Annotated in this window: 58 protein-coding genes and 1 tRNA gene (2 of these 59 cut by a window edge); 27 read left to right on the top strand and 32 right to left on the bottom strand. The window is 70.4% G+C overall.

What is annotated here, in order from left to right:
• The 4 genes from KE274_RS06460 to KE274_RS06445 all read right to left on the bottom strand — a co-directional run.
• On the bottom strand, window positions 1-604 hold the 5' portion of the coding sequence (locus tag KE274_RS06460) for a carbohydrate ABC transporter permease (protein WP_211542012.1). 299 nt of this gene lie to the left of the window's left edge; only the first 604 of its 903 coding nucleotides appear in the window; its start codon is at window positions 602-604; the stop codon falls past the left edge of the window.
• Window positions 601-1,524 (bottom strand): carbohydrate ABC transporter permease, encoded by a 924-nt coding sequence (locus tag KE274_RS06455; protein WP_211542010.1) that lies wholly within the window; start codon window positions 1,522-1,524, stop codon window positions 601-603. The genes KE274_RS06460 and KE274_RS06455 overlap by 4 nt, the downstream gene beginning before the upstream one ends.
• Window positions 1,517-2,839: an ABC transporter substrate-binding protein gene (locus tag KE274_RS06450; RefSeq protein ID WP_211542008.1), complete on the bottom strand. Its 1,323-nt coding sequence runs from the start codon at window positions 2,837-2,839 to the stop codon at window positions 1,517-1,519. The genes KE274_RS06455 and KE274_RS06450 overlap by 8 nt, the downstream gene beginning before the upstream one ends.
• Before the next feature lie 155 nt (window positions 2,840-2,994).
• Window positions 2,995-4,146, bottom strand: a complete 1,152-nt coding sequence (locus KE274_RS06445) for a DUF4185 domain-containing protein (protein ID WP_211542006.1) — start codon at window positions 4,144-4,146, stop codon at window positions 2,995-2,997.
• Between the two features lie 336 nt (window positions 4,147-4,482).
• Between KE274_RS06445 and KE274_RS06440 the strand changes: the two genes are divergently transcribed.
• The 7 genes from KE274_RS06440 (at window position 4,483) to KE274_RS06410 (ending at window position 7,875) form a co-directional block, all read left to right on the top strand.
• Complete coding sequence (locus tag KE274_RS06440) at window positions 4,483-5,022, top strand: hypothetical protein (RefSeq protein WP_211542004.1); 540 nt, start codon at window positions 4,483-4,485, stop codon at window positions 5,020-5,022.
• Entirely contained in the window at window positions 5,022-5,264 is a 243-nt protein-coding gene (locus KE274_RS06435) for a hypothetical protein (protein ID WP_211542002.1), read from the top strand. The genes KE274_RS06440 and KE274_RS06435 overlap by 1 nt, the downstream gene beginning before the upstream one ends.
• 4 nt (window positions 5,265-5,268) lie before the next feature.
• Window positions 5,269-5,526, top strand: a complete 258-nt coding sequence (locus tag KE274_RS06430; RefSeq protein WP_211542000.1) for a hypothetical protein — start codon at window positions 5,269-5,271, stop codon at window positions 5,524-5,526.
• A 23-nt stretch (window positions 5,527-5,549) separates the two neighbouring features.
• Entirely contained in the window at window positions 5,550-6,086 is a 537-nt protein-coding gene (locus tag KE274_RS06425) for a DUF2247 family protein (protein WP_211541999.1), read from the top strand.
• Window positions 6,087-6,141: 55 nt separating this feature from the next.
• The gene (locus KE274_RS06420; RefSeq protein WP_211541997.1) at window positions 6,142-6,414 is read left to right on the top strand and encodes a hypothetical protein; all 273 of its coding nucleotides are present in this window, start codon (window positions 6,142-6,144) and stop codon (window positions 6,412-6,414) included.
• A 57-nt stretch (window positions 6,415-6,471) separates the two neighbouring features.
• A complete protein-coding gene (locus KE274_RS06415) occupies window positions 6,472-6,981 on the top strand; it encodes a hypothetical protein (RefSeq protein WP_211541995.1) in 510 nt (169 codons plus the stop codon).
• A 642-nt stretch (window positions 6,982-7,623) separates the two neighbouring features.
• Entirely contained in the window at window positions 7,624-7,875 is a 252-nt protein-coding gene (locus KE274_RS06410) for a hypothetical protein (RefSeq protein ID WP_211541993.1), read from the top strand.
• Window positions 7,876-8,477: 602 nt separating this feature from the next.
• Here the strand turns inward: KE274_RS06410 and KE274_RS06405 are convergent.
• From KE274_RS06405 to KE274_RS06395, 3 genes are read right to left on the bottom strand one after another with little or no spacing between them, the layout of a single operon-like run.
• The gene (locus KE274_RS06405; RefSeq protein ID WP_211541991.1) at window positions 8,478-9,839 is read right to left on the bottom strand and encodes an extracellular solute-binding protein; all 1,362 of its coding nucleotides are present in this window, start codon (window positions 9,837-9,839) and stop codon (window positions 8,478-8,480) included.
• A gap of 29 nt (window positions 9,840-9,868) precedes the next feature.
• Complete coding sequence (locus KE274_RS06400) at window positions 9,869-10,822, bottom strand: carbohydrate ABC transporter permease (protein ID WP_211541989.1); 954 nt, start codon at window positions 10,820-10,822, stop codon at window positions 9,869-9,871.
• Window positions 10,822-11,742 carry a carbohydrate ABC transporter permease gene (locus KE274_RS06395; RefSeq protein WP_211541987.1) on the bottom strand — a complete coding sequence of 307 codons (921 nt, stop codon included), beginning with the start codon at window positions 11,740-11,742 and terminating at the stop codon, window positions 10,822-10,824. Before KE274_RS06395 ends, KE274_RS06400 begins: the two co-directional genes overlap by 1 nt.
• A 297-nt stretch (window positions 11,743-12,039) precedes the next feature.
• Between KE274_RS06395 and KE274_RS06390 the strand changes: the two genes are divergently transcribed.
• From KE274_RS06390 to KE274_RS06375, 4 genes are read left to right on the top strand one after another with little or no spacing between them, the layout of a single operon-like run.
• Window positions 12,040-13,197 carry a PP2C family protein-serine/threonine phosphatase gene (locus KE274_RS06390; RefSeq protein ID WP_283091346.1) on the top strand — a complete coding sequence of 386 codons (1,158 nt, stop codon included), beginning with the start codon at window positions 12,040-12,042 and terminating at the stop codon, window positions 13,195-13,197.
• Complete coding sequence (locus tag KE274_RS06385) at window positions 13,194-15,158, top strand: glycosyltransferase family 2 protein (protein ID WP_211541983.1); 1,965 nt, start codon at window positions 13,194-13,196, stop codon at window positions 15,156-15,158. The genes KE274_RS06390 and KE274_RS06385 overlap by 4 nt, the downstream gene beginning before the upstream one ends.
• Entirely contained in the window at window positions 15,142-15,474 is a 333-nt protein-coding gene (locus tag KE274_RS06380) for an STAS domain-containing protein (protein ID WP_211541981.1), read from the top strand. The genes KE274_RS06385 and KE274_RS06380 overlap by 17 nt, the downstream gene beginning before the upstream one ends.
• Complete coding sequence (locus KE274_RS06375; protein ID WP_211541979.1) at window positions 15,464-15,892, top strand: ATP-binding protein; 429 nt, start codon at window positions 15,464-15,466, stop codon at window positions 15,890-15,892. The genes KE274_RS06380 and KE274_RS06375 overlap by 11 nt, the downstream gene beginning before the upstream one ends.
• 4 nt (window positions 15,893-15,896) lie before the next feature.
• Here KE274_RS06375 and KE274_RS06370 read toward each other — a convergent pair whose 3' ends face one another.
• The 6 genes from KE274_RS06370 to KE274_RS06345 all read right to left on the bottom strand — a co-directional run bounded on the left by KE274_RS06370 (window position 15,897) and on the right by KE274_RS06345 (window position 21,135).
• Window positions 15,897-16,337 (bottom strand): DoxX family protein, encoded by a 441-nt coding sequence (locus tag KE274_RS06370; protein WP_211541977.1) that lies wholly within the window; start codon window positions 16,335-16,337, stop codon window positions 15,897-15,899.
• Between the two features lie 111 nt (window positions 16,338-16,448).
• The gene (locus tag KE274_RS06365) at window positions 16,449-16,862 is read right to left on the bottom strand and encodes a heat shock protein transcriptional repressor HspR (protein ID WP_211541975.1); all 414 of its coding nucleotides are present in this window, start codon (window positions 16,860-16,862) and stop codon (window positions 16,449-16,451) included.
• A gap of 34 nt (window positions 16,863-16,896) precedes the next feature.
• Window positions 16,897-17,880: a DnaJ C-terminal domain-containing protein gene (locus KE274_RS06360; protein WP_211541973.1), complete on the bottom strand. Its 984-nt coding sequence runs from the start codon at window positions 17,878-17,880 to the stop codon at window positions 16,897-16,899.
• 7 nt (window positions 17,881-17,887) lie between these two features.
• On the bottom strand, window positions 17,888-18,544 hold the full coding sequence (locus KE274_RS06355; RefSeq protein ID WP_211541971.1) for a nucleotide exchange factor GrpE: 657 nt from the start codon (window positions 18,542-18,544) through the stop codon (window positions 17,888-17,890).
• Window positions 18,545-18,546: 2 nt separating this feature from the next.
• On the bottom strand, window positions 18,547-20,412 hold the full coding sequence (gene dnaK, locus KE274_RS06350) for a molecular chaperone DnaK (RefSeq protein WP_211541969.1): 1,866 nt from the start codon (window positions 20,410-20,412) through the stop codon (window positions 18,547-18,549).
• A gap of 261 nt (window positions 20,413-20,673) precedes the next feature.
• Entirely contained in the window at window positions 20,674-21,135 is a 462-nt protein-coding gene (locus KE274_RS06345; RefSeq protein WP_211541967.1) for a DUF3817 domain-containing protein, read from the bottom strand.
• A gap of 115 nt (window positions 21,136-21,250) precedes the next feature.
• Between KE274_RS06345 and KE274_RS06340 the strand changes: the two genes are divergently transcribed.
• Complete coding sequence (locus KE274_RS06340) at window positions 21,251-22,168, top strand: helix-turn-helix domain-containing protein (RefSeq protein WP_211541965.1); 918 nt, start codon at window positions 21,251-21,253, stop codon at window positions 22,166-22,168.
• A gap of 21 nt (window positions 22,169-22,189) precedes the next feature.
• On the opposite strand, the gene KE274_RS06335 is transcribed toward KE274_RS06340, so the two are convergent.
• The gene (locus KE274_RS06335; protein ID WP_211541963.1) at window positions 22,190-23,386 is read right to left on the bottom strand and encodes an MFS transporter; all 1,197 of its coding nucleotides are present in this window, start codon (window positions 23,384-23,386) and stop codon (window positions 22,190-22,192) included.
• A gap of 252 nt (window positions 23,387-23,638) precedes the next feature.
• Here KE274_RS06335 and KE274_RS06330 point away from each other — a divergent pair, with 252 nt between their 5' ends.
• Complete coding sequence (locus KE274_RS06330) at window positions 23,639-24,520, top strand: serine protein kinase RIO (protein WP_211541961.1); 882 nt, start codon at window positions 23,639-23,641, stop codon at window positions 24,518-24,520.
• 22 nt (window positions 24,521-24,542) lie between these two features.
• On the opposite strand, the gene speB is transcribed toward KE274_RS06330, so the two are convergent.
• The 4 genes from speB to KE274_RS06310 are packed head-to-tail and all read right to left on the bottom strand — an operon-like array spanning window position 24,543 to window position 30,254.
• Complete coding sequence (speB, locus tag KE274_RS06325; protein ID WP_211541959.1) at window positions 24,543-25,490, bottom strand: agmatinase; 948 nt, start codon at window positions 25,488-25,490, stop codon at window positions 24,543-24,545.
• A 51-nt stretch (window positions 25,491-25,541) separates the two neighbouring features.
• Window positions 25,542-27,161: a thiamine pyrophosphate-binding protein gene (locus KE274_RS06320; RefSeq protein ID WP_211541957.1), complete on the bottom strand. Its 1,620-nt coding sequence runs from the start codon at window positions 27,159-27,161 to the stop codon at window positions 25,542-25,544.
• A gap of 14 nt (window positions 27,162-27,175) precedes the next feature.
• Window positions 27,176-28,864: an amidohydrolase gene (locus KE274_RS06315; RefSeq protein WP_211541955.1), complete on the bottom strand. Its 1,689-nt coding sequence runs from the start codon at window positions 28,862-28,864 to the stop codon at window positions 27,176-27,178.
• A 46-nt stretch (window positions 28,865-28,910) separates the two neighbouring features.
• Window positions 28,911-30,254 (bottom strand): MFS transporter, encoded by a 1,344-nt coding sequence (locus tag KE274_RS06310; RefSeq protein ID WP_211541953.1) that lies wholly within the window; start codon window positions 30,252-30,254, stop codon window positions 28,911-28,913.
• A gap of 219 nt (window positions 30,255-30,473) precedes the next feature.
• Here KE274_RS06310 and KE274_RS06305 point away from each other — a divergent pair, with 219 nt between their 5' ends.
• Window positions 30,474-31,370: an Lrp/AsnC family transcriptional regulator gene (locus KE274_RS06305; RefSeq protein ID WP_211541951.1), complete on the top strand. Its 897-nt coding sequence runs from the start codon at window positions 30,474-30,476 to the stop codon at window positions 31,368-31,370.
• 97 nt (window positions 31,371-31,467) lie between these two features.
• On the top strand, window positions 31,468-31,968 hold the full coding sequence (locus KE274_RS06300; protein WP_211541949.1) for a DUF3253 domain-containing protein: 501 nt from the start codon (window positions 31,468-31,470) through the stop codon (window positions 31,966-31,968).
• 20 nt (window positions 31,969-31,988) lie between these two features.
• Here KE274_RS06300 and KE274_RS06295 read toward each other — a convergent pair whose 3' ends face one another.
• The gene (locus tag KE274_RS06295; protein ID WP_211541947.1) at window positions 31,989-32,561 is read right to left on the bottom strand and encodes an ATP-dependent endonuclease; all 573 of its coding nucleotides are present in this window, start codon (window positions 32,559-32,561) and stop codon (window positions 31,989-31,991) included.
• Between the two features lie 101 nt (window positions 32,562-32,662).
• Between KE274_RS06295 and KE274_RS06290 the strand changes: the two genes are divergently transcribed.
• Together KE274_RS06290 and KE274_RS06285 are read left to right on the top strand one after the other, a co-directional pair.
• On the top strand, window positions 32,663-34,102 hold the full coding sequence (locus tag KE274_RS06290) for an MFS transporter (RefSeq protein WP_211541945.1): 1,440 nt from the start codon (window positions 32,663-32,665) through the stop codon (window positions 34,100-34,102).
• A 9-nt stretch (window positions 34,103-34,111) separates the two neighbouring features.
• Entirely contained in the window at window positions 34,112-35,029 is a 918-nt protein-coding gene (locus KE274_RS06285) for a cation diffusion facilitator family transporter (protein ID WP_211541943.1), read from the top strand.
• 42 nt (window positions 35,030-35,071) lie between these two features.
• On the opposite strand, the gene KE274_RS16510 is transcribed toward KE274_RS06285, so the two are convergent.
• On the bottom strand, window positions 35,072-35,653 hold the full coding sequence (locus KE274_RS16510; protein ID WP_249186120.1) for a MarR family winged helix-turn-helix transcriptional regulator: 582 nt from the start codon (window positions 35,651-35,653) through the stop codon (window positions 35,072-35,074).
• A gap of 147 nt (window positions 35,654-35,800) precedes the next feature.
• On the opposite strand from KE274_RS16510, the gene KE274_RS06275 reads away from it, so the two are divergent.
• Window positions 35,801-36,601 (top strand): MarR family winged helix-turn-helix transcriptional regulator, encoded by an 801-nt coding sequence (locus KE274_RS06275; protein ID WP_211541941.1) that lies wholly within the window; start codon window positions 35,801-35,803, stop codon window positions 36,599-36,601.
• Between the two features lie 66 nt (window positions 36,602-36,667).
• Here the strand turns inward: KE274_RS06275 and KE274_RS06270 are convergent, their stop codons facing one another.
• Window positions 36,668-37,315 carry a TetR family transcriptional regulator C-terminal domain-containing protein gene (locus KE274_RS06270; RefSeq protein ID WP_211541938.1) on the bottom strand — a complete coding sequence of 216 codons (648 nt, stop codon included), beginning with the start codon at window positions 37,313-37,315 and terminating at the stop codon, window positions 36,668-36,670.
• Window positions 37,316-37,388: 73 nt separating this feature from the next.
• On the opposite strand from KE274_RS06270, the gene KE274_RS06265 reads away from it, so the two are divergent.
• On the top strand, window positions 37,389-38,384 hold the full coding sequence (locus tag KE274_RS06265) for an alpha/beta fold hydrolase (RefSeq protein WP_211541936.1): 996 nt from the start codon (window positions 37,389-37,391) through the stop codon (window positions 38,382-38,384).
• A 13-nt stretch (window positions 38,385-38,397) separates the two neighbouring features.
• Here the strand turns inward: KE274_RS06265 and KE274_RS06260 are convergent, their stop codons facing one another.
• The 3 genes from KE274_RS06260 to KE274_RS06250 form a co-directional block, all read right to left on the bottom strand.
• A complete protein-coding gene (locus KE274_RS06260; protein ID WP_211541934.1) occupies window positions 38,398-38,877 on the bottom strand; it encodes a hypothetical protein in 480 nt (159 codons plus the stop codon).
• Between the two features lies 1 nt (window position 38,878).
• Entirely contained in the window at window positions 38,879-39,484 is a 606-nt protein-coding gene (gene dcd, locus KE274_RS06255) for a dCTP deaminase (RefSeq protein WP_211541932.1), read from the bottom strand.
• Between the two features lie 69 nt (window positions 39,485-39,553).
• Complete coding sequence (locus KE274_RS06250; RefSeq protein WP_211541930.1) at window positions 39,554-40,912, bottom strand: MFS transporter; 1,359 nt, start codon at window positions 40,910-40,912, stop codon at window positions 39,554-39,556.
• 85 nt (window positions 40,913-40,997) lie between these two features.
• Here KE274_RS06250 and KE274_RS06245 point away from each other — a divergent pair, with 85 nt between their 5' ends.
• Window positions 40,998-41,375: a winged helix-turn-helix transcriptional regulator gene (locus tag KE274_RS06245; RefSeq protein ID WP_211541928.1), complete on the top strand. Its 378-nt coding sequence runs from the start codon at window positions 40,998-41,000 to the stop codon at window positions 41,373-41,375.
• A 9-nt stretch (window positions 41,376-41,384) separates the two neighbouring features.
• On the opposite strand, the gene KE274_RS06240 is transcribed toward KE274_RS06245, so the two are convergent.
• On the bottom strand, window positions 41,385-42,182 hold the full coding sequence (locus KE274_RS06240) for an IclR family transcriptional regulator (protein WP_211541926.1): 798 nt from the start codon (window positions 42,180-42,182) through the stop codon (window positions 41,385-41,387).
• Window positions 42,183-42,305: 123 nt separating this feature from the next.
• On the opposite strand from KE274_RS06240, the gene KE274_RS06235 reads away from it, so the two are divergent.
• The 5 genes from KE274_RS06235 (at window position 42,306) to KE274_RS06215 (ending at window position 46,902) form a co-directional block, all read left to right on the top strand.
• Window positions 42,306-43,649, top strand: coding sequence for an MFS transporter (locus KE274_RS06235; protein WP_211541924.1), 1,344 nt, complete (start codon window positions 42,306-42,308; stop codon window positions 43,647-43,649).
• Window positions 43,650-43,678: 29 nt separating this feature from the next.
• Window positions 43,679-44,716 carry a zinc-dependent alcohol dehydrogenase gene (locus tag KE274_RS06230; RefSeq protein ID WP_211541922.1) on the top strand — a complete coding sequence of 346 codons (1,038 nt, stop codon included), beginning with the start codon at window positions 43,679-43,681 and terminating at the stop codon, window positions 44,714-44,716.
• Complete coding sequence (gene rhmD, locus KE274_RS06225; protein WP_211541921.1) at window positions 44,713-45,891, top strand: L-rhamnonate dehydratase; 1,179 nt, start codon at window positions 44,713-44,715, stop codon at window positions 45,889-45,891. The genes KE274_RS06230 and rhmD overlap by 4 nt, the downstream gene beginning before the upstream one ends.
• 18 nt (window positions 45,892-45,909) lie before the next feature.
• Window positions 45,910-46,764: a fumarylacetoacetate hydrolase family protein gene (locus tag KE274_RS06220; RefSeq protein WP_211541918.1), complete on the top strand. Its 855-nt coding sequence runs from the start codon at window positions 45,910-45,912 to the stop codon at window positions 46,762-46,764.
• A gap of 64 nt (window positions 46,765-46,828) precedes the next feature.
• A tRNA-Gly gene (locus KE274_RS06215) sits at window positions 46,829-46,902 on the top strand.
• 63 nt (window positions 46,903-46,965) lie between these two features.
• On the opposite strand, the gene KE274_RS06210 is transcribed toward KE274_RS06215, so the two are convergent.
• Window positions 46,966-47,760: a CPBP family intramembrane glutamic endopeptidase gene (locus KE274_RS06210; protein ID WP_249186119.1), complete on the bottom strand. Its 795-nt coding sequence runs from the start codon at window positions 47,758-47,760 to the stop codon at window positions 46,966-46,968.
• Between the two features lie 232 nt (window positions 47,761-47,992).
• Here KE274_RS06210 and KE274_RS16640 point away from each other — a divergent pair, with 232 nt between their 5' ends.
• Together KE274_RS16640 and KE274_RS06200 are read left to right on the top strand one after the other, a co-directional pair.
• Window positions 47,993-49,210 (top strand): M23 family metallopeptidase, encoded by a 1,218-nt coding sequence (locus KE274_RS16640; protein ID WP_283091345.1) that lies wholly within the window; start codon window positions 47,993-47,995, stop codon window positions 49,208-49,210.
• Window positions 49,211-49,256: 46 nt separating this feature from the next.
• Window positions 49,257-49,649, top strand: a complete 393-nt coding sequence (locus KE274_RS06200) for a hypothetical protein (protein ID WP_211541917.1) — start codon at window positions 49,257-49,259, stop codon at window positions 49,647-49,649.
• 13 nt (window positions 49,650-49,662) lie between these two features.
• Here the strand turns inward: KE274_RS06200 and KE274_RS06195 are convergent, their stop codons facing one another.
• The 6 genes from KE274_RS06195 to KE274_RS06170 form a co-directional block, all read right to left on the bottom strand.
• Window positions 49,663-50,292 (bottom strand): DUF1684 domain-containing protein, encoded by a 630-nt coding sequence (locus KE274_RS06195; protein WP_211541915.1) that lies wholly within the window; start codon window positions 50,290-50,292, stop codon window positions 49,663-49,665.
• 34 nt (window positions 50,293-50,326) lie between these two features.
• Entirely contained in the window at window positions 50,327-51,211 is an 885-nt protein-coding gene (locus KE274_RS06190) for a helix-turn-helix transcriptional regulator (protein WP_211541913.1), read from the bottom strand.
• A gap of 69 nt (window positions 51,212-51,280) precedes the next feature.
• Window positions 51,281-52,447 (bottom strand): Gfo/Idh/MocA family protein, encoded by a 1,167-nt coding sequence (locus KE274_RS06185; protein ID WP_211541911.1) that lies wholly within the window; start codon window positions 52,445-52,447, stop codon window positions 51,281-51,283.
• Window positions 52,444-53,280: a carbohydrate ABC transporter permease gene (locus KE274_RS06180; protein ID WP_211541909.1), complete on the bottom strand. Its 837-nt coding sequence runs from the start codon at window positions 53,278-53,280 to the stop codon at window positions 52,444-52,446. Before KE274_RS06180 ends, KE274_RS06185 begins: the two co-directional genes overlap by 4 nt.
• The gene (locus tag KE274_RS06175; RefSeq protein ID WP_211541907.1) at window positions 53,280-54,173 is read right to left on the bottom strand and encodes a carbohydrate ABC transporter permease; all 894 of its coding nucleotides are present in this window, start codon (window positions 54,171-54,173) and stop codon (window positions 53,280-53,282) included. The genes KE274_RS06180 and KE274_RS06175 overlap by 1 nt, the downstream gene beginning before the upstream one ends.
• A gap of 49 nt (window positions 54,174-54,222) precedes the next feature.
• Window positions 54,223-54,505 carry the 3' end of an ABC transporter substrate-binding protein gene (locus KE274_RS06170; protein ID WP_211541905.1) on the bottom strand. Its footprint extends 1,097 nt past the window's final position, so the window shows 283 of its 1,380 coding nt (coding positions 1,098-1,380); the start codon falls outside the window, past its right edge; its stop codon occupies window positions 54,223-54,225.

Here is a 54,505-nt window from a genome sequence, read left to right as displayed (position 1 = left end):
GCCCTGCGCCGTCGAGCCGGGCGGCCTCGTCGAGCTCGCGCGGGATCGTCTTGAAGTACTGCGACAGGAAGAAGATCTGAAACACGTTGATCAGGGCGGGCAGCCACAGCGAGGCGAGCGTGTCGACGAGGCCGAGCTGGCGCATCATGATGAAGATCGGGATGATGACGAGCTGCCCCGGCACCATGAGCGCCGACAGCATGATCACCAGCAGTACGCGGCTGCCGCGGAAGTCGATGCGCGCGAACGCGTAGGCGGCGAGCACGGAGAAGAACAGTGCGCCGATGGTGGAGATCAGCGCCAGGGCGAGCGAGTTGCCGAACTGCTGGAAGAACGGCATGTACTCGAACACGTCGGCGAAGTTCTGCGTGGTGAACGGGATCGGCAGCCAGCGCGGCGGATCGGCGAACGCGAACTCCGGCTCGGTGAAGCTCTGCACGATCAGCCAGAACAGCGGCGACAGCATCAGGATGCCGAACACCACCAGCACCACGTCGACGATGATGCCGCCGACGGTGGGGCGGTGACGACGCCGCCGCCGCTGCCGTTCAACGCGCGTGAGCACGTCGGTGCGCGGTTCCACGGTGGGGGGAAGGACGGTCATGATTCGTGCACCCACTTCCGGCGGCCGAGGAACTGCAGCACGGTGACGCCCATGATGATGACGAAGACCAGCAGCGCGACCGCGGCCGCATACCCCATGTCGAAGGCCTGGAAGCCCTTCTCGTAGAGGTACATGATGATGGTCGTCGTCGAGTTCTGGGGTCCGCCCTTGGTGATGATCTGGATCGGGTCGAAGATCTGGAACGCGCCGATGAAGGTGATGATCGTGGCGAAGAACATGGTCGGCGACATGAGCGGCAGCGTCACGTTCCAGAAGATCTGCCACGAGGTCGCGCCGTCGGTGCGCGCCGCTTCCACGAGCTCGGTCGGCACGGTCTGGAGTCCGGCGAGCATGATGATGAAGGTGAAGCCGACCGTGTGCCACAGGTCGATGAATATGATCGCGGGCATGGCCCACGCGGGGTCGGCGAAGAAGTTGGGCAGCTCGATGCCGAACGCCGCCGCGTACTGCGCGACGTACCCGAACGTGGGGTCGAGCACGTACTTCCACAGCAGCGCGACGGCCGCCCACGAGATGAGGAACGGGAAGAAGATCGCGACGCGGGCGAAGTAGCCGAGCACCCGGCTGGCGACCCGGTTGACCGCGAGCGCGAGCAGCAGCCCGAACACGAGGTGCGTGACGATCGAGGCGAACGCGAACACGAACGTGTTCAGCAGCACCTGCGGCAGGATCGGGTCGGAGAACAGGCGCACGAAGTTGTCGGCACCGACGAACTCCGGCGTGGTCAGCATGTCCCACTTCAGGAACGCCAGGACGATCGCGAACACGAACGGCCCTGCCACGAAGACGAGGAACAGCAGCAGCGCGGGGCTGACGAACATCCAGCCCGCGGTCGCGGTGCGACGCCGCAGGAGCTCGGCTCCCGGGCGCCGCACCGTGGGGGCGGTGATGCTACTCACCGACCAGCTGCTCCAGGTCCGCCTGGGCGGCGTCGAGGGTCTTCTGCGCCTCGCCCTGCCCCGCGATGATCGTGCCCCAGGCTTCTTCGATCACCTTCTGCGCCTCGGCGCCCTGGTCGATCGAGGGGATGGGGGTGGCGAACGCCATCGCCTCGCTGAGCCGGATGGTGCCTTCGGGGGCGTTGTCGGTGAAGGCGGCCGAGTTCGCGACCGACTCCCGTGCGGGCACGATGGTGCCGCCGATCTCGGCGAAGTAGCTGCCGGCCTCCTTCGACATGAGGAACTTGATGAAGGTCCACGCGGCCTGCTTGTTATCGCTGTTCTTGGCGATGTTCCAGGCGTCCCAGCCGACCGGGGAGCCGTTGCCGGTCTTGGTGGGCCAGTTCACGACCACGGTCTTGTCGACCATGTCGAGCTCGCGCACACCGAGCACGGGCCAGCGTCCGCCGCTGAGGATCGCGAGCTTGCCCTGCTTGAACGCGGTGTTGCCGTCGAACTGCCCGCCCGGCTTGGGGGCGAGGCCCATCTCGACGAGGCTGCGGGCGAACTCGGCCGACTCGACCGCCTCCGCGGAGTTGTAGGTGGGCTCGCTCCAGTCGGCGTTGAAGGTGCTGCCTCCGTTGGTGGTGAGCCACGGCATCACGTCGACGAAGTAGCCGGAGCCCGCGCCGACCAGGTAGGCGCCGGTCTTCTCCTTGATGGTCTTGCCTGCGGCGACGAACTCGTCCCACGTCCAGTTGCCGTCCTCGGGGATGGCGACGCCGGCCTTCTCGAACACGTCTTTGTTGAGGTACATGGCCATGGTGTTGAAGCCGCCGGGGATGAACACGGTCTCGCCGTCCGGCCCCGACGCGAACTCCTCGTTGAACTTCTGCAGGTTGGGGCTGATGTCGTCCCAGTAGTCGTCGACCACGTCCTGGTCCTGCTCGATGTAGGGCGCGAGGTCGGCGAGGATGCCCTTCGAGGCGAACAGCCGCTGGCCTTCGGTGGCGACCTGGATGATGTCGATCTTCTGTCCGCCGGCGAGGCGCGTGGCGACCGTGGTGGAGAAGGTGGCCCAGTTGCCACTGGGGATGCCCACGGCCTTGAGCTTGATGTCGGGGTACTGCTTGTTGAACTCGGCGAACAGGGCGTTGAACGCCTTCTGCTGGTCGGCGTCGCCCATGTAGACGAAGTTGAGTTCGCCGCTGTCGGGCTCCCCCTCGGCTCCGGCGCCTCCGCCTCCACCGCCGCCCCCGGAGCATCCGCTGAGGGCGATGCCCGCCACCACCACGGATGCGGCGACCTTCCAGATGCGACTGCGTGTCTTGCGCATTGGTCCTCCTCAGGACGTCACTCGTCTTCGAGTCATGCTGTGTCCCGGCTGCCGCCGGGTGGGGGTGCCGACCAGCTCGCGTCGATCCACTCTGATCGGGTATGCGTCAGGCTAGGCGAAATCGATTTCATGCGCAATAGTCGGCACAGGGATGCTCATCCGTCGGCGCGGTCGAGGTCGGCCGAGAACCAGAACACGTTGTACGGGTCCCACAGCGACAGGGTAAAGAAGATCCGTCGCCCGTCGTCCGACACGTATCGCGGATCGAGGTAGGGGCCGTAGAGCCCCGGGTAGTCCGAGCCGGGGACGAGCTCGATCGGGTCGCCCCACGGGCCCCACGGGGTGACGCCCTCGCGGATGTCCGCGTTCCCGCCGTTGGACGAGGTCATGATCCACCGTTCGAGGTAGGTCGACCACATCACCGACAGCTCGCCGATCGTCCCCTCGACCACGACCTTCGCATCGTCGAGGTCGTCCGACCACACCGGCTCGTCGCCGTCGAGTCCCGTGAAGTAGGAGTAGGAGTCCTGGTCCTCCACGGCCTGCTCGGTCGCGGGCACGCGCATCAGCCGCACCTCTCCGAACCGGCCGGACGGGATCGCCCACAGGTAGATCCAGTCCTCACCGTCGGCGGTCACGGGAGCCGTGGCGAACTGCACGAAGCCGGAGTCGCCTGGCCACTCAATGCCGTCGACGGGCGCCCACGACTCCCCGCCATCCCGCGAGACGACGAGGGCGGAGCGGTTCGCGTCCCACGCGCCGGGCTCACCCCAGAAGCTCACCGACATGTACGAGACGTAGATCGTGCCGCCGATCGCGAAGCCCGCGGTGGGGATCTTCGTGACCTCGCCGGAGCCGTCGTTGGGGTCATGATCACCCTCGATGAGCGGGGCCGCGAGGCCGATGCCGTCGGCCACCCAGCCGTCGAAGAGGATGCCGTCGGAGGGGTCGTCGTCGGTCGTCCAGGCGGCCACGTTCGACCGCCACTGGCCGCCCTGGCCACCCGTGGTGCCGGGGGCGCGCTCGCCGAACGTGTCGCCGAAGAAGAACCAGGTGCGGTCGCCGACGGTGGTCATCGAGCCGAGGTCGGTGCCGGCGACACCGACCGCTTCGGTGTCGTTGATGCCCGCGGGGCCGGTCAGCTGCGCGACCTCGGTGAGTCCGGAGACCCCCGCCAGCACGAACGGCTTGTCGGGGTCGGGGTCGAGTTCCACGGGCGCCCCTCCCCCGGCGCACGCGGTGACCGTGACGGCCAGGGCGGCAGCGGCGAGCAGGGTGGTCGAGCGACGTGCACGGGTGCGGGACATGCGGCTCCTCGGCGAGCGACAGGGGGCGTGGAGGCCGACGATACCGAAATCGATTTCAGTGCACCAGGCCCACTGTGAGGGGGCGGATCGCGTCACGCACGGTCAGCGGCGTCGCGCTCCACCAGCTCCCGAAGGGACATGACATAATCTCCCCGTCCAGGTTCGCCGATCCTGGATCCGCGCTTGACCTCAGTCCGAACCTGGCCGCCGACGACGACGTGGCGGCGTCCTCACCCGAAGGGCTACGCATTCGATGACCAGACACGGGCAGGCGGTCGCGCCGTTCTCCGAACATGTGACACCGCACTCACACTCCGTCACACCGATCGCTTCCCCGTGATCACGCTCAGTGAGCTGCTTTTCGCCGACGCTCCAGAAGTCACGAAGGACGAAGACCCCTACATTTCCGAAGAGGATGCGTTTCTCGAAGCCCAGGTGAATGCCGTGCACTTCGACGCCGTCACCGCGACTCTGGGCATCCTGTGCGATCTGCGGACCGCTCTACAGCTCGACGAAACGAACGCGGGGCTTCTCGTTCTGAGAGGCGTCAGTCTGCTGGAGTGGTCCGGTGCCACCGATCGTCACAGGACGTCGTGGAAAGTGGTGGGCTCTTCGGCGCGGTCGCTCGACGCGGGACTGGAACTTCATCTCGCACTGACTCCGCAGGCAGAACTTCGGGTCCATGGGAGGAGCGCTGTCTTCCACTCGCTCGACGTGGCGGCGCTCGGAGAGATCCCCGACTTCGGCTCGCATACGGATCAGGAGGTGCGCACCATGTCCCCACGGTGGGACTCCGCCGCCCGCGTCGTCCGTACGACGCCGCTCGCCCCGCGATCGGGTGGGGTTTCCTTCTTCATCGATGGCAAGGGGGCCTGATGACTGCGGATAACTACTTCTCGCTCGGGTTGGGGGTCATCCTCCTCGTTTTCGGCCCCCTCGTGGTGCGCCACCGTCAAAGGCTCTTCGATATCACCGCGGACGCCAATCGCGCCCTCGGTGGTGCCCCGGGCCGCGAGGTCGCCAAACGGGGCAGCGCCGCGTGGGTGGGCGCGTGCGGCATCGCAATGATCGCATTCGGGGTCATCGCACTCCTTGCGGGCGTGTTCGTGCGGGTGTGAGGGAATGCACACGTTCACGGTGGCGTGTATCGCCAGTGGCATCGCCATCCTCCTGGCGGGAGCCATCATGCTCCTGACACGAAAGCGCCTGCTCAGGTTCGTACGCGCACGCTACGCCGTTGTTCTGAGCGAGGAGCAGCTCTCCCCGCGGGAGGTCTCCCGGAGGATGCCGCGGATGCGCGCCATCATCGTCATCGCAACCGGGTACCTGTTCTTCGGTGGCGCCCTGTTGACCCTGGGGTTGTTTCGAGTACTGGCATGACCGCAGAGAGTGAGAGGAGCGCCATGAGCGACGACCTCCTCAGCATCGATCTGGGTGGCGATGACATCTCCCGCCGGTCACGGATGACGCTGCCCGAGTTGGATCTCGGCTTGCGCAGGGGGTGGGTTCGCCCTTCCGAGGGGATACGGGTCGTGGATCAGGCGATTCGCGAAGGTCAGCGGATGCGCCCTGAGGTTTTCGAGTTGACCGCAGCCGACGAGTGGACCTTCGCGGAGAAGGTGAGCCGACTCGTCCCCGCCCCCACGGAGGAAAGCGACCGAAGTGCCCTGGGTATCTGGACCTACCTTTTCATGGCGTGGCTCTACGACAATCGAGACCGATTCGCCGACGTGCTCGGCATCGTCGAACTTCTGCTCGCAGACCTGGAGTTTCCCCCCGAGATCTTCGGAATGGTGAGGTGGATGCCGCCACCGGAGGGAGAGGAAATGGGGATCGATGCTCTGATGCGCCGCTGGGAACGGTATGTGGCTTCACGCCGCGAGCTGTATTCCGCACCGGAGCGGATGTTGGATGCTCCGCGCCGGACCTTTCCCGCATGAGCGGATTCATGCCACAGTGGCGGAAGAAACTCCACCATCGACAGGAGCGGTGAGAATGCCCGACATCAGTGTCGATACCGTCGTTCCGAATCTGCTGGTCGGGGTGCTGGTGATCGTGTTGGGCATTGTGGTGATTCGTCACCGCGCCCGTCTCAACGGGTTCATGTTCTCCGCGCAGAAGTCGATGCTCGGCGAGCGGTATGCGCGGGCGTCGGCGGGTCGGCAGACGCCGTGGGTGATGGGCACGGTCGGGGTCGGCATCATCGGTATCGGACTGGCGATGACGGCAGCCGGGGTCGCCGGCGCGATCCAGAACGTCGTTCTGTGACACGTCAATTTCCACCCTCATGACCGACTGCCTCGCCGTCGTGAAAGGAAGGGAACCATGCTGACCCTCGACTACCGGATACACCGGGACGCGAGCGCAGACGACGTGGCGTGGGATCGGATCGACGACGTGTCGCTGGGCTACTGGTGTTTCCTCGGTGACATCGTGCTCACGACGGACGACGCAGACCTCAGCATGCGGTGGGGCTGGTTGCCGATACTCGGCTTCGCGCTCCAGATGACGCACGCGGCCCACGTGATCCAGCGCGGTAAACCGCACACGCTGGAGATCCTCGGATCGGACCGGTGCCTCCACTTCACCCCGCGAGGCAATCGGATCGAGATCGTCACCGACGACAGCGAACGGCCGGCCTCCGTCTCGCCATCGGAGCTGGTCGAGGCATCGGATCAGATGCTCTCTCGACTACGCGCGGAAGTGGAGGGACGACACCCGGGCCTCCTCACCAACCGCCGCTACCGCGACCTGCTCTCGTTCGACCCGGAGTATCCGACGCGGGTGACAGAGGCGAACCACCGCGCCGCCGGCGGACAGGACTCCTCGTCGTGATGCCGCTCGATCCTGTCGCGCGAGTGCGGGCGGGCTCAGTGCGTGAGCGAGAGTCATACGAGGCGCCCGCGGGCCGGGCGGGCCGGGCAGGTCGACTCGCGGTCGCCAGCGTGTTCACGCTGGCTCTCCCCACTCTCGCACTCGTCGGGCCGATGCCTCTGCACGCGCCCCTTCCCGTGACCGTGCTGCTGCTCGGGAGCATGGTGCTGACCGTGTGGCTGTGGGTGCGACTGCCCTTCACCGGGGTGATTCCGACGCAGCGGTCCGTCGTTGTTCGGTCCTGGTTCTCACGACGAGGGTACGACCGGGCGAGCATTCTTCGGTTCCATCACGTCCAGTACAGCGGACTGTTCTTCTACCTTGCGTGGCCGAGCGACACCGGGTGGTTGGCGAGCGGCATGGTCGAGGTAGAGCTTCGTAACGGAACCCGAATACCCTTGCGTGCGACCGTCTGCGGGATCGCTGATGCCCGGCGAATCGCGGAGGCCCTCAATCGCTGGGTGGGCGCGGGTGTCGGCGATGGCCGCGGCCCCCGCCGCCGTCGGAGATGATGGCGTGCGTGGAGAATCACCCTCGACGAGGTCTCAGACCTGGCCCTCGGCAGGGACGGTGACGTCGACCGACGGAAGGAGGACGCGGCAGATGGATCGTGACACGGTGGCGGAAAAGCACTCCATCGGCTCGTGGCTGATCGCGTTCTTCCGAGAGGGAGTGCAGACCGGGTTCTTCTTCTGGTACATCGTCGGGTCCCTTCTCGCCGTGTTCGTCGTTCCGGGGGATCGTGCCTTCGCGTTGATCGCTGTCTTCGTCGCCGGACTGCTGATGGCTATCGTCATTGTCAGCCGACTCCGTCGACAGTTGAGAACGAAGAACGAAGACACGGGAGATCGGTGAGAATCCATGCGCACGCTCGGGTGGTTCCTCTTCCTCTCGATTCGCGGGGTACTCCTGTGGATCCTCGTTCCCTTCGCAGCACTCTCGTGGCTGTGCGTCCACTCGTGGCTTCAGAGAGCCACACTCCGGCAATCGATCTGCTGGTACGAGACGAACGTCAATCTCGTCATCGCTCGAGGACTTCTTCGCCCGTTCCTCGGTTCCGAGGTCCGCGGCGGGAGGTTCGCTCCCCTTTCGCAGATGGCCACGCTTCCTCCGCACAAGATCCATCTGCTTCTCACGGCGATCTAGGTGAAAGGACTCACCGTCGAAGGTTCCTCGGCGTCGTCATCGGGCTCGTGATCGTGACGGTCGGAGTCGCCCTTCTTCTGGCCAGGCACGCGTTCTTGCGGTTCGCCCTGCGGTGGTTCCGACGGTTCTACGGTCAGCCCGTGGCCGACACATTCGAGCACCGCGGAGAGAAGGGGATCATCGTCAACGGCGCCGGATTCATCGCGTTCGGGATCGTGCAGATCGTCGCGACCGTTGTCGAACACTCCTAGCGATCACCGACACAACCGTGGGTGGGGGCGAAGCCGCCCCCACCCACGCCCCTCCGGGGTTCAGCCGGCCGTGGCGTTCTCGTAGGCGCGCATCGCGGCGTCCTGCGCATCCTTCAACGCGTCCTCGGGAGACTTGTCGCCGAGCAGCGCCGCGGTGATGGCGTTGTTCAGCTCGTTCTGGATCTCCTGCCCCGCGGGCGAGGAGCCGAACGACTTCCCGTAGTCCACGACGTCGTAGTACGTGGAGATCACCTGGTCGAACCCGGCGTTGCCGCTCTCGGTGACGAACTTCTCCCGGATGGCCTGATCGGCCGAGGGCGAGCCGGTGAACAGCCCGGTGTTGATGCCGCCCTCCTCCTCGAGGGTCTTCGCCCGCGCGTCGCCCGCCGCCATCCACGCGTCGTCCGACGTGAGCTCCACCATCCACGCGCACGCCGCCGCGGGGTTCTTCGCCCCCACGGGAATCACGAACGCCGTGCCCGACGCGACCGAGAACGGCTCGCCGTCGCTGTCACGGAAGGGCACCGCCTCCAGCTGGATCTGGTCGGCGTAGGGGCTCAGCACGTTGGGGTACCACTGCGCGTTCACCTGCGCCCCGACCTGCTTCGCCACGAACTGGTTCTGGTCGCCGAACGTGTCGAACGAGTCCGTGAAGCTCTTCACCGCCGCGAAACCGCCCTGCGCGTCGGTGATCTGCTTCAACAGCTCCACCCCGGCGACGTTGCTCGGGTCGTCCAGGGTGGGCGCACCATCGGCGTCGTTCAGCTGCCCGCCCATCCCGAGGATCCACAGCCCGGCCTGGCCGGTCGCGACCGGGTCGAACCCGAGCCGTGTCGGTACGCCGCCCGACTCCTGGTACATCTTCTCGATCGCGCCGAGCAGCACGTCGGGCTGCGACGTGTCGATCTCCTCCGCCGTGACCCCGGCCTCGTCGAGCACCGCCTTGTTCAGCAGGATCGCGGGCGGCTGATAGAACTGCGGCACCGCCCACACCGCGTCGTCGTAGGTGACGTCGTCGACCACGAACGGGTACCAGTGGTCGCGCGGGGTCACGTCGTGCGCGGCGAAGCACTCGTCCAGCGGCATGATGAGGTCTTGCGCGGCGTAGGTCGTGACGTAGCGGCGGTCCATCTGCACCACGTCGGGCACCTCGCCGCTCGCGATACGGGTGGTGAACTTCTGCGCGTCGAACGCGGTCGCGTCGAGGTCGATCTCCACCCCGTCGAGCTGCTCGGCGGCGTAGTCCATGCGCGACGTGCCCACGTCGTCGGCGTTCTCGAAGCCCCACGCCTTCATGGTGCCGCTCGGCTCCGCGCCGAAGTCGGCGTCGGCCTGTTCTCCCCCTCCTCCCCCGCCGCAGCCGGCGAGGACGAGGACGGATGCCGCGGCGACCGCGGTGATTCCCAGCATGCGGGTGCGCATGACTGCTCCTTTCGTTGGATGGTGCGTTGTCATCCCTTGCGCCCCTGCGTGGCGACGCCCTCGATGAAGTAGCGCTGCCCGAAGGCGAAGAGGAGGAGCATGGGCAGCGTCACCAGCAGCGACGCGACCATGACGTACTGGTAGTCGCCGTGGCCGCCCGCGGTGGGGCTGTACTTCGTCATGGCGTAGGCGATGCCGAGCGGGGCCGTGAACTCGTCGACCGATCCGGCGTTGAGGTAGATGAGCGCGGCCTGCAGGTTGTTCCAGCTGGCCTGGAACTCGAACAGGAACACGATCACGAACGACGGGATCGACAGCGGCATCGCGATGCGCCAGAACAGCCCCCACGCCCCGACGCCGTCGAGCCGCGCCGCCTCGAACAGCTCCCGCGGCAGCCCGAGGAAGAACTGCCGCTGCAGGAAGATGTAGAACGCGGAGCCGAACAGGTTCATCCCCCACAGCGGCACCCACGTGCCCAGCAGCCCGGTCTCCTTCCAGATGAGGTAGATCGGGATCATGGTCACCGCGCCGGGCAGCATCATGGTCGCCAGCACGAGTCCGAACAGCAGCCCGCGGCCGGGGAAGCGGAAGTACGCGAACCCGAACGCCACGATCGAGCTCGAGATCGCCACCGCGCCCGCGGCGAGCAGTGCGATCGCGATGCTGTTTCCCATCCAGCTCAGCAGCGGCAGCTGGTTCCACACCTCGACGTAGTTCTCCGGCACGAGCGTCTTGGGGATGAGGGCGTTGTCGAACACCTCGCCGCGCGGCTTGAGACTCGCCGCGATCAGCCACACGAACGGGTACAGGAACAGCAGCCCGAACAGCACCAGGATCACGTTCAACACGATGCGGACCGCGAGGCTCTGCGGCTGCCGCAGCCGTCGCCGCCACCGCGACGGCGCGGGAACGGTGGTGGTGAACGTGCCGGGGCTCTTGTCCCGCTCGACTTCGACGGGCTCCGGGCGCAGCGTCTGCGACATCAGCGGTCTCCCTCGTAGTAGACGAAGCGGTTGCCGACCTTCACCTGGATCAGCGTGATGAGCAGGATGATCACGAACAGCAGCCAGGCCATCGCCGCGGCGAACCCGAAGTTGAACTGCCGGAACGCCTGCTGGAACAGGTAGATCGCGTAGAACAGCGACGCCTCGGGTGACGAGTTGCTCTGGTCGCGCCAGAACAACAGGTACGCCTGGTCGAAGATCTGGAACGCGGCGATCGACAGCACGATCACGTTGAAGAACATCGCGCCGGAGATCATCGGCAGCGTGATCGAGAAGAACTTGCGCACGGCCCCGGCCCCGTCGAGCGACGCGACCTCGTACAGCTCGACCGGCACGTTCTTCAGCGCCGCGAGGAAGATCACCATGGTGCCTGCGACCGTCCACAACGTCATCAGCACGATGCTGGGCTTCACCCACGCCGGGTCCACCAGCCACTGCGGCCCTTCGATGCCGAACAGCCGGAGGAACTGGTTCACCGCGCCCGAGTTGCCGTTGAGCAGCAGGAAGAACACGGCGGCGGTCGCCACGGCCGGGGTCATCTTGGGCAGGTAGTACAGCACCCGGAAGAACCCGGCGCCGCGGCCGACCCGGTTCAGCAGCAGCGCCAGCACCAGCGCGAACACGATCTCCAGCGGCACCGCCATCACCACGTAGAACAGGGTGTTCGCCAGCGCGACCCCGACCCGCGGGTCGTCGAACAGGTGCGCGTAGTTGTCGATGCCGATCGGGCGGGCGGTGTTCGTGGCGAGGTTGTAGCTGCTGAACGAGATGTACAGGCTGTAGACCATCGCCCCGGCGGTGAACACCAGGAAGCCGATGATCCAGGGCGAGATGAACAGATAGCCGGCGATGGCTTCGCGCCGGTTGTACCGGTCGCGGGTGCGCGGCTTCAGCGCCATCGCTCGCCTCCTTTCGTGCGGTGATCCGGCGCGCGGGGGCACGCCGAAGAGACCCTGGTGCCGGTTCTCGCGGACACCGTGGATGACGGGGATGCGGCCGCGCTGCCTGTGCGTCGGGGGAGGCGCAGTCGGCGGTCCGATCCTTGAATCGGACCCTAGGACCGGAGAAGCGTTTCGCCACTGGGCTTGCGCAGAACCGTTTCCTGTGGTTCTCCCCTCGCCGCAGGATCCGCACCGACCACGCAGCCGATATTCCCCATAGGATGACCGGAAAGCGACCGTAGGAGGGGCGGAGCAATGTTCGACGAGCGACGGCGACAGGCAGCGCTCGAGGAACTGGGGATCCTTGACACACCACCCGATGAACGAGTGGACAGAGTGGCGCGACTGGCGAAGGAGATGTTCGGCGTGCCCATGGTCAGCGTCTCGCTGATCGACCGCGACCGGCAGTGGCGCAAGACACAGATCGGGCTCGGGGGCAACGAGGCCCCGCGCCAGGATTCGTTCTGCGACTACACGGTGTCGCAGGACCGCACCGTCGTGGTGGAAGACGCGAGCACCACCGACCTGTTCGCCGACAACCCCTTCGTCACGGGCGACCCGCACCTGCGGTTCTACGCCGGGCACCCGCTGCACGCGCCGGGCGGAGAGCCCATCGGCACCCTGTGCGTGCTCGACACCGAGCCCCACGTGCTCACGGAGTCGCAGCAGGACCTGCTCCGCGACCTCGCGTTCTGGGTGCAGACCGAGCTCGCGCGCGACGAAGACGTCGACCACGCCGCGATCGTGCAGCGCGCCCTCCAGCCCCGCGTGCTGCCCGAGCTCGACGGTTACACGATCTCCGCCGGCGCCGCCGCCCGCGGCACACTCGCCGGCGACTACTACGACTTCTCGCGGCATGGCGACGCCCTGCGGGTCACGCTCGCCGACGCGATGGGCAAGGGCACCGGCCCCGCGCTCGTGGCGGCGACCGTGCGCGCATCCCTCCGCACCGCCCCGGAGCGCTCGCTCACCGCCGCGGTGGCCGACGTCGACCGGCTGCTGGAGGACGACCTCGCCGACACCTCGATGTTCGTCACGGCCGTGGTCGCCGAGCTGCGGCCGTCCACCGGGGAGCTCGAGGTGATCGACGCGGGCCATAGTCTCGCGTTCGTGATCCGCGCGGACGGCTCGTGGACCTCGCTGCGCTCGACCAACCTCCCCCTCGGCATGGGCATGGGCGTGGTCGACCCCCGCGAGTCGGTCACCACGACGCTGGAGCCGGGCGACACGTTCATCTGCTGCAGCGACGGGCTGCTCGACGTGCTCGACCCGGACGACCCGTTCGGCCACGTGCAGCGCGTGCTCGACAGCCTCGGCCCGGACGGCGCCGTGCAGGAGGCGCTGCGACTGGCGAACTCCGACGACCGCGCCACCGACGACATCACCGTGGTCGTGGTGAGGCGGGACGCATGACCGCCCGGTTCGCGACCATCCGGGTGCTGGCGCTGCTGTCGGTGCTGCTCGGCGTGAACTACGTGGCCTGGCGCTGGCTCGAGTCGGTGAACTGGTCGGCGTGGTGGATCGCCGTGCCCCTCGTGATCGCGGAGACCTACAGCCTGATCGACACATTCCTGTTCTGCCTGACGATGTGGCGGGCGCGCGAACGGCCGGCCCCGGTGTCGCCGCCGCAGGGCACGGTCGACGTGTTCATCACCACCTACGACGAACCGATCGAGCTGGTCATGACCACCGCGCGGGCCGCGAAGCGCATCGCCTACCCGCACTCCACGTGGATCCTCGACGACGGTTCCCGTCCCGACCTGGAGGCCGAGGCCAGGGCGGCGGGCGTCGGCTACCTCACCCGGTCCGAGGACTGGACGGGCAAGCCCCGCCACGCGAAGGCCGGCAACCTCAACAGCGCCCTGTTCCAGACCGACGGCGAGTTCCTGCTCATCCTCGACGCCGACCAGGTGCCCGACCCGCTGATCCTGCACCGCACCCTCGGGTACTTCGCCGACGATCCCGAGGTCGCGCTGGTGCAGACGCCGCAGTGGTTCGTCAACGTCGACGAGGCCGACCCGCTGGGCAGCCAGGCGCCGCTGTTCTACGGCCCCATCCAGCAGGGCAAAGACGGGTGGAACGCCGCGTTCTTCTGCGGCTCCAACGCGGTGCTGCGGCGCGAGGCGCTCATGCAGCTCGGCATCGTCGGCTACGTGCGCGAGGTGACCGACTCGGCCGCCAGGGCGCTCAAGGCCTCTGAGGCGCTGATCGCGAAGGAGGCGGAGGCCGCGACCGAGCCCGCCCTCGCGACCGAGCTCGGGGCGCTGCGCATCGCGATCTCGCGCGGCCGCAAGGAGCTGGCCGCCGGAGAGGCGGTGGCGGAGGTCGCCGCCCGCGTGCGCGAGGCCGTCGACAACGCCTCCCGCATCCTCGTGGCGCACGACCTCGACGGGATCCGCGCCGACCTCGCCGAGATCGGGGCGCTCCCGATGCAGCAGGACGCCGAGCTCGGGCAGGTCGTGGTCGACGAGGCCGGACTCGACGCGCTCGCATCGAGCGACCTGTCGCCCATCACCGCCGTGGAGGCCGTGCGCGGACTGCTCGACACGCTGCGCCTCGACCGCGGCGACGAGGCGCAGCCGATCCTCCCGCTCGCCACGATCTCGGTCACGGAGGACATGGCGACCGCGATGCAGCTGCACGCGCTGGGCTGGCGCAGCGTGTACCACCACGAGATCCTGGCGCACGGGCTCGCCCCGGAAGACCTGCGCACCATGCTCACGCAGCGCCTGCGGTGGGCGCAGGGCACGCTGCAGGTGATGCTGCGCGACAACCCGCTCGCCAAGCGCGGCCTCTCGTTGGGCCAGCGGCTGATGTACTTCGCCACGATGTGGAGCTACCTGTCGGGGTTCGCCGCGATCGTGTACCTCGCAGCGCCCGTGATCTACCTCGTGTTCGGGGTGCTTCCGGTGACCGCGTGGTCGGTCGACTTCTTCGCGCGGTTCCTGCCGTACTTCCTGATCAACCAGGCCCTGTTCCTCGTGGTCGCGAAGGGCGTGAAGACCTGGCGGGGGCAGCAGTACTCGCTCGCCCTGTTCCCGGTGTGGATCCGCGCCTGCTGGACGGCCTTCGCGAACGTCGTGCTGGGGCGGCCGCTGTCGTTCGCGGTCACCCGCAAGGACGGCCGCGACCCGCGCGGCGTGCCGTGGGGCGAGATCTGGCCGCAGCTCACCGCCATGGTCGTGCTCGCCATCGCGCTCGTGATCGGCGTGACCCGGGTGTTCCTCGGCACGGCCGACGGCACGGGCACCCTCGTGAACACGGCCTGGGTGCTGTACGACCTGGTCGTGCTCAGCGTCATCATCCAGGCCGCCCGCTACCGCGGCCCCGCCGCCGAGATCCTCGAGAAGGAGTCGCATGAACGTCAGCACTGACACCAGAGACGGGTACGCCGTCGTCACGATCACGGGGCGCCTCACCGCGTCCGGAGCACCGCTGCTGCGCAACGCCGTGAGCGACCTCGTGGACGCCGGCCAGCCGCGCATCGCGATCGACCTGAGCGGCACCGAGTTCGTCGACTCCTCGGGCCTGGGCGCCCTGGTCGGCGGGCTCAAGAGCGCCCGCGTGGCCGGCGGTGACCTGCGGATCGCGGCCGTGCCGGAGGCCGTGCGCACGGTGTTGCACCTGACCAACCTGGATCGCGTGCTGCGCGACTACCCGACGCCGGAATCGGCGTTCGATGGCCGCTGAGGTCCGGGCGTTCCACGTCGACGGGCCCGCCGGGCTCGCCCTGGTCGACAGCGCGCTCGACGCGCTCGACCGTCTCTGGGCCGACGGCCCGGAGATCCCTGCGGAGGACCAGGTGCTGTTCGCCCTGGCCGTCAGCGAAGTGACCACCAACATCGCGCAGCACAACGAGCGCACCGACGTGGTGTTCAGCGTGGACGTGCGCGTGTCGCCGGAGGAGCTGCGCGCCTACATCCGCGACACCGCGCCGCCCGCCCCGATCGACTGGGACACCGTGACCATGCCCGGCGAGGACAGCGAGAGCGGCCGTGGTCTGGCGCTGTCGCAGGCCGCGCTCGACGAGTTTCGCCACGTGCCCGGCGACACCGGCAACACGTGGGTGCTGGTGCGCCGGGTCGGGGTCGACCGGGGCGAGGGCTGACCGGTCAGGCCAGCCAGGCGGGGGCGCGTCCCCGCAGCACGGCGCCGTCGATCGAGAAGCGCCCCGCGCCGGTGAGCGCGAGTGCCAGCGCGGCCGCACCCAGCACGGCCACGAACTCGTAGCCGCCCTCGCCCACCCAGAGTCCGGCGGGCAGGTGCACGAGCACGAGCGCGACCAGCATGTCGATCGCGAGGAGCACGCCGACCGGGCGGGTGAACAGCCCGAGGATGAGCAGGATGCCGCCGATCAGCTCCACGAATGCGACGACCGGGGCGGCGATCTCGGCGAGCGGCACGCCCATGCCGGCGAAGCTGCCGATCGTGCCGGGGATCGTGAACTCGAAGATCTTCTGGGCGCCGTGGGCGGCGAAGATCGCCCCGGTGACGACCCGGAGGATCAGGAGTCCCAGGGAGGGGGCGGGGCGGTGGGCAGTGGTGTTCGTCATGAGGAGTTCTTCCTTCGTGGCAGGACACCCGCGCGCGGCGCGGACCAGGGGGTTCCCTGCCCCCACGCTAGGAAGAGCGGCTTTCCATCGCCTGAACGCGGCGGGCGCGACTTACGCAGAACCGCGCGGGTGCCACAGCACCAGCTCGGTCGAGCGACGCAGCCGCCGCCCGCCGGGCACGGGGACCACGCCCGAGGAACCGGCCGCGAACACCCGCACGCCCGGACGGTTCTCCCGTTCGGCGCGCAGCGCGGCCTCCAGCGCCGCCACCCGTCCGCGCAGCATCCGGTTCTCGTCTTCCAGGTCGAGCAGCTTCGCGATCGCGGGCAGGCTCATGCCCTCGGACGACAACTGCGCCACTTCCCGCAGCTGCTCGATGTTCCGCGGCGAATAGCGGCGCGAACCGCCCGAGGTGCGACCGGGCACCACCAGCCCGATGCGGTCGTACTGGCGCAGGGTCTGCGGGTGCAGGCCGGACAGCTCGGCCGCCGCGGCGATCGCGAAGACGGGGGTGTCGGCGTCCATCACGCACTCCACCCCCGTCGCTCGGCGTTCGCCCTCATCGGCGGGCCTTCGCCATCAACTCCGCCCGCGGGTTCTCCTGCGGCTCCAGCTGCTGGAACTTCTCCAGCGCCTCGCGCGCGGCGTCGTCGAGGTGCGTCGGCACCGCGACCTGGAGCTCGGCGAGCAGGTCGCCCGTGCCCTTGGCGGTCGCGACACCACGGCCCTTGACGCGCAGCACCCGCCCGGAGGGGGTGCCGGGGGCGACGCGCAGCTTGACCACGTCTCCGCCCAGCGTCGGCACCTCGATGGTGGCGCCGAGCGTGGCCTCGGTGAACGTGACCGGCACCACCACGCGCAGGTTGAGACCGTCGCGCGTGAACACGGGGTGCGGTCGCACGGTGATCTGCACCACGATGTCGCCGCTCTCCCCGCCGTCCGGCGAGGGGCGACCCCGTCCGCGCAGGCGGATCTTCTGCCCGTCCGCGACACCCGCGGGGATCTTCACCTTGAACGGCTTGCCGTCCTCGCCCTGCAGCGTGATGGTCTCACCCTGCACGGCGGTGGTGAAGTCGAGCGTGGTGCGCGCCGTGACGTCGGCGCCGCGCTGCGGACCGCCGAAGCCCCGGAAGCCGCCGGACGTCTGCCCGAAGCGACCGGAGCCGAACGACCCGCCCTGCCCCTGGTTGAACATCGCGAAGATGTCCTCGAAGTCGGCGGTCTGGCCACGCCCCTGCTGTCCGAACCGGCTGAAGACGTCTTCGAACCCGCCCGCGCCCGAGCCGCTCGCGGTGAAGCGCGCCCCCGAGCCCATGGCCCGGATCTCGTCGTACTCCTTGCGCTGCTCGGGATCGGAGAGCACCGAGTAGGCCTCGCTGATCTCCTTGAACTTGGCCTCGGCCTTCGCATCGCCCTGATTGGAGTCGGGGTGATACTTGCGCGCGAGCTTGCGGTACGTCTTCTTGAGGTCAGCGTCGCTGACGTCCTTCGAGACCCCGAGGGTCTTGTAGAAGTCCTTGTCGAACCAATCCTGGCTGGCCATCGATCACCTACTCCGCGGGGACGGCGACGACGACCTTCGCGGGACGCAGCTCGACGTCACCGAGGCGGTATCCCACCTCGACGACCTCGAGCACCGTGGCCTTCTCGACGCCGGGAGTCGGCTGCTGGAAGATGGCCTCGTGGCGCTGCGGGTCGAACTCCTCGCCCTTCTCGCCGTAGCCCACCACACCAAGACGCTCCACCACGGCGCGCACCTTGTCGGCGATCACGGCGAAGGGCGTGCCCTCCACGAGGTCGCCGTGCTGCTCGGCGCGGCCCAGGTCGTCGAGCACGGGGATGAGGCCCTTGGCGGCCTCGCCCTTCGCGCGCTCGATCTCGATCTGGCGCTGCTCCTCCGTGCGGCGGCGGTAGTTGGCGTACTCGGCCTGCAGGCGCTTCAGGTCGTTCAGCAGAGCGTTTTCCGCATCGGCGATGGCCGCGTCACCGGCAGCGGCGTCGGCCGTCTGCGCGGCACCGAGGATGTCGTCCACCGTGAGGTCGTCGGGAGCGCCGTCGACCGGCGTCTCGTCCGACCCCTCGGCGGCCTTCGCCTCGCGGGAGTCCGGGTTCTGCGGCGCGGGGCCGGACGCCTGAGCGTCCGACCCCTCGCTGCGACCTTCGGCGGACTCAGGATTCTGGTTCTCGTCGAAGTTCTTGTCGGTCATGGTTACTTCTTCTCGTCCTCGTCGTCGACGACCTCGGCGTCGATGACGTCTTCCTCGGAGGAGGGGGCGTCACCGGCCGGGGCCTCGCCGTCGGCCGAAGCGCCGGACGCGGCATCCGCCTGCGAGGAGGCGTAGATGGCCTCGCCGAGCTTCGACTGCGACTGGTTGAGCTTCTCGAACGCGGTCTTCACGGCCTCGTCGTCGTCGCCGGCCAGGGCCGTCTTGAGGGCGTCGACATCGCCCTTGACCTCGGTCTTGACGTCGTCGGGGAGCTTGTCCTCGTTCTCCGAGATGAGCTTCTCGATCGAGTAGGCCAGGGTCTCCGCCTGGTTGCGGGTCTCCGCGGCCTCACGACGCGCCTTGTCCTCGGCGGCGTGCTCCTCGGCCTCGCGCACCATGCGCTCGATGTCCTCCTTCGACAGCGACGAGCCGCCGGAGATGACGATCGACTTCTCGGTGCCGGTGCCCTTGTCCTTCGCGGACACGTGCACGATGCCGTTGGCGTCGATGTCGAACGTGACCTCGATCTGCGGAATGCCGCGCGGGGCGGGGGCGATGCCGGTCAGCTCGAAGGTGCCGAGCGGCTTGTTGTCGCGCGTGAAGTCACGCTCGCCCTGGAAGACCTGGATCGCGACGGACGGCTGGTTGTCGTCGGCCGTGGTGAAGGTCTCGCTGCGCTTGGTCGGGATGGCCGTGTTGCGCTCGATGAGCTTGGTCATCATGCCGCCCTTGGTCTCGATGCCGAGCGAGAGCGGGGTGACGTCGATGAGGAGGACGTCCTTGCGCTCGCCCTTCAGGACACCGGCCTGCAGCGCGGCGCCGACGGCGACGACCTCGTCCGGGTTCACGCCCTTGTTGGCTTCCTTGCCGGTCTCGCGCTTGACGAGCTCGGCGACGGCGGGCATACGGGTGGAACCACCCACGAGCACGACGTGGTCGATGTCGCCGACCTTGATGCCGGCCTCGCGGATCACGTCCTCGAACGGCTTCTTGGTGCGGTCGAGCAGGTCCTTCGTGAGGTCCTCGAACTTCGCGCGGGTGATGGTCTCGCTCAGCGACACCGGGCCCGACTCCGTCAGCGACAGGTAGGGCAGGTTGATGCTGGTCGACGTGGAGCTGGAGAGCTCCTTCTTCGCCTGCTCCGCGGCCTCCTTGAGGCGCTGCAGCGCGATCTTGTCACCCGAGACGTCGACGCCCGTGGTCTCCTTGAACTGCTTGATCAGGTAATCGACGAGGCGCTGGTCCCAGTCGTCTCCACCGAGGCGGTTGTCACCGGCGGTGGCGCGCACCTGGATCGTGGAGAAGTCGTCGTCCTTGCCCACCTCGAGCAGCGAGACGTCGAACGTTCCGCCACCGAGGTCGAAGACGAGGATGAGCTCGTCCTCCTTGCCCTTGTCGAGGCCGTAGGCGAGGGCCGCGGCGGTGGGCTCGTTGATGATGCGGAGCACGTTGAGGCCCGCGATCTCACCGGCCTCCTTGGTGGCCTGACGCTCGGCGTCGTTGAAGTACGCGGGGACCGTGATGACGGCGTCGGTCACGGTGTCGCCCAGGTACGCCTCGGCGTCGCGCTTGAGCTTCTGGAGGATGCGCGCGGAGATCTCCTGCGGCGTCCACTTCTTGCCGTCGACCTCGAAGGTCCAGTCGGTGCCCATGTGGCGCTTGACCGAGGCGATGGTCCGGTCGACGTTGGTGACGGCCTGGCGCTTCGCGGTCTCGCCGACGAGCACCTCCCCGTCCTTGGTGAAGGCCACGACCGAGGGGGTCGTGCGGAAGCCCTCAGCGTTGGCGATGACCTTGGGCTCGCCGCCCTCGAGGACGCTGACGACGGAGTTGGTGGTTCCGAGGTCGATACCGACAGCACGTGCCATGTGTTCTCTCCTTTGTTGGGAAGTCTGGATGGTTCGGAAAACCTGCGGCGACCAGGGAAACCTGAGTCACGATGGCTCAAGTGTACTCCGACCACTGCTCGGTGTCAAAGGAAGTTGATACGACCCGACTCAACTTTGACGAGGCGTGACGATGCGCGCCAGGGAACGCCGTCCGCGACCGTGCCAGTGTTCGGCTGCGCGCGCGATCGACGCAGCCCCTTCCCCCGGGCCCCCGTCAGGCGTACAGTCCGCGCCGCGGGGTCACTTGCCGCCGGGCGGGCCCACCAGCAGCAGGATGACGTAGAGCGCCACGATGCCCACCACGAGCAGCACCGCCAGCACCCACGGGCGGCGGAGGAACCAGCGCATCAGGCGGTCGTACCAGCGGCGGTCGCGCGGGTCGTCCGTGGCCTCCAGCCGCCAGTCGCCCGCGAGGCGCCCGGTGCGGTGCAGCCAGAGCTCCATCGGGATCGTGGCGTAAGGGATCACCGCGCTCACGACCGCGAGCACACCGACCCCGGGGTGCCAGCGCTGGTTCAGCGCGACCAGCACGGCCGTGGCCGCGTAGGCGAGGAACACGAACCCGTGGATGCCGCCGCCGACCGTGACCACCAGCCCCGGAGCGCCGACCGCGCGGGCGATCATCGCCGCGATCAGGATCGTCCAGGTGATCGCCTCCGCGATCGCGAGAACTCGGTACAGGCGGCCAGGGGTGCGGAACACGGGACTCCTCGGGTGGGGTACCCCTCCAGCGTATCCGGGTCGGCTATGCATCCCCGCGGAGGGTTCCCGAGCACGTCCCCGGAATAGGGGGTGCCACGGGGGCGTTGCCGAAGGCATGGTGACGGTGGATGCGGACGCGCTCTCGCACGTGCTCGGAACGGTCGATCTGCGGGTCGGCGTGGCCCGCCGCGTGCACCTGCAGGCCGGCACACTCCTCCCCCTCGCCAGCGACCGGATCGCCCTGGCCTACCTCGCGGACGGGCGCGTGCACGGCCACCCCCCGCTCGGTGCCGGCTGCCGGCTCGACGTGCAGGCCGCCCCGCCGCAGCTCTCCGCGACCCCGCGCGGCGACCGCGAGCACCTGGTCACGGGCGACGCGTTCCTCCTGCTCGGCGGCGACCCGTTCGCGCTCGAGGCCGACACCGACACCGCGCTGCTGCTCGTCGACATCGAGCTCGCCGACACCACGTCACCGCTGCCCGCGCTCCTGCCGCCCTTCCTCACCGTGACCGGCTTCGACACGCTCGAGCCCGCCGCTGCCGCCCTCGCCGAGAACATGGGCATCGTCGACGCCACCACGTGCGCGACCCGCCAGGGCGATCCGCTCATCTGCCGCATGATGGCCACCACCGTGCTGCTCTCGGTCATCCGCGCGTGGGCGGCCAACGGCTGCGCGCCCGCGGGCTGGCCCGCACTGTCGAAGGATCCGTTCCTGGACCGCGTGGTGGAGGCCATCCACGAGCAGCCGGGGCGCGACTGGACGGTCGAGCGCCTCGCGGCCGTCGGAGCCATGTCGCGCTCGGCGTTCGCTGAGCGGTTCCGCGCCACGGTCGGCCGCTCCCCCGCCGACTACGTGACCGAGGTGCGCGTGGACGCGGCGAAGCGGATGCTCGAGGCGGGGCGCTCCGTGTCGGAGGTCTCGCGCGAGCTGGGCTACGCCTCCGACGAGGGGTTCAGCCGCGCGTTCCGCCGCCGAACGGGCACGACCCCGTCCGCCTGGCGCGCGGCCTCCCGCACCCTCGTCCCCGCCTGAGCCCCGCGCGGCCAGGGCACGCTACGAGCGCGCGCCCTGGCGGTTCGACAGCCCGAACAGCACCGCACCGGCGAGCAGCGATGCGGCACCGATCGTGTAGACCAGCTCGATGCTCAGGGTGTCCACGAGCAGTCCGCCGATCCCGGCCGCGAGCGTGATCGCCCCCTGGAACCCGACCACGACCAGGCTGCCCCCGGCCTCCAGCCGATCCGGCATGCGGTGACCCACCCACGTGTTCACCACGATCAGCCACGACGAGAAGAAGAAGCCCCACAGCAGCACCACGGCCCCCACGCCGACGATCGACCCGGCGAACACGATCATCGACACCACCGCGGCCGAGATCACGAGCGGCGCGAACACGGCGAAGAACGCGAACGTGCGGTCGATCACGAGGCCGATCGAGATGTTGCCGAGCAGACCGCCGACGCCGAACAGCGCCAGCAGGACGACGATCGTGGACGCGTCGACGTCGGGGATGCGCTCCAGCGCGAGCCGCACGTACGTGTAGGCGAGGAAGTGACCCAGCACCACGAGCACGTGCCCGACCATGCCGAGCCCGATGCCGGGGCGGCGCACCGTGTCGACGAGCAGCCGCAGGCTCGACGCCCGCTCGGCCGGCACCGACGGCAACGCCCAGCGCAGGGCCACCGCGAGCACCGCCATCAGCACGCCCGCGATCGCGAACACCGCGCGCCAGTCCACCAGCTCGCTCAGCATCACGCCCAGCGGCACCCCGGCGACCGTGGCCAGCGACACCCCGGCCGACGTGAACATCACCCCGCGCCCGAGGTGCTCGGGGCCCGCCAGCCGCGCGGCGACCGTGATCGACATGGTCCAGTACGCGCTGATCGCCGCGCCCAGCAGGAACCGCGCCAGCAGCACGATCACGAGGTTCGGGGCGATCGCGACCACGAGGTTCGACACGGCGGCGGCGAGCGCCATCCACACCAGCAGCGACCGGCGGTCGAGCCGCGGGAACACGAGCCCCACGGTCGGCGCCACCACGAGCCCCACGAGCGCGGTGACCGTGACGGTCTGCCCGGCCTGTCCCGGCGTGACCCCCAGTCCGTCGGCCATCTCCGTGAGCACCCCGTTGGGCAGGAACTCGGCCGTCACGAGCAGGAAGCCCATGATCATGAGGGCGATCAGGCCGCCGTAGCGGATGCGGTCGGCACGGGCGGGCGTCACGGTGGGAACGGGGGCGGTCGTGGTCATGCTTCCACGCTTCCAGGGCCGGGGCCCGCGCGCCCGATCAGACGTCCGCCGCATCCGACCGATCGTCCGACCCTGGACAGACCCCCGCGCGCACCCCTAGGCTCGACGACGCACCGGGACGAGCCCGGGAAGCCCGAGCGGGAGGAGCAGAGACATGAACACCGTCGTCGTCGCGCCCTCCGCCGACCACCTTCCCGTCGAGGCCACCCGCTCCTGAACCCCGGAGTGGCCTCCCCCACCCGGAGCCACACCGTGTCTGATCCCTTCGCTTCCTCGGAAGCCGCGTCCACCGACGCCTCTCCCCTCTCCGCCTTCGACTCCCTCGAAACCCAGCTCTCCTTCGCCGACGTCGAACCCGGCACCGGCCAACGCTGGACCACCTGGCCCTCCGCCACGCCCACCGAGCGCGGCCCCGACCCCCGTCCCGCCTGGGTCGTGACCTCGGCCGGCGCGCTCGACACCGAGCTCGGCATCCTCAAGACGGGCAAGGAGGCCGACGTGTTCCTGCTCGAACGCGCCGTGCCCGGCGACCCGTCCCAGCGCACCCTGCTCGCGGCCAAGCGCTACCGCGGCGCGGAGAACCGCAGCTTCCACCGCTCCGCCGTGTACACGGAGGGGCGCAGCACCCGCAACACCCGCGACACCAGAGCTCTCGCCAAGAAGACGGGCCACGGGCGGGAGGTCGCCGCGGCGCAGTGGTCGTTCGCGGAGTTCGAGGCGCTGCGGCGCATGTGGGAGCTCGGCGCACCGGTGCCGTACCCCGTGCAGGTGAGCGGGACCGAGGTGCTGATGGAGTTCCTCGGCGATGCGCACGGCGCCGCGGCACCCCGGCTCGCCCAGGTGCGCGCCGACCGCGCCGAGCTGCGGGAGTACTACGCGCAGGTCGTGGCGCTCATGCGGGTGTTCGCCGCGGCGGGTTTCGCGCACGGCGACCTCTCCGCGTACAACCTCCTGGTGCACGAGGGTCGCGTGCGCGTGATCGATCTGCCGCAGATCGTCGACGTGATCGCCAACCCGCAGGGGCTCGACCTGCTGCACCGCGACTGCGTGAACGTGTGCGACTGGTTCACGCGGCGCCGGGTGGAGTGCGACCCCGAGGAGCTGTTCGCCGACCTCCTCTCCGCGCTGTACTGAGCCTTCGTCTCGCTTCGCTCGCTCAGGAACCGAGCCGGGCGGCGAGCAGCGTCACGAGCTCGTACACGACGTGGCTCGCGGCGATGCCGGTCATCTGGGCGTGGTCGTACGCGGGCGACACCTCCACCACGTCGGCGCCCACGATGTCGCGGTCGCGCAGCGCACGCAGGATGCGCAGCAGCTCGCGGCTCGTGAGACCTCCGGCCTCCGGGGTGCCGGTGCCCGGGGCGTGCGCGGGGTCGAGCACGTCGATGTCGATCGACACGTACAGCGGCCGGTCGCCGATGCGCGTGAGGATGCGGTCGATCGCGGCCTCCACGCCGTGCTCCTCGATGTACTCGCTCGACACGATCGAGAAGCCGAGGCGCTCGTCGTCCTCCAGGTCCTGCTTGGAGTAAAGGGGCCCGCGCGTGCCGACGTGGCAGCTGGCGGTGAGGTCGATCAGGCCCTCCTCGCTCGCGCGGCGGAACGGCGTGCCGTGGGTGATCGGCGCCCCGAAGTAGGTGTCCCACGTGTCGAGGTGCGCATCGAAGTGCAGCACCGCGACCGGACCGTGCTTCGCGGCGACGGCACGCAGCAGCGGAAGGGCCACGGTGTGGTCGCCGCCGATCGTGACGATGCGCTGCACCCGCTCGCCCAGCGCGAGGGCGGCACGCTCGACCTCGGTCACGGCCTCTGTCAGGTCGAACGGGTTCACGGGGATGTCTCCCGCGTCGACGACCTGGGCGAGCTGGAACGGCGACACGTCCTGCGCCGGGTTGTACGGGCGCAGCAGCCGCGACGACTCGCGCACGTGCGACGGCCCGAACCGGGTGCCGGGCCGGTAGCTGACCCCGGAGTCGAACGGGATGCCGACCACGGCGATGTCGGCGCGCGGCACGTCTTCGATGCGGGGTAGGCGGGCGAAGGTGGCGATGCCGGAGTACCGCGGGTTCACGGAGGCGTCGACGGGGCCGATGGTGTCGGTCATGTTCGTTCCTGTTCGTCGGTGTCGGGGAAGTCGGTGTCGGTGGGGGCGGTCTCAGAGGGCGCGCTGCGGGACGTGCACGAGCTGCACGCCACCCTCGGCGATGGCCGCCCTGATCGTGTCGCCGATGTCGTCGCGGCGCTCGACCCGGCGACCCGTCGCGCCGAACGCGGTCGCGAGGGCGGCCCAGTCGGGCTGCACCAGGTCGACGCCGATGGGGGCCATGCCGCGGTCGACCTCGTTCTGCCGGATCTCCGCGTAGCCGCCGTTGTCGACGCACACGACCGTGACGTCGAGGCCCTGCTCGACCGCGGTCACGAGCTCGTTCACGCAGAACATGAGCGCACCGTCGCCGATGACCGTGACCACGGGCCGCTCGTGCTGTGCGACCGCCGCCCCGATCGCGGCGGGCAGCCCGTAGCCGAGCGTTGCGTAGGTGGGCGTGTAGAGGAGGGAGTGCGGCTGCGACTGCCGCAGCACGCTGCCCAGCGCCATGTACACGATCTGCGAGGAGTCGCCCGCGACGATCGCGTCGTGCGGCAGCGCGGCGGCGATCAGCTCCGCGAGCGCCACGGTCTCGGGGGCGGTGTCGCGCGACTCGGCTTCGATCGCGGCGCGCTCGGCCGACAGGTCGCGCGGGGTGCGGGTCTCGTCGGGCAGCAGCGGCAGCAGGGCGTCGGCCACGGCGGCCGCATCGCCCGTGAGGCCCACCGTCGCGGTGAGGTTCTTGTCGCGCTGTGCGGGCGAGATGTCGATGCGGATCACGGCGCCGCGGGCCTCGAGGCGCGGGGCCCACAGCTCCGCCTCCCCGAGCTTGGAGCCGATCACGAGCAGCACGTCCGCGTCCTCCGCGACCGCGCGGGCGGCGGCCAGGCGCAGGTTCGACCCGAGCGACAGGGGGTGACCCTCGTCGAGCACGCCCTTGCCGTTCAGGGTCGTGAGCACCGGGGCACCGAGGCGCTCCGCGATCGCGGTCACCTGGTGCACCGCGCACGTGGCGCCTCCTCCCGCGACGATCACCGGGGTGCGGGCGGCCGACAGCAGCCGGGCGGCCTCGGCGAGCGCGACCGGATCCCCGGAGACGCGGTCGGGCATGGGCCGGGGGCGGCGGGCGGCGGCGGGCACCTCGGCCGGCGACTCCAGCACGTCGAGCGGGATCTCGATGTGCACGGGGCGCGGACGGCCGGTGCGGAACAGGTGGAACGCGTCGTGCACGGCCTCGACCGCCTCGGCCGCCGTGTCGACGCGGCGCGACCACTCCGCGATCGCACCCACCATCGCCGTGGCGTTCTTCGTCTCGTGCAGCGTGCCCACGTCGGCGAACTCCGCCCCACGCGGCACCCCGGGCGACAGCACGAGCAGCGGCCGCGACTCGCAGAACGCGGTACCGATCGCACTCAGGGCGTTCTGCAGCCCGGGGCCGGACGTGGTGATGACGACACCGGGGAGCCCGGTCTGCTGCGCCCACCCGTCGGCGCCGTAGCCCGACCCCTGCTCGTGCCGGTTGGTGACGGCGCGGATGCCGAGGTCTGCCAGCGGGCGGTACAGCTCCAGGTTGTGCGTGCCGGGGATGCCGAACACCGCCGTGACGCCGTAGCCGCGGATCGTCTCCAGCACGGCGCGGCCCGCGGTGTCGGCGTAGGGCTCGGCGGCGGCGGTCGTGTCGGTGGTCATGCTCGCATCCTCCCTCACACGCCGGCGGTCGCGCGGGCGGCGACGTGGCGGCGCACGCCGTCGACCCAGGTCTCGCGCACCTCGATGGCGGCGATCTCCTCCGCGGGCACGGCGAGCGGGTCGTCCGACAGCACCGCGAAGTCGGCGTACTTGCCTACTTCCAGCGAGCCGAGGTCGTCTTCGCGCCCGATCGAGATCGCGCCCTCGATCGTGTGGGCGCGCAGGGCGGCGAGCGCGGAGATGCGCAGATCGTGGGGGCCGAGCGTGTGCCCGCGGCGCGTGACCCGGGTGACCGCGGTCTGGATGGCCTCCAGCGGGATCGGTTCCGCGACCGGGGCGTCCGACGAGATCGTCATCGGCACGCCCGCGCGCTCGAACTCGCCGAGCGGGTTGAAGCGCTCACCCGGGGTGCCGATGGCCTCCTCCACGCCCTCGCCCCAGTTGTAGTAGTGCTGCGTCTGGTTGACGGGACGGATGCCCGCGGCGGCCATGCGCTCGATCTGCGCGGGCGTGGGCAGGCCGCAGTGCTCGATGCGGTGCCGGGCGTCGGCGTCTGGTCGCTCGGCCAGCGCGGCCTCGATCGCCGACACGACCATCTCGATCGCGGTGGGCGACTGCGCGTGGGTCGCGGTCTGGAGTCCGGCCGCGTGCGCCTTGCGGATCAGCTCGGCGTAATCGGCGGGCTCGTGATACAGCTGCCCGGTGCGGCACGGGTCGCCCACGTAGCCGTCGGGGAAGTACGCGGTCCAGCCGCCGAGAGTGCCGTCGGCGTAGAACTTGATGCCGGCGAAGCTGAGGTGCGCGTTGCCGAACTGCCCGACGAGGCCCATCTCCAGCGCCTCGTCGAGCAGGTGCGACAGCAGGTACATCGACACCCGCAGTTCCAGCCGTCCGGCCTCCGCGAGCCGCAGGTACATGTCGAACTCGCGGCGCGTCACCTGGCAGTCGCCGATCGAGGTGACCCCGCCCGCCAGGAACCGCTGCGTCGCGGCGTCGAGCTGCCGCAGGTGCTCCTCCGGCTCGTCCGCGAGGTGGAAGTTCGGGCCGTGGTGGCCGATCTTCACCCCGTGGACGCCCGTGAGGATGTTGCACGCCGCGTCGGACAGCTCCCCGGTGAGCTCCCCGTCGGCGTCGCGGAAGAACTCGCCGCCGTCGGGGTCGGGGGTGTCGCGGTCCACGCCGCCCGCCTGGAGCGTGTACGAGTTCACGACGCCGCCGTGGCCCGAGGCGTTCATGAGGTACACCTCGCGGTCGGTCGCGACCTCGTCGAGCTCGAACCGGGTGGGGTGCCGCTTCTCGGCGAGGTTGCGCTGCTCGTAGCCGTAGCCGCGCACCGGGCGGCCGGCGGGGAGCTCGGCGGCCGCGGCCTTGAGCAGCGCGACGATCTCCGGGATGCTGCCCGCCTTCTCCGGCCCGCAGTCCACCCACGTCATCATCTGCCCGAACATGAGCGGGTGGGCGTGGGCGTCCACGAACCCGGGGACCACGACCGCGTCGCCCAGGTCGATGCGCTCCGGCGTGAGCCCCGCCCGCGCCGCCACGTCTTCGCACTCCGCCGCCGTGCCGAGGGCGACGATGCGCCCCCGGTCGGTCAGCATCGCGGTGGCCGTGGTGTCCGCGGCGTCCGCCGTGTGGATCGCCCGCGCGGTGACGAGGGCGGGAGCGGCCTGGGCGGAGCGGTCGAAGGGGGTGAGCTTTCTCATGGGGAGCCTGTTCGCGGTGGTGTCGTGCGGGTGGGGTGGCGGCCGGTCAGGGCAGCCGGTTCGCGGTGGTGTCGGTGCGGGCCGTGAACGACGCGGTCACGGGGGCCTCGTCGGAGTGCTGCGGTGCGAGACGCGTGCAGATGCCGGCGATGATCGCCATGCCGACGAACATCGCGATGACCGACCAGATGCTGCCGGTCCAGGCGATCAGCTGCGTCGCGAACCACGGCGAGAACCCGGCCCACAGCGCGGCGCCCACGCCGTAGGACAGCGCGATGGAGGTGTAGCGGGCCTGGGGGCGGAACATCTGGGCGAGAATCGCGGCGATGGGCGCGTAGGTGGCGCTCATCGCGATGCGCACGAGCGACGCGAACAGGAAGATCAGCGGCTCGACGCGGCCCGGCATCAGCAGCAGGAACGGCGTGAACGTGAGCACCGAGGTGATCAGGCCGATGTACATCACGTTCTTGCGGCCCCACTTGTCGCCCAGCCAGGCGACCGGCAGGGTGACCACGAACTCCACGAACGACGCGAGCGTCATGGCGTCGAGGATGACCTGCTCGCTGATCGCGATGGGCTCGCCGGTCGCGTAGGCGGTGGCGAACGTGGTGGCCAGGTAGTAGCCGCCGGTGGAGATGGGCAGGATGCCGATGCCGAGGAGGATGGGCTTCCAGTTGACGCGCAGGGCGAAGGCGAGCGGCATGGACTGCTTGCGGCCCTCGATCTTCTCCTCGAAGACCGGCGACTCCTCGACGCGGTAGCGCACCCAGAGGCCGACGCCGATCAGCACGATGGACAGCAGGAACGGGATGCGCCAGCCGCCGTCGATGATGAACGTGTCGCCGCCGCGGGCCATGATCGCGAAGATGCCCGAGGCGAGCAGCGCACCGGCGGGGTTGCCGAGCTGGGTGAAGCCGCCGTAGAAGGTCTTGGACTTCTCGGGGGCGTGCTCGACGCTCATGAGCACCGCGCCGCCCCACTCGCCGCCGACCGCGAGGCCCTGGATGGCGCGGAGCAGGATCAGCAGGATCGGCGCGAGGATGCCGATGTTCTCGTAGGTGGGGAGGCAGCCGACCAGGACGGTCGCGGCGCCCATCAGCAGCAGCGTGATGACGAGCGATACCCGGCGGCCGAGCTTGTCGCCGATGTGACCGAAGAGGATGCCGCCGAGGGGACGGACGAGGAACGCGACCGCGAAGGTCGCGAACGCGGCGGCCGTCTCGGCGAGCGGGTCGTCGCTCGGGAAGAACAGCGGGCCGAACACGAGCGCGGCGGCCGTGGCGTAGACGTAGAAGTCGTACCACTCGATGGTGGTGCCGACGAAGGCGGCGAAGCCGGCGCGGCGCGCGCGGCTGTGGACGCCGCTTCGGGGGGTGGGGGTAGTGGTCATGGACCCGCTCCTTCGCGGATGGTGTCGGATAACGGAGGATGCTACGGCCGCGGGCCACCCCCGGCAAGGGCAGAACTCCAGCGAGAATGAGGATTCACTGGACTTCTGATCGGACGTTCGCGCAAAGCGGGCCTTCCCGCCGGTCTCGCCGCGCCGTACGCTGGATATCTGCACACACCATCGTGCAGACCGGGGAAACTGACGGATCGGGACGCACCCATGGATTTCGACGCCGAACTCATCCGCGCGCTCCAGGAGGACGGCCGCGCGAGCATCCGCGCTCTCGCCGAGCGACTGGGCCAGTCGCGGGCCGCCGTCGCCGCGCGACTGCGCACGCTCCTGGCCGACCGCACCGTGCGCGTCGTCGCCGCCGTCGACCCCGTGTTCCTCGGGCAGCACGTGCTCGCCCACGTCTCGATCCGCACCGACGGTGCCGTCGAGATCGTCGCCGAGCACCTGCGCGACATGAGCGAGACCGTGCTCGTGTCGGCCGTGGGAGGCGCCCACGACATCGTGACCGAGGTGCGCGTCGGCTCGATGTCGGAGCTGCACGACCTGCTCGCCCACATCCGGAGCAGCGCGGGCGTGCTCGACATCAACACCATCATCTACTCGACCGTGATCAAGGGCTTCTTCGTGTCGGAGTACCACGGCGGGGTGACGCTCGATGCGATCGACGAGGCGCTCGTGGAGCACCTGCAGGCCGACGGGCGCATGAGCTTCCGGGCGCTCGGCGAACGCGTGCGCCTCTCGCCCAGCGCCGTCGCGACCAGGGTGCAGCGGCTGATCGATGCGGGCGTCATCAAGATCAGCGCCGTGGAGGCCAGGGGTCTCGCGCACCGGCAACTGTCGATGGGCGTGGGCATGACCCTGGGCGACGACGACGAGGCGGTGATCGAGGAGCTGCGCCGCGGGCGGGGCGTGGACTTCGCCGCGCGCACCCTGGGCCGCTTCGACGCCGTGGCCACCCTGGTCGAGCCGTCGGCCGGGGCGCTGTACGCGAGCCTGGAGCGGCTGCGTGCACTGCCGGGGGTGACGCGCATCGAGGCGTGGCTGCACCTCGCGGTGCTCAAGGAGGACTACGCCCGCACGCTGCGCCCCCTCCGCACGGAGTGAGTCAGGGTGCGGCGAGGGTGCGTGATGCAGCGCTGAGACGCGACGGCCGCGCGTCAAGGGGCTGGGAGCACGGCTCTTCCCCGCGGAGGATCGAGGCATGGCGGAGAACGACACCGCGGCAGGACGGACGACGGACGGGCCCACCGCGGACGGGCGCTACCTCGTGGTGGACGGACGGCGGTGGCGCGCGACCGACCCGTCGATCCCCGACGCCTTCCGGCAGGAGCTCGTGGACGAACTGATGTCGGCGCGGCGGGCCGTGAAAGCCCACGAGCCGGATGCCCGCCGACGGGTGCACGACGCGAAGACCGCCCTCGGCGAGCGCGGCACCCCGTGGTGGGACGGTGACGCCGACGACGAACGCATCGCCGCGACGATCAGGGCGTTGACACGCAAGCGCGCCGAGTCGTCGATCTGCCCGAGCGATGTCGCCCGCACCGTCGGCGGGGAGCACTGGCGGGATCGGATGGCGGACGTGCGGCGGGTCACAGCCGACCTCGCCGACCGCGACGAGGTCGTGGTGACGCAGAAGGGCGAGCCCGTGCGCATCGCCGACGCCCGCGGCCCCGTGCGCATCCGCCGCGGCCCCGCGCTCTGATCCGTCCCGCCCGCCCCGCGTCAGGCGGCGGGCGCGCGGACCGCGGCGAGCAGTGCCGACAGCGCGGGCGGCAGGCGGTCGAGCGGGAGCATCCCGACGATGTCGGCGGCGAAGCGCGCCTTGCGCCCCGCGGCCGTCCCCGCGAAACGGTGCAGCTGATCCTCCACGGCCCTGCCGCGCTGGGCGGGCTGCCCCTGGAACACCCGGAACCGCCCGACCTCGCCCCGTGCCGCCAGCGCGTGCTCGACGAGCGGAACCCCCGCGGCGCGGATCACCTCGTCCTCCAGGTCGCGCTCGCAGCCGAAGAACCCGGCGTCGGCGGGTACGCCCGCGGCGGCGTCGATCGCCCCGAGGTCGCGCAGCACCCGCGTGACGTAGTCGCCCTCCGCCGCGTCGTACAGCCCGAGCACGCGCAACCCGGGCTCCGCGCGCAGCGCCGTGAGCCGGGACCGCAGGTTGGTGATGCCGTCGAGGTCGACCAGGGACACCCCGCCGAGGGGTTCTTCGCGTCGACGCGCCAGGGTGGCGAACGCGAGCCGGTCGCTCGCGCCCTCGAACAGCACGACCGTGCGCCGCCCGCTCTCGTCGCCCATGCCACGACCCTACGCACCTCGGCCCCAGGACGGCCGCACCCGGCGCACTCCCTCCGGCGCGCCGTCACCGGGCGTTCACCGGGCGCCGCCAGACTGCGAGCATGAGCTCACCCGAATCCGCCGCGGGCGTCCCCGAGCCCGTGGCGACAGCGAACAGCGGCGCCGTCGCCGTCGTCGGCCTCGACCTGCGCGGCGAGACGCCGGCCCCGCGGAAGCAGGTCTACTCGTGGGCGCTGTGGGACTGGGCGACGCAGCCCTTCAACACGGTGATCCTCACGTTCGTGTTCACGGCGCTGTACCTGGTGAGCGCCTCGTTCCTCCCGCCGGAGATCGCGACCCTCGACCCCAGCGACCCGGTGCGCGTCGCGGCGGAGGCCGACCTCGCGTCGGGCCTGGGTCTCGGTTCGACCATCGCGGCGTTCGGCATCCTGCTGCTCGCGCCGGTGCTGGGGCAGCGCGCGGATGCCGCGGGCCGCCAGAAGCTCTGGCTGGGCATCGGGACGGGGGCGCTCATCCTCTGCATGCTGGGGCTGTGGTTCGTGGAGCCGCGTCCGGCGCTGTTCTGGCTGGGTGTGGCGCTGATCTCGGCGGGGTCGGTGTTCGGCGAGATCGCCGCGGTCAACTCCAACGCGATGCTGATCGGGATCGCGAACCCGCGCAACGTCGGCCGCATCTCCGGCCTCGGTTGGGGCTTCGGCTACCTCGGCGGCATCATCGCCCTCGTGATCGTGGTGGTGCTCGACACGTTCGACTGGTTCGGCATGTCCACCGACAACGGCCTCGCGTACCGGCTGATCGCGGTGGGCTGCGCTGTGTGGGCGATCGTGTTCAGCATCCCGATCTTCCTGAACGTGCCGGAGCCCTCCCTGGGCCGCCCCGAGCGCAAGGTGGGCTTCTTCCGCTCGTACGTGCTGCTGGTGAAAGACGTCGCCGGGCTGTACCGCGACGAGCAGACGCGCCCCACGTTCTGGTACCTGCTCGCGAGCGCCGTGTTCCGCGACGGGCTGGGCGGTGTGTTCGCGTTCGGCGCGATCATCGGCACGGCCGTGTTCCGCTTCGGCACGCAGGACATCATCGTGTTCGGCATCGCGGCCAATCTCATCGCCGGGGTCTCGACGATCCTCGCCGGGCGCCTCGACGACCGGCTGGGCCCGAAGCGCATCATCCTCGGCTCGATCGGGGCGATGGTGATCGCGGGGCTCGCGGTGTTCGCGTTGCGCGACGCCGGCGCCCTCGTGTTCTGGATCGGCGGGCTCATCCTGTGCGCGTTCGTGGGCCCGGCCCAGGCGGCGGCCCGCTCGTTCCTCGCGCGGGTGACCCCTGCGGGGCGGGAGGGCGAGATCTTCGGTCTGTACGCCACGACGGGTCGCGCCGCGAGCTGGATGGCGTCGGGCGCGTGGACGCTGCTGATCGTGCTGACCAGCCAGACGGCCTTCGGGATCCTCGGGATCGTGCTCGTGCTGATCGCCGGATTCCTGCTGCTGCTGCCGGTGAAGGCGCCGCACACCGAACCGCGCTCGACCGCCGTGGCGCGAGAGTAGCCTGACCGCGTGACCGTCCTCCTCGCCTTCCTCGCCAACATCCTCGTCGCGATCGCGAAGACGGTGGCCGCGGTCATCACCTCGTCGGCGTCGATGGTGGCGGAGGCGGCGCACTCGTGGGCCGACGCGGGCAACGAGGTGTTCCTGCTGATCGCCGACCGGCGCGGCGCGAAGGTGAAGGACGCCCGGCATCCGCTCGGTTACGGGCGCAACGCGTTCGTGTGGTCGCTGATCGCGGCGTTCGGGATCTTCACCGCGGGGTCGATCGTGTCGATCATGCACGGCATCCAGGAGCTGTCCGATACCGGCCCGGTGGAGAGCCCGGTGGTGGCGTACACGGTGCTCGGCATCGCGTTCGTGCTGGAGGGGGCGTCGTTCACGCAGGCCATGATCCGCTCGCGGCGTCTCGCCAGGGAGCGCGGCAGCTCCACGTGGGACTTCGTGCTGGAGACGAGCGACACGACCCTGCGCGCGGTGTTCTTCGAGGACTCGGCCGCACTCATCGGACTGGTCCTGGCGGGCGGGTCGATCCTGCTGCACCAGTTGACGGGCGTGGCCGCGTGGGATGCGATCGGCTCGATCCTCGTGGGCGTGCTGCTGGGCGTGGTCGCGGTGATCCTGATCGGACGCAACATCGCGTTCCTGGTCGGCACGACCGTGTCCCCCACGCTGCGCTCGCGGGTCGGGACGGCGCTGCTCGGGCTGGACGACATCGAGCGGGTGACGTATCTGCACATCGAATACGTGGGACCGAACCGGCTGTTCCTGGTGGCCGAGGTGGACCTGTCGGGCGACGCGCGGGAGCACGACGTGGCCCGACGGCTGCGCGAGGTGGAGCGGCGGATCGAAGCGCACGACGCCATCGAGGCGGTCGTGCTGTCCCTGTCGGTCGACGACGAGCCCTCGCTCGACTTCGCCCGCGTCTGACCCGCGTCGCCGCGGGGCTCTCCGCCCCTCGGCGGTGTCGGCTCACCGGGGCCAGTTGTCGGCGAGCTTGGTGAGCAGGCGGGCGAGTTCGGCCCGCTCGTCGTCGGTGAACGGCGCGAGGGCGGTGGCGAGCAGCTCCCGGCGCTCTCCGCGGAGGCCGCGGGCGAGGCGACGCCCCTCGTCGGTGAGGGCGATGCGGGTGCGACGGGCGTCGTCGGGGTCGGCCTCGCGGCGCACGAAACCCCCCTGCACACCCTGCTGCACGAGGCGTGAGGCGCGAGGCTGATCCACCCCGATCGCCTCGCCGAGCGCGCTCACGCTCAGGGGCTCGGGCGCGGCCGCGAGGGCCTCGAGCATCCGGATGCGGGCGGGGCCGCCGAGCCGCCCGGACGGGTCGGCCATCCACGGCGGCATGCCGGGGTGACCGCGGTGATGCCCGAAGTGCTCGTGCGCGTCGTCGCCGTGGGGACCGCCGTGGCCCGCGCCTGGCCAGCCGTGGGGTCCGCCGCGTCCGCGGGGACCGTGGTCGCGAGGACCGGGGCGGCGCCCGCGGAGCCGGGACAGCGCCTGGGCGATCGCCTCGGCGGGGTCGTGCGGGTCGGAGTCGCGGGAGCGGGAGGCCATGCCTCGATTTTACATGCGACTTGACATGCTTTACATCTCCATGTCACACTACATGTACATGCCGACCGACATGGATATGTCACCCGACAACCATCGCCACCGGCTCCACCGCGGCGCACGTCGCCGCCCCCGAACAGAGGACACACAATGACCACCACCACAGACACCCCAGGCACCCCGCAGTCCCGCCCCTTCGGCTACTGGCTGAAGGCCGTCGACCGTCTCATGGCGGCCGAGTTCGCCGCCGCGTTCGACGGCGAGGGCATCACGCGCCGCGACTGGCGCCTGCTCAACGTCGTCGACGGCACCGCCGACCACGACCGCCCGCTCAACCCGCACAAGCTGCACCGCCTGATCGACCGCGGCTGGGTCACGGCCGACGGCGAGGGCTGGGCCCTCACCGACGACGGCCGCGCCGCCAAGGAGCGTCTCGGCGCCCTGGTCGACGGCATCCGCGCCAAGGTCGTCGACGCGGTTCCCGCGGAAGACCTCGACACGACCCTCGCGTCACTCGAGGCCATCGCCCGCGCGTTCGGGTGGGAGGAGGGCACGCCGCTCCCTCGCACGCACCGGGACCCGCGGGGCCACCGCCACCGCCGCGGCTTCGGCTTCCCCGGCCCGTTCGGCCGCCACGACTTCGGCCCGCGCAGCTTCGCCGAGCACGGCTCCGGTCCGCGCAGCTTCGGCCACGGCTTCGGCGAGCACGGCTTCGACCGGCACGGGCTCGACGGGCGCGACGACCACGGGCGCGGTCACGACCACGGCCGCGGCGGCTTCGGCCACGGCCACGACCCGCGCGGCTTCGACGAGCGACACGGCCACGCGGCACCCGAGGGCCCGTGCGGCCACGGGCACCGTCACGGACACGGCCGCCCGGGCGAGCGGCGCGCGCGGCACGCGTTCGAGCGCGGCTTCGACGCCGGGTTCCAGCGCGGTCGCGACTCCTGACCGTCCGCACCGAAGGGCGCTTCCCGCCGAAGGGAGGCGCCCTTTCGCGTCCCCGGGGCGCCGCGCCTAGAGGTCGAGGAGCGCCACGGCGTCGTCCGGAGCGCCGGCAGCACGGAGGCGTCCCCGCATCGCGGCGGCGGCGAGGGCGTAGGGTCGCTCGTCGTCGAGCAGCAGCGACCGCGAGTTGGCCTCCTCGTTGAGCGCGACGAGCTCGAACGCCAGCACCTCCACGTCGTCGACCACGATCTCGCCGACCGTGACGGCGTGACGCAACTGCGCCTCGATGTAGCCGTACCAGTCGGTCAGGGCCGCACGCACGGCGTCGCTCACGGGCCCGGTCTTGGAGTCGACGTCGGCCGAGGTCGCGGCGAAGAAGCAGCCGCCCGTGAACACGCGGTCCTTCGAGTAGAGGAGGGAGTGGCGCAACAGGGCGGCCAGGCGCCGCACGCCCCGCGGCTCGGCGCGGGCGGGCTCGACGATGCGGGCGAGGAAGATCTCGCGGGCCGCGGCGATCGTGGCGAGCTGCAGCCCCTCCTTGCTGCGGAACAGCGTGGCGATGCTGCTCTTGCTCGATCCGGAGGCCGCGGCGAGGCGGCCGATGGTCAGCCCGTCGAGCCCTTCGACCGAGGCGAGGTTGGTGGCGCTGTCGAGCACGATCCGGCGCGACGCGTCCCCGCGGGCCCGCCGTCCGTCCAGGATCGCGCTCTCCGACATCCCTCTAGTATACGAACGATCGTTCGCCTACTATACGTATGATCGTTCGTATTGTTCCGGCGAAGGAGTCACGATGCCGTCCGTCCCCGTCCTGCTCGCCCGCACCGTCCCCACCCTCGCGAAGGCGTCGCCCCGACTCGCGGGTGCCGTGGCCCTCCGTCTCTTCTTCACCACCGCCCCGCGCATGCGCGTGCGCCCGGCCGACGAGCCCACCCACACCGACGCCCGCCGCGGCAGCATCAGGGTGCGCGGCATCGAGGTCGCGACGTACGAATGGGGCCGCGGCCCCCGCACGGTGCTGCTGCTGCACGGCTGGCGCGGACGGGCCTCGCAGTTCGCCCCGCTCGTGCGCGAACTGGTCGCGGAGGGGTTCCGCGTGCTCGCGTTCGACGGACCCGCGCACGGATCGTCCCGGGGACGCACGACCGACGTGCGCGACTGGGTCGCCGCGGCCGAGCGCCTGCAGGCCGAGTACGGTCCCTTCGAGGCACTGATCGGCCACTCGTTCGGCGCACTCGGCGCCCTGACGGCCGCCCGCACGACCGTGCCGGTGCCCGCCGTCGCCGTGATCGCCGGGGCCGCGGCGCCCGAGGCGTTCCTGGCCCAGTTCGCCCGCGACCTGCACCTCGACGCGCCCACCGCGCAGCACCTCCGCGACCGGTTCCACCGCCGCCTCTCGATCGACGAGGCCACCGCGGCCGCGCGCTTCGACGCGGGACGGCATCCGCTCCCCGACGACACCGCGCTGCTCGTGGTGCACGACCGCGGCGACCGGCGCATGCCCGACCACGACGCGCTGCGCCTGCACGCCGCCCACCCTCACCGGTCGCGACTGCTCCGCACGGTCGGGCTCGGGCACACCAAGGTGCTGTCGGCCGACCCGACGCTCGACGCGGTCGTCGCCCTGGTCACGGGCGGGCTGGCCGCGGTCGACGACCTCGGCACCACCACGGGTGCGACCTCACCGCTGCACGCCGCGGAGGGAGCGGAACCTGTCGAGAGTGCCACGGGCGCCGGCGACCGGGAGCCCGCCGAAGCCGTTTCGGCCGCGGAACCCGCGAGCGCCTGAGCCCCGGGCGGCGTCAGACCCGCAGCGGCGGGAGCAGCGGCACGGCGTCGGCCAGGGCGGGGAACCCCGCGTTCACCAGGAACACGAGCGTCACGACCGCGGCGACGAGCAGCAGGAAGAGGAACGCGAAGATCACGCCCGCGAGCACGCGGTAGCTGCCGCCGGTCGGCACCTCGGGCGCCATCGACGGCTGCGTCCAGTCGTCCGCCACGGCCGCGGGCGGCTCCCCCTCCAGGATCGCGGGAGTCGGGCGCTCACGCTCGGAGCGGCGCGTGGCCGGCGGAGGCGGCGGCAGCACGGCGTCCGCGGGCGGGATGTCGGCGGGCGGCGGGGCGAGCAGGCCCTCGGGGACGGGGGTGTCGGGCGGGGGCGGCGGGATCACGTCGTCGGCGGGACGGATCGCCGCGGACTCCGTGGGCGCGGTCGCGTCGGGCTCTCCCACGGCCTCCGGGAGCACGGGCTCGTCCGGGGTCCGACCGTCGCCGTCGCTCATGTCAGCCTCCGACCGCTCCCACATCGGTGACGCCCACGTCGGTCCGGTGGAAGTTCTGGAACGAGCGCGAGGCGGTCGGGCCGCGCTGCCCCTGGTAGCGGTTGCCGTAGGGGCCGGAGCCGTAGGGGTTCTCGGCGGGCGAGGTGAGTCGGAAGAAGCACAGCTGCCCGATCTTCATCCCCGGCCACAGCTTGATCGGCAGGGTCGCGACGTTCGCGAGCTCGAGCGTGACGTGCCCCGTGAACCCGGGGTCGATGAAGCCCGCGGTCGAGTGGGTGATGAGCCCGAGGCGGCCGAGCGACGACTTCCCCTCCAGCCGGGCGGCGATGTCGTCCGGCAGCGTCACCTGCTCGAACGTCGCCCCCAGCGCGAACTCGCCGGGGTGCAGGATGAACGGCTCGTCCGGGTCGACCTCGATCAGCCGCGTGAGCTCCGGCTGGTCGACGGACGGGTCGATGAACGGGTACTTGTGGTTGTCGAAGAGGCGGAAGTAGCGGTCCAGGCGCACGTCGATGCTGGACGGCTGGATCATCTCCGGCTCGTGCGGAGCCAGGCCGACACGGCCCGACGCGAGTTCTGCCCTGATGTCGCGGTCGCTGAGAAGCACGGCCTCAGCCTAGTCACCGCACCCGCGCTGGCCGACGCGACCTGCGGACGCACGCGGCACGGACCCGCATCACAGTGCCGGGGCGGTGCGACGCGACAGCAGCGGCAGGAGCGCGGCGGCCGACACGACCACCGCCGCAGCGAGCACCGCCACCACGAAGCCGCCAGACACCACCACGGCCGCGATCGTGCCGAACACCGCGATGCCCAGGCCACCGCCGAGCGCGAAGCCCACCTCCTGCACGGCACCCACCTGCCCCGCCTGGTCCTCGGTCGTGACCTCGAACAGCGTGGCTGCGGCGAGGGTGCCCGCGACACCGAACCCGAGGCCGACCAGCACCAGCGGCAGCGCCACGATGCCGGGGTCGAACGCGAGCCAGACCAGCCCGGCCACCTGCAGCAGCAGGGTCAGCACCGTGAGCGCGTTCGCCGACAGCCAGCGCAGCGCGAGCGGGGCCAGCACCCCGCCGATGGCGATCGCGGCGGCCTGCGGGAGCAGCGCGATCCCGGCCTCCGCGGCGCTCTGCCCTCGCGCGTCCTGCAGGTGCAGGCTCACCAGGAGCACCGAGGCCGACGACGCGCCGCTGGCGACGATGATGCGCACGATGGCGGGGCTGAAGCCCGCGACCCGGAACAGGGCGAGGTCGATCAGCGGCAGCGGCAGGCGGCGTTGCCTCCGCACGAAGAACACCAGGCTCACGACCGCCACGACCGCGGCCACGGCGGCCGACACGGGGGCGGCCAGCACCTCATGGAGGGCGAACACCAGAGCGCCGAGCGCCACGATCGACGACAGGATGCTGGGCACGTCCCACGAGGGGGGCTGCGTGCTGCGCGAGTCGGGCACGAGCCACACCGCGAGCAGCGCGGCGACCACCGCGAGCGGCACACTGCCCAGCAGGAGCCACCGCCAGCCGGCGCCCTCCGCCAGCAGCCCGCCGAGCACGGGCCCCAGGGCGCTGCCTGTGCCGAAGGTGGCGGTCCACAGGCCATACGCGAGCACGCGTTCCCGCGCCTGGAAGGTCGCGCCGATCGTCGCGACCACACCGGCGACCACGAACGCCTCCGCCACCCCGAGCAGCGCCCTGATCACGATCAGCAGCAGACCGCTCGTGGCCACGCCGCCGATGCCGTTCAGCACCGCGAAACCGACGAGACCGATCACCACGATCGTCTTCCGTCCGAACGCATCGCCGATCCGCGCCGCCAGGATCAGGGTCGCCGCGAGCGACAGGGCGTAGACGTCGACGAGCCACAGCCCCTCGGTGTCGGTCAGCGTCAGGTCGTCGCGGATCGCGGGGAGCGCGGTGGAGACGCTGCTGATCGCGAGGGCACCGATGAGCACGCCCAGCAGCAGCGGCACCATCGCCATCCAGAGGCGGAGAGACGAGCGGACGGGAGCGGGGACGACGAGGGGGGTGGTGGTCACGGTCTCAGTCTGTAAAGTACACACAGAGGCCACAAGTACCGACATTTTCGTCAGGTACTTACCGTTTGGATACTGTGAGGGCGCGATGCGCGAGAAGACGGCACGGATCGTTCGCGAGTGGACGGAGACCTGCGACGCCGAGGTCTCGATCGCGGTGCTCGGCGGCGCGTGGAAGCCGAGCATCCTGTCGCTGCTCGCGGAACACGAGGTGCTGCGCTTCGGCGAGCTCGGTCGGCTGCTGCACGATCCCACGTCGCGCGTGCTCACCCGTCAGCTGCGGGAGCTCGAGGAGGACGGCCTGATCACTCGCACGGTCTACCGCGAGGTGCCGCCCAAGGTGGAGTACCGGCTGAGCGAGCTCGGTGCCACCGCGACCCCCCTCGTCGAGGAGCTCACCCGGTGGGGAACGATGTACGCGGGACAGCACCGCGACGACCCGGCGACGGCGGACGCCACGGCCTGACGGCGCGGCTCACTCCCGGTCGAGGCCGACCCCTGGCAGCCCCATCTCGCCGCGCAGCCGCAGCACGGTGCGCCGCAGCGGCTCGACCACGGAGTGCGGCCAGCGCTCGTCCGTGCGGCTCGTGGGCATCGTGACGCTGAGCGCCGCGGCGACCCCGGTCTCCTCCGGCCACGTGATCGGCATGGCCACGCAGCGGCAGCCGTCGATGAACTCCTCGTCGTCGACGTGGAAGCCCACATCCCGCCCCTTCGCGATCACGGAGAGGATGTCGTCCGGGTCGGTGATCGTGCGGGCGGTGAGCCGCGGGATCGCGACCTGGTGCAGGCGTCGCGCGATGTCGTCGTCGTCGAGCGTGCTCAGTAGCGCCTTGCCGATGCCGGTCGCGTGCGCGTGCAGGCGCATGCCGACGTTCGACGCGAGCCGCATCGGGTTGGGCGACGGGCTGATCGCGATGTACACGTTCTCCACACCGTCGAGTCGCGCCATCTGCACGGTCTCCCCGGTCTCGTCGGTGAGGGCCTGCATGAGCGGCGGACCCGCGTCGAGCAGGAGCCGGTGCCCGTCGTAGCGCTGCCCGATCTGCCACGCCTTGAGCCCGAGCGAGTAGCGCTTGCTATCGGGGTCGAGCTCGATCCACCCGGCGGCCAGGAGCGTGCGGAGCAGCCCGTGGGTGCTGGACCGCGGCAGGCCGAGGGCGGCGAGGAGCTCGGGGAACGTCTGGGATCCGGAGGCCGCGAGGTGCTCGATGATCTCGAGGGCCCGCCCGGCGGACTTGACCGCGCTCGGAGCCTGGTCGACGTCGGTCATGGGGCCTCCTGGATGAATTGTGCGCGGGGCGAACGTGTGTCACACTATCGCGCGTTCAGGTCTGAGACACCCGATTCACATACGTGAACGCACTGGATACCCCTCGTCAATGGAGATGCCACGATGTCCACTCAGTCCTCCACGCGGCCCGAACTCGCCGCGATCGTCCGCAAGGTCACGCTCCGGCTGATCCCGATCCTGCTCCTCATGTACATCCTCGCGTTCCTGGACCGCGCCAACCTCGGCTTCGCGAAGGCGGCCTGGCAGGCCGACACCGGGATCTCCGACGCGGCCTACGCGCTCGGCGCCGGGATCTTCTTCCTCGGCTACGCGCTGTTCGAGGTGCCGTCGAACCTCATCATGCGCAAGGTCGGCGCCAAGATCTGGCTCGCCCGCATCATGGTCTCGTGGGGCATCGTCTCCGCGCTCATGATGTTCGCCACGAACGAGTGGATCTTCTACCTCCTGCGCGTGCTGCTCGGCATCACCGAGGCCGGCTTCTTCCCCGGCGTCATCCTGTTCCTCACCTACTGGATCCCGCTGAAGTTCCGCGCCAGGGTCAACGGCCTGTTCTACTTCGGCGCCCCGCTCGCGTTCATCTTCGGCGGACCCCTGTCCGGCATGCTGCTCGACCTCGACGGCAAGGTCGGCATCCACGGCTGGCAGCTGATGTTCCTCGTCACGGGCATCCTCACCGTGCTGGTCGGCTTCGTCGCGTTCTTCTACCTCGACAACGGCCCGAAGGACGCGAAGTGGCTGTCCGCCGACGAGCGCTCCACCCTGATCGCCGCGCTCGACGAGGAGGACAGCGCGAAGGAGAACCACTCCCCGCGCGGCGCCCTGCGCGCTCTCGGCAACCCGGTCGTGCTGTACTTCGCCGCCATCTACCTCACGATCCAGATGAGCGTCTACGGCGTCACCTTCTATCTGCCGACGCAGATCGCGACGATCGTCGGCAAACCGGTCGGGCTCGAGGTCGGGCTCCTCACGGCCGTGCCGTGGACGTTCGCGCTGCTCGTCACGTTCGTGCTCTCGCGCCTCGCCGACAGCACCGGCCAGCGCCGCCTGATCGCCACATGCGCCCTGGCCGCCGCCGGTGCCGGGATCGTGCTGTCCGCGATCGTGCAGGAGCCGGTGATCGCCCTCGCCGCGCTGAGCGTCGGCGCCGCGGGCTTCATCTCCGTGCAACCCGTGTTCTGGACGCTGCCGACCTCGTTCCTGCTCGGCGCCGCGGCCGCGAGCGGCATCGCCCTGATCAACTCGCTCGGCAGCCTCGGCGGGTTCCTCGCGCCGATCCTCAAGAACTGGGCGGATGCGACGTTCGGCGACAGCGCCGGCCTCATCGTCCTCGCCGTGATCGCCCTGCTCGGCGCCGCGCTCATCGCCCTCAGTCGGGTCGTCAGCCCCGCGGTCCGCGAGACCGACGGCGTCGGACTCGCCACGACGACCACCGCCCGCCAGCGCTGACCCCGGTCGGCAGAACAGGAGAAACGCCCATGCGCGAGCTCGTCCTCACCGAGATCGGACGCCTCGACGTCCGCGAGGCCCCGGTCCCCCGGCCCGGCCCCGGCGACGTCCTCATCCGGGTGGCCGCGACCGGCATCTGCGGGTCGGACGTGCACGGGTACACGGGCGAGAACGGCCGCCGCTTCCCCGGGCAGGTCATGGGGCACGAGTCGAGCGGCACGATCGCCGCGGTCGGGGCGGACGTGCACGGGCTGGTCGAGGGCACGCCCGTCACGTTCAACCCCGTCGTCGTGCCGGCCGAGGATGCGTACGCCTACGCGGGCCGCGAGCAGCACCACCCCGGCAAGCACGTGATCGGTGTCGCGAAGGACATCCCCGCGTCGTTCGCCGACTACGTGGTGGTGCCGGCGCGCAACGTGGTGCCGCTGCCGAAGGGTCTGCCGATCGAGCTCGGCGCACTGATCGAGCCCCTCGCGGTCGCCGTGCACGCGGTGCGCCGCCTGCCGGCCGAGAGCCTCGGACGCGTGCTGGTGATCGGCGGCGGCCCGATCGGGCAGTCGGTCGTGATCGCGCTGCGCGACGCGGGCGCGGGGTCGATCGTGGTGAGCGAAATGGACCCCGCCCGCCGCGAGCTCGTGCAGCGCCTCGGTGCGGACACGATCGACCCCGCGGCCGGTCCCGTCGCGGAGCAGCTGCTCGCGGGCGGCGGGCTGGCGGATGCGGCCGTCGACGCGGTCGGCATCACCCCGACGCTGCGCGACGCCCTCACCAGCACCACGCTCGGCGCCCCGGTGTGCCTGGTGGGCATGGGCGCGCCGCAGGTGACGCTCGACGCGTTCCTGGTGAGCACGGAGGAGCGCTCCCTGATCGGCAGCTTCACGTACGGCTCCGGCGACTTCACCGACGCCGCAGCCATCATCGGCGCCGAACCCGACGTCTACCGCGCGCTGATCAGCCGCGAGATCGACGTCGCCGACGCCGACAGCGCCTTCTCCGCCCTCGCGGCGGGCGACGGCACCCCGGGCAAGGTCCTTGTCCGGTTCGACCGAGAGGAACAGGAACGATGACCGGCACGCCCACCATCCGCGAGGTCCGCGCCTACACCGTCCGTGGCGGCGGCGCCGACTACCACGACCAGGGTGCCGACCACTGGATCGACGACCACATCGCGACGCCGATGAGCGTGTACCCCGAGTACCGGCAGTCGCGGCAGAGCTTCGGGCTCAACGTGCTGGGCACGCTCGTGGTGGAGATCGAGGCGAGCGACGGCACCGTCGGCTTCTCCGTCACCACGGCGGGCGAGCTCGGGGCGTTCATCGTCGAGAAGCACCTGGCCCGGTTCCTGGAGGGCCGGAAGATCACCGACATCGAGCGCATCTGGGATCAGATGTACAAGTCGACGCTGTACTACGGCCGTCGCGGCGTCGTGCTCAACGCGATCAGCGGCGTCGACCTGGCCCTGTACGACCTGCTGGGCCGCGTGCGCCAGGTGCCGGTGTTCGAGCTGCTGGGCGGCCCGGTGCGCGACGAGCTGCAGTTCTACGCCACGGGGGCGCGGCCCGACCGCGCGAAGGAGCTGGGGTTCCTCGGCGGGAAGATGCCGCTGCACCACGGCCCCGCGGAGGGCGAGGAGGGTCTGCGCAAGAACATCGCCCTGCTCGCGGACATGCGGGAGAAGGTCGGCGACGACTTCTGGCTGATGTACGACTGCTGGATGTCGCTCGACGTCGAGTACGCCACGCGCCTCGCGCACGCCGCGGCCGACTACGGCCTGAAGTGGATCGAGGAGGCTCTGATCCCCGACGACTACTGGGGCTACGCCGAGCTGCGCAAGCGCGCCCCCGCCTCGATGCTCATCACGACCGGCGAGCACGAGGCCACGCGGTGGGGCTTCCGCCAGCTGCTGGAGACCGGGGTCGACCTGATCCAGCCCGACGTGGGCTGGTGCGGCGGCATCACCGAGCTGCTGAAGATCTCCGCGCTCGCCGACGCCCACGGCACGATGGTGGTCCCGCACGGCTCGTCCGTGTACTCGTACCACTTCGTGGTGACACGCACGAACAGCCCGTTCGCGGAGTTCCTGATGATGCACCCGACCGCGGAGGAGGTCGTGCCGATGTTCTCGCCCATGCTCGAGGGCGAGCCCGTGCCGGTGAACGGTCGCCTGCGCGTGCCGGAGACCCCCGGCTTCGGCGTCGAGCTCTCCGACGCGATCGAGAAGCACCGCCCGTACACCCACTGACCCCCGGAGACACGACAAATGGAGTTCCTTCGTCTCGGCGCCCCCGGCGCCGAACGCCCCGCCGTGCGACACGACGGCACCACGTACGACCTCGCCGGGATCACGGCCGACATCGACGGCACGTTCCTCGCCCGCGACGGCATCGCCCGCACGCGGGAGGCGCTCGCGGCGGGCGACCTGCCCGTGCTCGACGGCGCGGAGGCGCTGCGCGTCGGTGCCCCGATCGCGCGTCCGATGGCGGTGCTGTGCATCGGGCAGAACTACGCCGCGCACGCCGCCGAGTCGGGCGACGCCCCGCCGTCGGTGCCGATCCTGTTCCACAAGCACCCGAACACGATCGTCGGGCCGTTCGACGACGTGCTGATCCCGCCGGGCGCCGAGAAGGTGGACTGGGAGGTGGAGCTGGGCATCGTGATCGGCACCAGGGCGCGTTACCTCGCGAGCCCGGAGGACGCCCTCGCGCACGTGGCGGGGTACGTGGTTTCACACGATGTGTCGGAGCGGGCGTTTCAGGTGGAGCACTCGGGCGGGCAGTGGTCGAAGGGCAAGAACGCCGAGACGTTCAACCCGCTCGGCCCGGCGCTCGTGCCCGCCGACGAGGTGGACCCGCAGGCGCTGCACCTGTGGTCGCGCGTGAACGGGGAGCCGCGTCAGGACTCGAACACCGCCGACATGATCTTCACGGTGGCGCAGATCGTGCACCACCTGTCGCAGTACCTGGTGCTCGAGCCGGGCGACCTGATCAACACCGGCACCCCGCAGGGCGTCGCGCTGTCCGGCCGCTTCCCGTACCTGCGCGCCGGAGACGTGGTCGAGCTCGGCATCGAGGGCCTCGGCAGTCAGCGGCAGCGCCTCGTCGACGCGCGACCCTGAGTCGCGCTTTGGCCCTGGCCCGGGAGACAGGTAGGCTTTCCCTCACCTGCTCTCGGGCGGGTTCGGGGCTGTAGTTCAATGGTAGAACTTCTGCTTCCCAAGCAGACAGCGCGGGTTCGATTCCCGTCAGCCCCTCCATCACCGGCCTCCGGAGCCACTCCGCACCTTCGTGAGTGGCTCCCTTCCTCGCTGCGGCGCGCTTCAGTTCCGCGATGGTTCTGCGGCGTCCGCGGTGCGTTCGTTCGCACCGCGGATGACGAAGGCGACGACGGCGATCCCGGCGATACCCGCGACGAGGTTGACAGTGCCACCGAGTGCGGCGAGCGGTCCGGGGGTGCCGTGACCGACCGCGAAGGTGGAGAAGTCCCACAGCCCGTGCAGCACCATGGCCCAGATCAGGGTGCCGGTCGTGCGGCGCAGGATGTAGAACACCGTGCCCCCGAGGAACGCCATGCCCACCTGGGTGAGCGTGAGGCCGAGGTCCTGGCCGGCAAGCGCGTTCGTCAGGTGCATGAGGGCGAACGCGGCCGAGCTGATGAACCACACCCAGCCCTCGTGGAGTCGGCTGCGCAGGCCCACCAGCAGGAGGCCACGGGTGGCCATCTCCTCCGTGAAGCCGACGAGCAGCAGCACGATGGACGCGGCGAAGAAGCCGACGTCGTACGAGCCCCAGTCGGTGCTCGCGAGGTTGATGAGGAGCGCGACCGCCATGATCGCGGGGACGAAGATCGGCCAGCGGGCGCTGTGCGCGCGGTCGAACAGCGCGGGGCGCCACCAGCCGAGCAGGCTCGCGGTGATCGCGAGGAAGATCGCGCCGACGATGAGCGAGAGCCCGGCACCGAAGAAGAGTGTGCCGCCGTCGCGGCCGAAGTCGGTGTACGGAACACCACTCAGCTGCTGCACGACGAAGACCAGGATGGCGTAGGCCAGCCAGATGGCGAGGCCAATCCAGATGCGGGGACGGACGCGCAGCGACGTGACGCGGGGATCGGACATGGGCGGCTCTTCTCAGTGTCGATGCTCCGGCTGACAGCTGGAATCTACCGCCCCGGGGGTGATTCCTCGCGTAGGCCATCCGCCCAGCGAAAGTGTCGCCGCGCGGACGGTGCATCCCGCGAGCTGGCGGGCGACCCGACGGGCATACCGGCACGGAGGATTTGACGCGCCCCCGAACGGCAACGTAGGTTACGGGACGGTAACGGCCCTCCCGAAGGGGCCGGTGCACGGCATGACCCGATCGCGGAAGGACCCTGTCACGTCTTCTCTGGCCTCCGGACGTTCGCACGAGGACGCCCCGCTCGACCCCGCAGAAACCGCGATCGCTCCACAGCCCCCGCTGCGCCGCGACCGACGCCGGGCATCCGCCTCGGCACCGCAGGAGCCGACCCCCACGGCAACGCCGGCACCCTCCACCCGCGCCGCCCTCCGCGCCAGGGCAGAACGGCCCTCCCCGGAGACCGCACCCTCCACCGCCCCTGAGGCTGCCGCACCGGGAACCGACGCCGCCTCCACCCCCGAGGCTGCCGCCCCCGCGCCCACCGCCACCCCCGAGGCTGCCGTCCCCAAGGCTGCCGCCCCCGCACCCGCCTCCACCCCCGAGGCCCCCGCGCCCGAAACGGCCGCCGCCCCCGAGGCCCCCGCACCCGAAACGGCGACATCCGCCGCCGCACCGCGCACCCCCCGTTTCCCGCGCGGCCCCCGGCGCCCGCGCCTGGCGAAGCGCCCGCGCGGCACCGCCGCGTCCAAGATCAAGGCGCTCGGCGCCGTCTTCGCCGTCGGCGTGATGGTGACCGGAGCCGCCCTGCCGGTGCTGGCACCCGGCGGCGACGACGCCGTGGCGACCGTCGCCGGCGCGGCAGCGTTGAAGGACGCCGCACAGTCCTACACGGCCACCGATGCCATCCGTGCCACGATCTCCGCCCGCGGCTCCTTCGCAGCGACGACGCCCGAGGAGATCAAGGAGACGCACGCCCGCGCGGCCGCGGCCGCCATCGCCGCGGGGATGCCGCTCAGCAGCGCGATGGACATCCCCGTCGCCGACCGGGTGGTCATGCCCATGGCGGACGGGACGTACTCGTTCACCGACGGCTTCGGCGCCTCCCGGCCCGGCCGATCGCACCTGGGTCAGGACTTCGCCGCCGGCATCGGCACCCCGATCAACGCCGCCATGAAGGGCTGCGTGTCGCGCTCCACGGAGAGCTACCAGGGCTACGGCGTCACCATCCAGATCGAGAGCATCGTCAACGGCCAGGCCGTCAGCACCGTGTACTCGCACCTGAAGCACGGCACGCGCGCCGTGGAGGTCGGCGACTGCGTCGAAGCCGGACAGTACATCGGTGACGTCGGCTCGACCGGGTACGTGTTCGGCTCCTGCCTGCACTTCGAGGTGCACATCAACACGGTCGCGATCAACCCGCTGCCGTGGCTCCGGGACAACGTGAGCTGACCGCGCCGCGCGCGCTCCCGGCCTTCGGCGTCCCTACGATGGGATCATGCCGTCCGTCGACACCCTCGCCCTCGTCGGCGAGGTGCTGTCGTGGGTCGGTCTCGGCGTGGGCATCCCCCTGCTGCTGATCGCCCTGCTGGTGCGGATGGCCGAGGGCGCGTGGCTCCCGATCGAGATCGCGATCGTCGAACGCGACGGCACGACCATGGCCCGATGGTTCGCGGGCGGCGACTTCCACGAGCGGCCGCTGCGAGGCCACGAACCGGCGGTGGTCGACGACGGCTTCACCACGGGCGTCGTCAGCGCCAACAACCCGGCTCGCGCACGGATCGGCGACCCACCCCACACGCGGCGGGTCCTGCGCACGCTCGGGATCGTGTTCACCGCGGTCGGCGTGCTCGGATTGATCGGCTCGCTCGTGCCGCTGTTCCTCGGCTGAGGCCCCGCGCCGACTACGCCCCGGTGTACCGCTCCCCCACCGGCACCTCCACGGGCAGCACGTTCCCCGCAGGTGCGAGCGGGCACGCCCATGCGGGGTCGTACGCGCACGACGGGTTGTACGCGAAGTTGAAGTCGAGCACGATCGTGCCCCGCGACGCATCCCCGCCCAGGTCGGCGCCCTTGATGGTGTCGAGCAGATAGCGTCCGCCGCCGTACGTGCCACCGGGTCGCCCCGCCGATGCGTCCCGCACCGGGACGAACAGCCCGCCCCCGTACGAGCGCAACCGCCACACGTCGAGAGTGCCCGCATCGGGGAGCTCGACCACGCCGACGCGCTCGAACGGTACGAGGCCGTCGGTCCCCGTCGCGAACTCGAACTCCGCGGGCTCCGCCTCCAGGATCGGCAGCGCGAACCGCCACTGCGGGTCGTACGGCGCGATGGGCAACCCCTCGAACAGCACCCGGTCCTCCGGCAGCAGCGGCGTGGCGGGGTGATGCAGCATGAGCTCGTCGCGTTCGATGCGCCACAGCTCGTGCGCGTCCTCCGGCGAGTCCGCCCGGCGCACGGCCTCGTACAGGGCGAAGACCCTCCGCCGCCAGTCGACCACGTCCACCGCCGCGCGGGCGCTCGAGCTCGTCATCACCCCAGGCTAGTTCGCCATCCGCGGGCGGGGCTCAGGTCTGTGCGGTCAGGCGGCGGTACTCGGTCGGGGTGACGCGGAGCACTTCCCGGAAACTGCGGGCGAAGTAGTTCGCGTCCGGCAGCCCCACGTCCTCCGCGATGCGGGCGATGGGGTCGTCGCCGAAGGCGAGGCGCCGGGCGGCGATCGAGATGCGCGCCTCCCGCAGGAACGCGACGATCGTCTTCCCCGTCTGCTCCTTGAACGTGCGGCGCAGAGTGGACTCGCTCATGTGTGCCAGCGCGCACAGCGTCGCGACGTCGGGCGTGCGCCGCACGTCCAGCAGCAGATGGTCGACCACGCGCGCAATCCGCGGGTCCCTGGCGCGCACGGGCGCACGCACCCCACGCCGGCGCGACGGCGGAGCGACCGTCACCCCGCGGTCGGCCATCAGCTCCGCCGCGGTGCCGAGCACGACCGCCAGGTGACCCGACGCGAGCATCGCCTTCCCGACCGAGGCCTCCTCCCACGCGTCGATCACGGCGTCGAAGTTCGCCCGCACGGTCGGGTGCGCCCCGGCATCCGACACGGCCGGCACCGGGATACCGACGGCGACGCTGCCCTGCGCGTCGAGCGACGCGGAGAACCGGATGGAGCCGAACGAGAAGTCGGACGAGGTGGCGCGACAGCTCAGCACCGCACCCTCGTGGATGAACACCAGGTCGCCCGCCGTGACGCTGTGCCGCACCCCGTCGAAAGCGATCTCCCCGGTGCCGGAGCGGATCAGCCGGAGGATCGAGTACGGCAGCTCCGATGGCGGGAACGTCCAGGGGACGGGGAAGCGGAACGCCTCGGCGTGCAGCACGCTGAGCCGGATCGCTCCCACCGTCACCCTTTCCGCTTCGGCCACCGCGAGGGGCGACCAGGCCGAGTCACTCACGCAGCTGACCCACCTCGATCTCGCGATAGTACATGGCCTGCAGACCCACGGCGGTGCGCGGCCACGGAGTCAGGCGTGGGCACGCGCGCCCTCCAGGATCTCGGCGATGCGCACCTTGCGGTCCTGGGCGAGCGACAGCGTGAGGGCGTCGGCCGTGGCGATGGACGCCCGCGCCGCGGAGCCGTCGGTGAGCGCGGCGAACTCCGGCTCGGGCGCGGCACCGGTCAGCAGCCCGTGGAAGTACGCGGTCTCCTCCTCCACGATGCCGCTCAGCCACAGGGGCGGGGTGCTCTCCGGGTTGCCGTACATGATGCCGCCGTCGGTCGAGCTGGAGGCGTAGATGGCGGTGCGCTGCGCATCCTCCTCCTCCGTGCGGTGCAGCAGGAACCGCTCCTCGCGGCCCGAGTGGCGCACCGTGACCCCGGTGTCGGTCATGTCGATGCGAGCGGCGCCGAGCGTGCCCTGCACCAGGAGGTAGTGCTCCGGCCAGCGGAACGCGGACCCGTACTCGAGCGTGGCGAACGCCCCGCCGGGGAACTCCAGCGTGATGAGCAGCAGGTCGTCCTCGTCGCCGAACTGCGCGCCGCGGTGCGCCACGTTGCCGCCCACCATGGTCGCCGTCTCTGGCACGCCCAGCAGGAACTGCACCACGTCGAGCTCGTGGATGTGGTGGTACAGATGCCCGCCGGAGAGCTCGCGCCGCTTCTTCCAGGAGATGGACGGCTGCGGTTCCTCCCAGCCGTTGCGGGCCGCGCGGCAGTAGACGATGTCGCCCAGCACGCCGTCGGCGACCAGGCGCTTGACCCGGCGCACGCCGTTCATGAAGTTCATCACGTGCCCCGACATGAGCAGCACCCCGGCCGCGTCGGCCGCGTCCACCATCGCCGAGCAGTCCTCGAACGACAGTGCCATGGGCTTCTCGCAGAAGATGGGCTTTCCGGCCTCGGCCGCCGCGATCACGGCCTCGCGATGCGCCCAGTTCGGCGAGGCGACGATCACGGCGTCCACGTCGTCGCTCCGGCACAGTTCCTCGATGCTCGCGGTGGCCGTCGCGCCGAACTCGCGCACGGCGTTGCCGGCGTTCTCCGGGTCGAAGACGCGGGTGATCGACGCGCCGGGGAGCCGGCGGAACCCGCGGCCGAGCGCGAGCCCGAAGTAGCCGGAGCCGATCAGGCCGTAGCGCACCTCCTCGTGGGGCTCAGGGCGGGCGGTGGACGATGCGACGGTTGTGTTCATTTGACGGACCCCTCCGAGAGTCCGGCGGCGATGTGGCGTTGGATGAAGAGGAAGAAGACGACGGACGGCACGACCACGACCACCGAGGCCGCAAGCATGGCCCCCCAGTCGAGGACCTCGGAGCCGCTGAGCGAGTACAGGGCGACCGTGATCGGCATGCGTTCGCTGCTGTTGATGAACAGCAGCGCGAACAGGAACTCGTTGAACGAGTTGATGAAGGTGTAGATCGCGGTGGCGACGATGCCCGGCGCGACGATCGGGGTGGCGATGGTCGCGAACACCCGGAACCGGCCGGCACCGTCGACCTGCGCGGCCTCCTCGATCTCGACCGGGACGGTCTGGTAGAACGCGGTCAGCATCCACACCGCGTACGGGATCGAGAACGACAGGTAGGCCAGCACGAGCCCGGCGTAGGTGTTGATCAGGCCGAGCGAGATCATGATCAGCGTGTACGGCACGGCCAGCAGGATCGGCGGGAACATGTACGTGCTGATGAGGATCTGCGTGAGCTTCTGCCCGACGCGGGGGAAGAAGCGCACGATGCCGTAGGCGCACGTCGAACTCACGACGATCGTGACGACCGTGGTCGACAGCGCGATGAACAGGCTGTTGCCGAGGTTGCCGAGGATGCCCAGGTCGAACAGCACGCGCGTGTAGTGGTCGAGCGTGAACGCGTCCGGCCAGAAGCCGATCGGGTCGGTGGCCAGCTCGCCCGAGCTCTTGAAGCTCGACGTGACGATCCACACGAGCGGGAACACCGACACGATCGCGAGCACGGTGAGGAACAGATAGGCGGGCGCGGCGGACAGGCGGCGCAGGGTTCTCGTCGACATCAGGCGTCCTTCTTGTCCCAGCGGTCGAGCAGCCGGAACGCGAGCGCTCCGAGCAGCAGGAGGAAGAGCAGCAGCAGCACGGTGATGGCCGAGGCGACGCCGAGCTGCTGGAGCCCCCAGCCGGTGCGGTACGCGAAGATCGGCAGCGTCTCGGTGAGCCCGGCCGGCCCGCCGCCGGTGAGCAGGAACAGCAGCTCGAAGTTGTTGAACACCCAGATGCTGCGCAGGATGACCAGCAACCCGACGACCTTCTTCACGTGCGGCAGGGTGATGAACGCGAACCGTTGCCACCCGTTGGCCCCGTCGACGGTCGCCGCCTCGAACTGCTCCTTCGGCACGGTCTTCAGCGCCGCGAGGATGTTGACCATGAACAGGGGCGCGCCGAACCAGATGTTGATGGCCAGCACGGTCAGCATCACCACGTCGGGGTTGGACAGGAAGCTCACGTTCTGCGCGGTGAGTCCGAGCCGCGTGAGCAGGTTCGGCAGGAACCCGTAGACGTCGTTGAGGATCCAGCGCCAGCCGAACGCGATCACGATCGCGGGGAACGCCCAGGGGATGATCAGGAGCGTGCGGAACAGCCCGGTGAGGTGGCGGATGCGGTTGAGCGCGATCGCGGCGACGAAACCGACGAGCAGCTGCCCGGCGATCGACGCGACGGTCCACAGCAGCGACACCCGGAACGCGTTCCAGAACTGCTCGCTCTGCAGCACGGCGACGAAGTTGTCGATGCCGACGAACTCGACGGCGGGCCGCAGCAGATGCCGATTGGTGAAGCTGTAGACGACGCTCGACACCACCGGGTAGAAGAGCAGCAGCACCACGATCAGCAGGGACGGGGCGACGAACAGCACCCCCGTGAGGTGCACGGTGCGACGGGAGCGGGAGGTCATGGCGGACCCGGGGTCCGGTCGCGCGGGGCGACCAGACCCGGGGTGGGGCTCAGAACGAAACACCGGAGGCGACGAACAGCTGGTTGAGCTGATCCTCCGCCGCCTTCGCGGCGGTCTTGACGTCGGTGCCGTTGAGAACGATGTCCTGCAGCATCTTCTCGATCACGGCCTGACTGGTGAGGATGCCGGACTGCACGAGCGGACCGGTCTCCATGCCGATCGCGGTGCCGGCCGGAACCGCCTCGCCGATGACCGCGACGCTGTCGGCATGGCGCTGCAAGGTCTCGTCGTCGAGGTAGGCCTCGTTCTCGGCGATGTCCTGCAGTGAGGGC

The sequence above is a fragment of the Microbacterium paraoxydans genome, from assembly GCF_018224615.1.
Classification (GTDB): domain Bacteria; phylum Actinomycetota; class Actinomycetes; order Actinomycetales; family Microbacteriaceae; genus Microbacterium; species Microbacterium paraoxydans_B.
Note: the sequence above shows the minus strand (reverse complement) of the source record. Positions and strands in the feature narration are given on the sequence as shown.

What these genes read in the sequence shown, in the direction of transcription:
- KE274_RS06375 (WP_211541979.1), top strand. Translation starts at nt 15,464, where the DNA reads ATGGCCGCTGAGGTCCGGGCGTTCCACGTCGACGGGCCCGCCGGGCTC.
- KE274_RS06200 (WP_211541917.1), top strand. Translation starts at nt 49,257, where the DNA reads ATGCCGTCCGTCGACACCCTCGCCCTCGTCGGCGAGGTGCTGTCGTGG.
- KE274_RS06290 (WP_211541945.1), top strand. Translation starts at nt 32,663, where the DNA reads ATGAGCTCACCCGAATCCGCCGCGGGCGTCCCCGAGCCCGTGGCGACA.
- KE274_RS06275 (WP_211541941.1), top strand. Translation starts at nt 35,801, where the DNA reads ATGACCACCACCACAGACACCCCAGGCACCCCGCAGTCCCGCCCCTTC.
- KE274_RS06240 (WP_211541926.1), bottom strand. Translation starts at nt 42,182, where the DNA reads ATGACCGACGTCGACCAGGCTCCGAGCGCGGTCAAGTCCGCCGGGCGG.
- KE274_RS06180 (WP_211541909.1), bottom strand. Translation starts at nt 53,280, where the DNA reads ATGTCGACGAGAACCCTGCGCCGCCTGTCCGCCGCGCCCGCCTATCTG.
- KE274_RS06310 (WP_211541953.1), bottom strand. Translation starts at nt 30,254, where the DNA reads ATGACCACTACCCCCACCCCCCGAAGCGGCGTCCACAGCCGCGCGCGC.
- KE274_RS16640 (WP_283091345.1), top strand. Translation starts at nt 47,993, where the DNA reads ATGACCCGATCGCGGAAGGACCCTGTCACGTCTTCTCTGGCCTCCGGA.
- KE274_RS06390 (WP_283091346.1), top strand. Translation starts at nt 12,040, where the DNA reads ATGTTCGACGAGCGACGGCGACAGGCAGCGCTCGAGGAACTGGGGATC.
- KE274_RS06335 (WP_211541963.1), bottom strand. Translation starts at nt 23,386, where the DNA reads ATGACCACGACCGCCCCCGTTCCCACCGTGACGCCCGCCCGTGCCGAC.
- dnaK (WP_211541969.1), bottom strand. Translation starts at nt 20,412, where the DNA reads ATGGCACGTGCTGTCGGTATCGACCTCGGAACCACCAACTCCGTCGTC.
- KE274_RS06405 (WP_211541991.1), bottom strand. Translation starts at nt 9,839, where the DNA reads ATGCGCACCCGCATGCTGGGAATCACCGCGGTCGCCGCGGCATCCGTC.
- KE274_RS06195 (WP_211541915.1), bottom strand. Translation starts at nt 50,292, where the DNA reads ATGACGAGCTCGAGCGCCCGCGCGGCGGTGGACGTGGTCGACTGGCGG.
- KE274_RS06175 (WP_211541907.1), bottom strand. Translation starts at nt 54,173, where the DNA reads ATGACCTCCCGCTCCCGTCGCACCGTGCACCTCACGGGGGTGCTGTTC.
- KE274_RS06415 (WP_211541995.1), top strand. Translation starts at nt 6,472, where the DNA reads ATGCTGACCCTCGACTACCGGATACACCGGGACGCGAGCGCAGACGAC.
- KE274_RS06380 (WP_211541981.1), top strand. Translation starts at nt 15,142, where the DNA reads ATGAACGTCAGCACTGACACCAGAGACGGGTACGCCGTCGTCACGATC.
- KE274_RS06320 (WP_211541957.1), bottom strand. Translation starts at nt 27,161, where the DNA reads ATGACCACCGACACGACCGCCGCCGCCGAGCCCTACGCCGACACCGCG.
- KE274_RS06425 (WP_211541999.1), top strand. Translation starts at nt 5,550, where the DNA reads ATGAGCGACGACCTCCTCAGCATCGATCTGGGTGGCGATGACATCTCC.
- KE274_RS06230 (WP_211541922.1), top strand. Translation starts at nt 43,679, where the DNA reads ATGCGCGAGCTCGTCCTCACCGAGATCGGACGCCTCGACGTCCGCGAG.
- KE274_RS06210 (WP_249186119.1), bottom strand. Translation starts at nt 47,760, where the DNA reads ATGTCCGATCCCCGCGTCACGTCGCTGCGCGTCCGTCCCCGCATCTGG.
- KE274_RS06430 (WP_211542000.1), top strand. Translation starts at nt 5,269, where the DNA reads ATGCACACGTTCACGGTGGCGTGTATCGCCAGTGGCATCGCCATCCTC.
- KE274_RS06435 (WP_211542002.1), top strand. Translation starts at nt 5,022, where the DNA reads ATGACTGCGGATAACTACTTCTCGCTCGGGTTGGGGGTCATCCTCCTC.
- rhmD (WP_211541921.1), top strand. Translation starts at nt 44,713, where the DNA reads ATGACCGGCACGCCCACCATCCGCGAGGTCCGCGCCTACACCGTCCGT.
- KE274_RS06355 (WP_211541971.1), bottom strand. Translation starts at nt 18,544, where the DNA reads ATGACCGACAAGAACTTCGACGAGAACCAGAATCCTGAGTCCGCCGAA.
- KE274_RS06340 (WP_211541965.1), top strand. Translation starts at nt 21,251, where the DNA reads ATGGTGACGGTGGATGCGGACGCGCTCTCGCACGTGCTCGGAACGGTC.
- KE274_RS06235 (WP_211541924.1), top strand. Translation starts at nt 42,306, where the DNA reads ATGTCCACTCAGTCCTCCACGCGGCCCGAACTCGCCGCGATCGTCCGC.
- KE274_RS06260 (WP_211541934.1), bottom strand. Translation starts at nt 38,877, where the DNA reads ATGAGCGACGGCGACGGTCGGACCCCGGACGAGCCCGTGCTCCCGGAG.
- KE274_RS16510 (WP_249186120.1), bottom strand. Translation starts at nt 35,653, where the DNA reads ATGGCCTCCCGCTCCCGCGACTCCGACCCGCACGACCCCGCCGAGGCG.
- KE274_RS06420 (WP_211541997.1), top strand. Translation starts at nt 6,142, where the DNA reads ATGCCCGACATCAGTGTCGATACCGTCGTTCCGAATCTGCTGGTCGGG.
- KE274_RS06300 (WP_211541949.1), top strand. Translation starts at nt 31,468, where the DNA reads ATGGCGGAGAACGACACCGCGGCAGGACGGACGACGGACGGGCCCACC.
- KE274_RS06245 (WP_211541928.1), top strand. Translation starts at nt 40,998, where the DNA reads ATGCGCGAGAAGACGGCACGGATCGTTCGCGAGTGGACGGAGACCTGC.
- KE274_RS06445 (WP_211542006.1), bottom strand. Translation starts at nt 4,146, where the DNA reads ATGTCCCGCACCCGTGCACGTCGCTCGACCACCCTGCTCGCCGCTGCC.
- KE274_RS06265 (WP_211541936.1), top strand. Translation starts at nt 37,389, where the DNA reads ATGCCGTCCGTCCCCGTCCTGCTCGCCCGCACCGTCCCCACCCTCGCG.
- KE274_RS06410 (WP_211541993.1), top strand. Translation starts at nt 7,624, where the DNA reads ATGGATCGTGACACGGTGGCGGAAAAGCACTCCATCGGCTCGTGGCTG.
- KE274_RS06220 (WP_211541918.1), top strand. Translation starts at nt 45,910, where the DNA reads ATGGAGTTCCTTCGTCTCGGCGCCCCCGGCGCCGAACGCCCCGCCGTG.
- KE274_RS06185 (WP_211541911.1), bottom strand. Translation starts at nt 52,447, where the DNA reads ATGAACACAACCGTCGCATCGTCCACCGCCCGCCCTGAGCCCCACGAG.
- speB (WP_211541959.1), bottom strand. Translation starts at nt 25,490, where the DNA reads ATGACCGACACCATCGGCCCCGTCGACGCCTCCGTGAACCCGCGGTAC.
- KE274_RS06295 (WP_211541947.1), bottom strand. Translation starts at nt 32,561, where the DNA reads ATGGGCGACGAGAGCGGGCGGCGCACGGTCGTGCTGTTCGAGGGCGCG.
- KE274_RS06305 (WP_211541951.1), top strand. Translation starts at nt 30,474, where the DNA reads ATGGATTTCGACGCCGAACTCATCCGCGCGCTCCAGGAGGACGGCCGC.
- KE274_RS06450 (WP_211542008.1), bottom strand. Translation starts at nt 2,839, where the DNA reads ATGCGCAAGACACGCAGTCGCATCTGGAAGGTCGCCGCATCCGTGGTG.
- KE274_RS06370 (WP_211541977.1), bottom strand. Translation starts at nt 16,337, where the DNA reads ATGACGAACACCACTGCCCACCGCCCCGCCCCCTCCCTGGGACTCCTG.
- KE274_RS06270 (WP_211541938.1), bottom strand. Translation starts at nt 37,315, where the DNA reads ATGTCGGAGAGCGCGATCCTGGACGGACGGCGGGCCCGCGGGGACGCG.
- KE274_RS06385 (WP_211541983.1), top strand. Translation starts at nt 13,194, where the DNA reads ATGACCGCCCGGTTCGCGACCATCCGGGTGCTGGCGCTGCTGTCGGTG.
- KE274_RS06315 (WP_211541955.1), bottom strand. Translation starts at nt 28,864, where the DNA reads ATGAGAAAGCTCACCCCCTTCGACCGCTCCGCCCAGGCCGCTCCCGCC.
- KE274_RS06395 (WP_211541987.1), bottom strand. Translation starts at nt 11,742, where the DNA reads ATGGCGCTGAAGCCGCGCACCCGCGACCGGTACAACCGGCGCGAAGCC.
- KE274_RS06360 (WP_211541973.1), bottom strand. Translation starts at nt 17,880, where the DNA reads ATGGCCAGCCAGGATTGGTTCGACAAGGACTTCTACAAGACCCTCGGG.
- KE274_RS06365 (WP_211541975.1), bottom strand. Translation starts at nt 16,862, where the DNA reads ATGGACGCCGACACCCCCGTCTTCGCGATCGCCGCGGCGGCCGAGCTG.
- KE274_RS06400 (WP_211541989.1), bottom strand. Translation starts at nt 10,822, where the DNA reads ATGTCGCAGACGCTGCGCCCGGAGCCCGTCGAAGTCGAGCGGGACAAG.